This is a genomic window from Actinoplanes campanulatus, assembly GCF_014647795.1.
Classification (GTDB): Bacteria; Actinomycetota; Actinomycetes; order Mycobacteriales; family Micromonosporaceae; genus Actinoplanes; species Actinoplanes campanulatus.
In genome coordinates this window covers 1-56118 of record NZ_BMPW01000035.1, presented here as the reverse complement: position 1 = coordinate 56118, position 56118 = coordinate 1, and the positions used below count along the sequence as shown (strand labels likewise).

The 56118-nt window shown below is 70.6% G+C and carries 57 protein-coding genes and 1 tRNA gene (1 of these 58 only partly in view); 24 read left to right on the top strand and 34 right to left on the bottom strand.

Annotated features, from left to right (window positions below; all coding sequences use genetic code 11):
• From IEZ13_RS42435 to IEZ13_RS42410, 6 genes are all read left to right on the top strand, one after another.
• Positions 1-1785, top strand: partial view of an allophanate hydrolase gene (locus tag IEZ13_RS42435; protein WP_183227732.1) — the 3' portion only. The gene continues 84 nt to the left of window position 1, outside the view; only the last 1785 of its 1869 coding nucleotides appear in the window; its start codon lies off the left edge, out of view; its stop codon occupies positions 1783-1785.
• Positions 1782-2474, top strand: a complete 693-nt coding sequence (gene biuH, locus IEZ13_RS42430; protein WP_183227733.1) for a biuret amidohydrolase — start codon at positions 1782-1784, stop codon at positions 2472-2474. The genes IEZ13_RS42435 and biuH overlap by 4 nt, the downstream gene beginning before the upstream one ends.
• 1 nt (position 2475) lies before the next feature.
• Positions 2476-3132 (top strand): cysteine hydrolase family protein, encoded by a 657-nt coding sequence (locus IEZ13_RS42425; RefSeq protein WP_183227734.1) that lies wholly within the window; start codon positions 2476-2478, stop codon positions 3130-3132.
• Complete coding sequence (locus tag IEZ13_RS42420) at positions 3129-4691, top strand: SulP family inorganic anion transporter (protein WP_183227735.1); 1563 nt, start codon at positions 3129-3131, stop codon at positions 4689-4691. The genes IEZ13_RS42425 and IEZ13_RS42420 overlap by 4 nt, the downstream gene beginning before the upstream one ends.
• Before the next feature lie 60 nt (positions 4692-4751).
• Positions 4752-5132 carry an AtzH-like domain-containing protein gene (locus tag IEZ13_RS42415; protein ID WP_183227736.1) on the top strand — a complete coding sequence of 127 codons (381 nt, stop codon included), beginning with the start codon at positions 4752-4754 and terminating at the stop codon, positions 5130-5132.
• Positions 5133-5219: 87 nt separating this feature from the next.
• Positions 5220-6077 (top strand): SDR family oxidoreductase, encoded by an 858-nt coding sequence (locus tag IEZ13_RS42410; protein WP_183227780.1) that lies wholly within the window; start codon positions 5220-5222, stop codon positions 6075-6077.
• Here IEZ13_RS42410 and IEZ13_RS42405 read toward each other — a convergent pair whose 3' ends face one another.
• Positions 6078-6689 carry a DNA-directed RNA polymerase II gene (locus IEZ13_RS42405; RefSeq protein WP_183227737.1) on the bottom strand — a complete coding sequence of 204 codons (612 nt, stop codon included), beginning with the start codon at positions 6687-6689 and terminating at the stop codon, positions 6078-6080.
• Positions 6690-6790: 101 nt separating this feature from the next.
• Between IEZ13_RS42405 and IEZ13_RS42400 the strand changes: the two genes are divergently transcribed.
• Together IEZ13_RS42400 and IEZ13_RS47785 are read left to right on the top strand one after the other, a co-directional pair.
• Positions 6791-8014: a GNAT family N-acetyltransferase gene (locus IEZ13_RS42400; RefSeq protein WP_183227738.1), complete on the top strand. Its 1224-nt coding sequence runs from the start codon at positions 6791-6793 to the stop codon at positions 8012-8014.
• Between the two features lie 302 nt (positions 8015-8316).
• Complete coding sequence (locus IEZ13_RS47785) at positions 8317-8640, top strand: hypothetical protein (RefSeq protein ID WP_372441944.1); 324 nt, start codon at positions 8317-8319, stop codon at positions 8638-8640.
• Positions 8641-8649: 9 nt separating this feature from the next.
• Here IEZ13_RS47785 and IEZ13_RS42390 read toward each other — a convergent pair whose 3' ends face one another.
• The 4 genes from IEZ13_RS42390 to IEZ13_RS42375 all read right to left on the bottom strand — a co-directional run bounded on the left by IEZ13_RS42390 (position 8650) and on the right by IEZ13_RS42375 (position 12211).
• Complete coding sequence (locus IEZ13_RS42390) at positions 8650-9135, bottom strand: ribose-5-phosphate isomerase (RefSeq protein ID WP_183227740.1); 486 nt, start codon at positions 9133-9135, stop codon at positions 8650-8652.
• 12 nt (positions 9136-9147) lie between these two features.
• The gene (locus IEZ13_RS42385) at positions 9148-10065 is read right to left on the bottom strand and encodes an alpha/beta hydrolase (RefSeq protein ID WP_183227741.1); all 918 of its coding nucleotides are present in this window, start codon (positions 10063-10065) and stop codon (positions 9148-9150) included.
• Positions 10065-11261 carry a DUF1015 family protein gene (locus IEZ13_RS42380; RefSeq protein ID WP_183227742.1) on the bottom strand — a complete coding sequence of 399 codons (1197 nt, stop codon included), beginning with the start codon at positions 11259-11261 and terminating at the stop codon, positions 10065-10067. Before IEZ13_RS42380 ends, IEZ13_RS42385 begins: the two co-directional genes overlap by 1 nt.
• A gap of 317 nt (positions 11262-11578) precedes the next feature.
• On the bottom strand, positions 11579-12211 hold the full coding sequence (locus IEZ13_RS42375; protein WP_183227743.1) for a mycothiol-dependent nitroreductase Rv2466c family protein: 633 nt from the start codon (positions 12209-12211) through the stop codon (positions 11579-11581).
• A gap of 101 nt (positions 12212-12312) precedes the next feature.
• On the opposite strand from IEZ13_RS42375, the gene pepN reads away from it, so the two are divergent.
• Positions 12313-14868 carry an aminopeptidase N gene (gene pepN / locus IEZ13_RS42370; RefSeq protein ID WP_183227744.1) on the top strand — a complete coding sequence of 852 codons (2556 nt, stop codon included), beginning with the start codon at positions 12313-12315 and terminating at the stop codon, positions 14866-14868.
• Positions 14869-15003: 135 nt separating this feature from the next.
• Positions 15004-15555 carry a Uma2 family endonuclease gene (locus IEZ13_RS42365; RefSeq protein ID WP_229795723.1) on the top strand — a complete coding sequence of 184 codons (552 nt, stop codon included), beginning with the start codon at positions 15004-15006 and terminating at the stop codon, positions 15553-15555.
• 6 nt (positions 15556-15561) lie between these two features.
• On the opposite strand, the gene IEZ13_RS42360 is transcribed toward IEZ13_RS42365, so the two are convergent.
• Together IEZ13_RS42360 and ctaJ are read right to left on the bottom strand one after the other, a co-directional pair.
• Complete coding sequence (locus tag IEZ13_RS42360; protein WP_183227746.1) at positions 15562-15957, bottom strand: DUF5130 family protein; 396 nt, start codon at positions 15955-15957, stop codon at positions 15562-15564.
• Positions 15944-16267 (bottom strand): aa3-type cytochrome oxidase subunit CtaJ, encoded by a 324-nt coding sequence (gene ctaJ / locus IEZ13_RS47230; protein ID WP_229795718.1) that lies wholly within the window; start codon positions 16265-16267, stop codon positions 15944-15946. The genes IEZ13_RS42360 and ctaJ overlap by 14 nt, the downstream gene beginning before the upstream one ends.
• Positions 16268-16417: 150 nt before the next feature.
• Between ctaJ and IEZ13_RS42355 the strand changes: the two genes are divergently transcribed.
• Positions 16418-16897 carry a hypothetical protein gene (locus IEZ13_RS42355; RefSeq protein WP_183227747.1) on the top strand — a complete coding sequence of 160 codons (480 nt, stop codon included), beginning with the start codon at positions 16418-16420 and terminating at the stop codon, positions 16895-16897.
• A gap of 7 nt (positions 16898-16904) precedes the next feature.
• Positions 16905-17714, top strand: a complete 810-nt coding sequence (locus IEZ13_RS42350; protein WP_183227748.1) for a class F sortase — start codon at positions 16905-16907, stop codon at positions 17712-17714.
• On the opposite strand, the gene IEZ13_RS42345 is transcribed toward IEZ13_RS42350, so the two are convergent.
• Positions 17711-18259, bottom strand: a complete 549-nt coding sequence (locus tag IEZ13_RS42345) for an HNH endonuclease (RefSeq protein ID WP_183227749.1) — start codon at positions 18257-18259, stop codon at positions 17711-17713. The two genes, IEZ13_RS42350 and IEZ13_RS42345, sit on opposite strands and share 4 nt — an antisense overlap.
• Before the next feature lie 190 nt (positions 18260-18449).
• Between IEZ13_RS42345 and IEZ13_RS42340 the strand changes: the two genes are divergently transcribed.
• The 4 genes from IEZ13_RS42340 to IEZ13_RS42325 all read left to right on the top strand — a co-directional run bounded on the left by IEZ13_RS42340 (position 18450) and on the right by IEZ13_RS42325 (position 22736).
• Positions 18450-19541, top strand: coding sequence for a mechanosensitive ion channel family protein (locus IEZ13_RS42340; RefSeq protein ID WP_183227750.1), 1092 nt, complete (start codon positions 18450-18452; stop codon positions 19539-19541).
• A 199-nt stretch (positions 19542-19740) separates the two neighbouring features.
• Complete coding sequence (locus tag IEZ13_RS42335; protein ID WP_229795717.1) at positions 19741-21018, top strand: MFS transporter; 1278 nt, start codon at positions 19741-19743, stop codon at positions 21016-21018.
• A complete protein-coding gene (locus IEZ13_RS42330; RefSeq protein ID WP_221246366.1) occupies positions 20961-21404 on the top strand; it encodes a globin in 444 nt (147 codons plus the stop codon). The genes IEZ13_RS42335 and IEZ13_RS42330 overlap by 58 nt, the downstream gene beginning before the upstream one ends.
• 63 nt (positions 21405-21467) lie before the next feature.
• Positions 21468-22736: a delta-60 repeat domain-containing protein gene (locus tag IEZ13_RS42325; RefSeq protein WP_183227753.1), complete on the top strand. Its 1269-nt coding sequence runs from the start codon at positions 21468-21470 to the stop codon at positions 22734-22736.
• 155 nt (positions 22737-22891) lie between these two features.
• On the opposite strand, the gene IEZ13_RS42320 is transcribed toward IEZ13_RS42325, so the two are convergent.
• The 5 genes from IEZ13_RS42320 to IEZ13_RS42300 form a co-directional block, all read right to left on the bottom strand.
• Positions 22892-23473 (bottom strand): type III secretion system chaperone family protein, encoded by a 582-nt coding sequence (locus tag IEZ13_RS42320; RefSeq protein WP_183227754.1) that lies wholly within the window; start codon positions 23471-23473, stop codon positions 22892-22894.
• Between the two features lie 129 nt (positions 23474-23602).
• Positions 23603-24262: a DUF8185 domain-containing protein gene (locus IEZ13_RS42315; protein ID WP_183227755.1), complete on the bottom strand. Its 660-nt coding sequence runs from the start codon at positions 24260-24262 to the stop codon at positions 23603-23605.
• The gene (locus tag IEZ13_RS42310; RefSeq protein ID WP_183227756.1) at positions 24259-24672 is read right to left on the bottom strand and encodes an acyl-CoA thioesterase; all 414 of its coding nucleotides are present in this window, start codon (positions 24670-24672) and stop codon (positions 24259-24261) included. Before IEZ13_RS42310 ends, IEZ13_RS42315 begins: the two co-directional genes overlap by 4 nt.
• A complete protein-coding gene (gene ettA / locus IEZ13_RS42305; RefSeq protein ID WP_183227757.1) occupies positions 24665-26341 on the bottom strand; it encodes an energy-dependent translational throttle protein EttA in 1677 nt (558 codons plus the stop codon). Before ettA ends, IEZ13_RS42310 begins: the two co-directional genes overlap by 8 nt.
• A 95-nt stretch (positions 26342-26436) precedes the next feature.
• Positions 26437-26949, bottom strand: coding sequence for a hypothetical protein (locus tag IEZ13_RS42300; protein ID WP_229795716.1), 513 nt, complete (start codon positions 26947-26949; stop codon positions 26437-26439).
• A 138-nt stretch (positions 26950-27087) separates the two neighbouring features.
• Between IEZ13_RS42300 and IEZ13_RS42295 the strand changes: the two genes are divergently transcribed.
• Complete coding sequence (locus IEZ13_RS42295; RefSeq protein WP_183227759.1) at positions 27088-28494, top strand: alpha,alpha-trehalose-phosphate synthase (UDP-forming); 1407 nt, start codon at positions 27088-27090, stop codon at positions 28492-28494.
• Between the two features lie 80 nt (positions 28495-28574).
• On the opposite strand, the gene cobA is transcribed toward IEZ13_RS42295, so the two are convergent.
• Genes cobA through cobC form a run of 3 tightly spaced genes read right to left on the bottom strand, consistent with a single transcriptional unit; the run spans position 28575 to position 31878 of the window.
• Entirely contained in the window at positions 28575-29780 is a 1206-nt protein-coding gene (gene cobA / locus IEZ13_RS42290; protein ID WP_183227760.1) for a uroporphyrinogen-III C-methyltransferase, read from the bottom strand.
• On the bottom strand, positions 29777-30829 hold the full coding sequence (gene cobT, locus IEZ13_RS42285; protein ID WP_183227761.1) for a nicotinate-nucleotide--dimethylbenzimidazole phosphoribosyltransferase: 1053 nt from the start codon (positions 30827-30829) through the stop codon (positions 29777-29779). The genes cobA and cobT overlap by 4 nt, the downstream gene beginning before the upstream one ends.
• Positions 30826-31878 carry an Rv2231c family histidinol phosphate aminotransferase CobC gene (gene cobC / locus IEZ13_RS42280; protein WP_229795714.1) on the bottom strand — a complete coding sequence of 351 codons (1053 nt, stop codon included), beginning with the start codon at positions 31876-31878 and terminating at the stop codon, positions 30826-30828. The genes cobT and cobC overlap by 4 nt, the downstream gene beginning before the upstream one ends.
• An 83-nt stretch (positions 31879-31961) precedes the next feature.
• On the opposite strand from cobC, the gene IEZ13_RS42275 reads away from it, so the two are divergent.
• A complete protein-coding gene (locus tag IEZ13_RS42275) occupies positions 31962-34103 on the top strand; it encodes a transglycosylase domain-containing protein (protein WP_183227763.1) in 2142 nt (713 codons plus the stop codon).
• Positions 34104-34186: 83 nt separating this feature from the next.
• On the opposite strand, the gene IEZ13_RS42270 is transcribed toward IEZ13_RS42275, so the two are convergent.
• Together IEZ13_RS42270 and IEZ13_RS42265 are read right to left on the bottom strand one after the other, a co-directional pair.
• On the bottom strand, positions 34187-34819 hold the full coding sequence (locus tag IEZ13_RS42270; protein ID WP_183227764.1) for a TIGR03086 family metal-binding protein: 633 nt from the start codon (positions 34817-34819) through the stop codon (positions 34187-34189).
• A gap of 486 nt (positions 34820-35305) precedes the next feature.
• A complete protein-coding gene (locus IEZ13_RS42265) occupies positions 35306-37549 on the bottom strand; it encodes a cobyrinic acid a,c-diamide synthase CobB (protein WP_183227765.1) in 2244 nt (747 codons plus the stop codon).
• A 136-nt stretch (positions 37550-37685) separates the two neighbouring features.
• Between IEZ13_RS42265 and IEZ13_RS42260 the strand changes: the two genes are divergently transcribed.
• Entirely contained in the window at positions 37686-38609 is a 924-nt protein-coding gene (locus tag IEZ13_RS42260) for an SURF1 family cytochrome oxidase biogenesis protein (protein WP_229795713.1), read from the top strand.
• A 118-nt stretch (positions 38610-38727) separates the two neighbouring features.
• Positions 38728-39159, top strand: a complete 432-nt coding sequence (locus IEZ13_RS42255; RefSeq protein ID WP_183227766.1) for a hypothetical protein — start codon at positions 38728-38730, stop codon at positions 39157-39159.
• Between the two features lie 10 nt (positions 39160-39169).
• Here the strand turns inward: IEZ13_RS42255 and IEZ13_RS42250 are convergent, their stop codons facing one another.
• The 9 genes from IEZ13_RS42250 to IEZ13_RS42210 all read right to left on the bottom strand — a co-directional run bounded on the left by IEZ13_RS42250 (position 39170) and on the right by IEZ13_RS42210 (position 49193).
• Entirely contained in the window at positions 39170-40708 is a 1539-nt protein-coding gene (locus IEZ13_RS42250) for an ATP-dependent DNA ligase (protein ID WP_183227767.1), read from the bottom strand.
• A gap of 94 nt (positions 40709-40802) precedes the next feature.
• Positions 40803-41090 carry a hypothetical protein gene (locus tag IEZ13_RS42245; RefSeq protein WP_221246373.1) on the bottom strand — a complete coding sequence of 96 codons (288 nt, stop codon included), beginning with the start codon at positions 41088-41090 and terminating at the stop codon, positions 40803-40805.
• A gap of 140 nt (positions 41091-41230) precedes the next feature.
• On the bottom strand, positions 41231-42706 hold the full coding sequence (locus IEZ13_RS42240; protein ID WP_183227768.1) for an FAD-dependent monooxygenase: 1476 nt from the start codon (positions 42704-42706) through the stop codon (positions 41231-41233).
• A gap of 13 nt (positions 42707-42719) precedes the next feature.
• Positions 42720-44066 carry a dipeptidase gene (locus IEZ13_RS42235; protein ID WP_183227784.1) on the bottom strand — a complete coding sequence of 449 codons (1347 nt, stop codon included), beginning with the start codon at positions 44064-44066 and terminating at the stop codon, positions 42720-42722.
• A gap of 68 nt (positions 44067-44134) precedes the next feature.
• Positions 44135-45214, bottom strand: a complete 1080-nt coding sequence (locus IEZ13_RS42230; protein ID WP_183227769.1) for a M48 family metallopeptidase — start codon at positions 45212-45214, stop codon at positions 44135-44137.
• Positions 45215-45333: 119 nt separating this feature from the next.
• Positions 45334-46860, bottom strand: a complete 1527-nt coding sequence (locus IEZ13_RS42225; RefSeq protein WP_183227770.1) for a cobyric acid synthase — start codon at positions 46858-46860, stop codon at positions 45334-45336.
• On the bottom strand, positions 46857-47879 hold the full coding sequence (locus IEZ13_RS42220; protein ID WP_183227771.1) for a cobalamin biosynthesis protein: 1023 nt from the start codon (positions 47877-47879) through the stop codon (positions 46857-46859). The genes IEZ13_RS42225 and IEZ13_RS42220 overlap by 4 nt, the downstream gene beginning before the upstream one ends.
• Before the next feature lie 5 nt (positions 47880-47884).
• A complete protein-coding gene (locus IEZ13_RS42215) occupies positions 47885-48349 on the bottom strand; it encodes a hypothetical protein (protein ID WP_229795712.1) in 465 nt (154 codons plus the stop codon).
• A gap of 217 nt (positions 48350-48566) precedes the next feature.
• Positions 48567-49193: a single-stranded DNA-binding protein gene (locus IEZ13_RS42210; protein WP_183227772.1), complete on the bottom strand. Its 627-nt coding sequence runs from the start codon at positions 49191-49193 to the stop codon at positions 48567-48569.
• Positions 49194-49364: 171 nt separating this feature from the next.
• Between IEZ13_RS42210 and IEZ13_RS42205 the strand changes: the two genes are divergently transcribed.
• Positions 49365-50447, top strand: coding sequence for an alpha/beta hydrolase (locus tag IEZ13_RS42205; protein WP_183227773.1), 1083 nt, complete (start codon positions 49365-49367; stop codon positions 50445-50447).
• A 13-nt stretch (positions 50448-50460) separates the two neighbouring features.
• Positions 50461-50536, top strand: a tRNA-Arg gene (locus tag IEZ13_RS42200).
• Between the two features lie 90 nt (positions 50537-50626).
• Here IEZ13_RS42200 and IEZ13_RS42195 read toward each other — a convergent pair.
• Entirely contained in the window at positions 50627-51772 is a 1146-nt protein-coding gene (locus IEZ13_RS42195; protein WP_183227774.1) for a tyrosine-type recombinase/integrase, read from the bottom strand.
• 53 nt (positions 51773-51825) lie between these two features.
• Positions 51826-52518: a hypothetical protein gene (locus IEZ13_RS42190; protein ID WP_183227775.1), complete on the bottom strand. Its 693-nt coding sequence runs from the start codon at positions 52516-52518 to the stop codon at positions 51826-51828.
• 170 nt (positions 52519-52688) lie between these two features.
• On the opposite strand from IEZ13_RS42190, the gene IEZ13_RS42185 reads away from it, so the two are divergent.
• The gene (locus IEZ13_RS42185) at positions 52689-52886 is read left to right on the top strand and encodes a helix-turn-helix transcriptional regulator (protein ID WP_203834114.1); all 198 of its coding nucleotides are present in this window, start codon (positions 52689-52691) and stop codon (positions 52884-52886) included.
• A complete protein-coding gene (locus IEZ13_RS42180) occupies positions 52883-53263 on the top strand; it encodes a hypothetical protein (RefSeq protein WP_183227776.1) in 381 nt (126 codons plus the stop codon). The genes IEZ13_RS42185 and IEZ13_RS42180 overlap by 4 nt, the downstream gene beginning before the upstream one ends.
• A 261-nt stretch (positions 53264-53524) precedes the next feature.
• Here the strand turns inward: IEZ13_RS42180 and IEZ13_RS42175 are convergent, their stop codons facing one another.
• From IEZ13_RS42175 to IEZ13_RS42155, 5 genes are all read right to left on the bottom strand, one after another.
• Positions 53525-53749 carry a hypothetical protein gene (locus IEZ13_RS42175; protein WP_127504541.1) on the bottom strand — a complete coding sequence of 75 codons (225 nt, stop codon included), beginning with the start codon at positions 53747-53749 and terminating at the stop codon, positions 53525-53527.
• A 95-nt stretch (positions 53750-53844) separates the two neighbouring features.
• Positions 53845-54087 carry a hypothetical protein gene (locus tag IEZ13_RS42170; RefSeq protein ID WP_183227777.1) on the bottom strand — a complete coding sequence of 81 codons (243 nt, stop codon included), beginning with the start codon at positions 54085-54087 and terminating at the stop codon, positions 53845-53847.
• Between the two features lie 238 nt (positions 54088-54325).
• Positions 54326-55177, bottom strand: coding sequence for a helix-turn-helix domain-containing protein (locus IEZ13_RS42165; RefSeq protein WP_183227778.1), 852 nt, complete (start codon positions 55175-55177; stop codon positions 54326-54328).
• Positions 55158-55676 carry a DUF6879 family protein gene (locus IEZ13_RS42160; RefSeq protein WP_183227779.1) on the bottom strand — a complete coding sequence of 173 codons (519 nt, stop codon included), beginning with the start codon at positions 55674-55676 and terminating at the stop codon, positions 55158-55160. Before IEZ13_RS42160 ends, IEZ13_RS42165 begins: the two co-directional genes overlap by 20 nt.
• A complete protein-coding gene (locus IEZ13_RS42155) occupies positions 55660-55980 on the bottom strand; it encodes a hypothetical protein (RefSeq protein ID WP_221246376.1) in 321 nt (106 codons plus the stop codon). Before IEZ13_RS42155 ends, IEZ13_RS42160 begins: the two co-directional genes overlap by 17 nt.
• Positions 55981-56118 lie beyond the last annotated feature (138 nt).

Below are 56118 nucleotides of genomic sequence, written 5' to 3'. Positions count from 1 at the left end.
CTGCACGAGCAGGCCCGCCGGGTGGATCCGGCCGCGCCTCTCGCCGGGGTCACGTTCGCGGTCAAGGACAACATCGACGTCGCGGGGCTGCCGACCACCGCGGGATGTCCGGACTTCGCCTATACGCCGGAGCGGGACGCGCCGGTGGTGCGGCGGCTGCGGGAGGCCGGCGCGATCGTGGTCGGCAAGACCAACCTGGACCAGTTCGCCACCGGGCTGACCGGGGCGCGGTCGCCGTACGGGGCTCCGGAAAGCGTCTTCGGCGGCGGCCTGATCGCCGGAGGGTCCAGCTCCGGCTCAGCGGTCGCGGTCGCGGCCGGAACCGTGGACTTCTCACTCGGCACCGACACCGCGGGGTCAGGGCGGGTGCCGGCCGCGCTGAACGGCATCGTAGGGATCAAGCCGACCCGGGGACTGCTCAGCACGCTCGGGGTGGTGCCGGCGTGCCGGTCGCTCGACTGTGTCTCGATCTTCGCCCGGGGCACCGCGCTGGCGGCGCGGGTGATGCGGGTGGCACGCGGACGGGAGCCGGCCGACCCCTGGTCACGAGAGGGGCGGCGGCAGACGGTGGCCCGGGTCCGGATCGGCCTGCCCGGAGGGCTCGACTTCTTCGGCGACGGCGGGCAGGAGAAGGCGTTCGCCCGCTTCGCCGAGAAACTCACAGCAGAAGCGGCGGAACCCACAGCAGAAACCGGAAAGCGCACGGCAGGAACCGGGGAACCCACGGCAGGAACCGGGGAGATCGATGCGGGCTTCGGGGTGGTCGGCGGAGTCGAGGTCGGTGACCTGATCGAGGCCGGGGATCTGCTCTATCGCGGGCCCTGGGTGGCGGAGCGCCTGGCCGATCTCGGTGACTTCCTGGCCGCCCACCCCGAGTCGGTGCTGCCGGTGACCCGGCAGGTGCTGGAGGGCGGGCTCGCGTTCACGGCGGCGGACGCCTTCCGGGCTCAGCACCGGCTACGGGAACTGCGGACGGCCGCCGAGCGCATGTGGGAACGGATCGACGTGCTGGTGCTGCCCACGATCGGGACCACGTTCACGCACGCCGATATCGCCGCGGACCCGATCGGGCGCAATCTCGCGCTGGGCCGGTACACGCAGTTCGCGAATCTGCTGGACATGGCCGCGGTGACGATCCCGAACGGGTTCACCGGGGACGGGCGGCCGGCCTCGGTGACGCTGTTCGGGCCGGCTTTCAGCGACGACCTGTTGATGGAGCTGGCCCAGGCGCTCACCGCCGAACCGGACACCGGCACGGAGCAGGACGGAGATATGGCTGCCGGAGGCGGCCGGTCACGTGCCGCTGTGGAGCAGGACAGAGATCCGGCTGCCGGAGGCAGCCGATCACGTGCCGGTGTAGAGCGGGACGGAGATCCGGCTGCCGGAGGCGGCCGGGAGGACGGGATGACCGTCGCGGTGGTGGGGCTGCATCTGAGTGGGGAGCCGCGCAACGGGGAGCTTCGCGAGCGCGGCGGAACGCTACAGATCGTGACCAGGACCGCCCCCTGCTACCGGATGTACGAGCTGCCGTCGGGTGCTCCCGGGCTGGTCCGGGTCACGGACGGCGGCGCCGCCATCGAGATCGAGCTCTGGCGGCTGCCGGCCGCCCAGGTGGGTGGCTTCCTCGCGGGCATCCCGGCGCCGCTGTCGCTGGGCCGGCTCGTGCTGGAGGACGGCGCCGAGGTGACCGGATTCCTCTGCGAGGCGTACGCGGTGCGCGGCGCCCGGGACATCACCGCCAGCGGCGGCTGGCGGAATCACCGTTCGAAGGGAGCTGACTCATGACCGCACGCATCGGGCCGGTGCGGGCCAACCCGTACGCCTGGCCCTACGACGGCTCGGTCCCGGTGGACCGGACCGCCCTGCTCTGCATCGACTGGCAGACCGATTTCTGTGGACCCGGCGGCTACGTCGACAGCATGGGCTACGACATCGAGCTGACCCGGGCCGGGCTGCCGGCCACCGCAAAACTGCTGTCGCACGTCCGTGAGCTGGGCATGCTCGTCATCCACACCCGGGAGGGCCACGATCCGGACCTGTCCGACCTGCCCGCCAACAAGCGGTGGCGGTCGAAGCGGATCGGGGCGGAGATCGGCGGTCAGGGACCGTGCGGCCGGATCCTGATCAGGGGCGAGCCGGGTTGGGAGATCGTGCCCGAGGTGGCGCCGGCGCCGGGCGAGGTGGTGGTCGACAAACCCGGTAAGGGCGCGTTCTATGCGACAAATCTGGACCTCGTCCTCCGTACCCATGGAATCTCGCATTTGATCTTGACCGGAATCACCACGGACGTCTGCGTGCACACGACCATGCGCGAGGCCAACGACCGGGGTTACGAGTGCCTGATCCTGAGCGACTGCACGGGAGCCACCGATCCGTCCAACCACACCGCCGCCCTGCACATGGTCACCATGCAGGGCGGCGTCTTCGGCTGCGTCGCCACTTCCGACGACGTGATAGCGGCAACGGAGGCTTGAGATGCCCATTGTCGACGCCCAACCCACCCCCTTCGAATTCGATCTGGACACCACCGCGCTGCTGGTGATCGACATGCAGCGGGACTTTCTTCTGCCCGGCGGCTTCGGTGAGTCGCTCGGCAACGATGTCGCCCAGCTCCGGCGGACGATCGGGCCGATGAAGCGACTCCTGGAGGCCTGGCGCGCCACCAGCATGCCGATCATCCACACCCGCGAGGGACATAAACCCGATCTGTCCGATTGTCCCCCCGCGAAACTCAAGCGCGGCCCGATGATCGGCCAACCGGGCACATTCGGAAAGATCCTCATCCAGGGCGAGTACGGCCACGACATCATCGACGAACTCCAGCCGCTGGAGAACGAGGTCGTCGTGGACAAACCGGGCAAGGGTGCGTTCTATGCCACCGACCTGGAAGAAGTCCTGACGAAGGACGGCATCAAGAGACTGGTCGTAACGGGGGTCACGACCGAGGTGTGCGTCCACACCACGGTCCGTGAGGCGAACGACCGCGGCTACGAGTGCCTGGTCCTGGCCGACTGCGTCGGCTCCTACTTTCCCGAGTTCCAGCAGGCCGGCCTCCGGATGATCGCCGCACAGGGCGGCATCTTCGGCTGGGTCGCCGAGTCCCCCGCTCTGATCGAGGAGATCGCCCGATGAAACTCGCCTACTGGGTCCGGGGCGACACCAACGCCTTCTTCGGGTTCGGTGTCAACGTCCTGGTCAACGTGCTCACCCTGACCGGCCTCTGTCTCGGCGTGATCAAGATGCCGGCCGGCGACGTCTTCGGCGTGATCCTCCCGGCGCTGGGCATCGCCCTGGTCGCGGGCAACGTCTACTACACCTTCCTGGCCCGGCGGCTGGCCGTCCGGGAGAACCGCACCGACGTGACGGCCCTGCCGTACGGGCCGAGCGTCCCGCACATGTTCATCGTCATCTTCGTCATCATGCTGCCGATCTACCTGACCACGAAGGATCCGGTGGCGGCGTGGACGGCCGGTATCGCGTGGGCGTTCATCATCGGTGTGATCGTGCTGATCGGCGCGTTCGTCGGTCCGTACATCCGCAGGTACACGCCACGGGCCGCGCTGCTCGGCACCCTGGCCGGCATCTCTATCACGTTCATCTCGATGAACCCCGCCGCCAGCATGTGGAACTACGCCTGGATCGCCCTGCCGGTCTTCGGCCTGCTGCTGATCGGCCTGCTCACCGACGTGAAGCTGCCGTTCAACTTCCCGATCGGGCTGGCCGCGCTGCTGGTCGGCACGGCGATCGGCTGGATCGGCGGCGCCATGTCGGTGCCGGACGTGCAGAGCGCCGCGAAGGACATCGCGTTCGCCTTCCCGCACCTCAAGGTCGACCTGCTGATCGACGGCCTGAAGGACATGGCGCCGCTGCTGGCGACGGCGATCCCGCTGGGCGTCTACAACTTCACCGAGGCGATGACCAACGTGGAGAGCGCCGCCACCGCCGGCGACCGGTACAACCTGCGCAGCGTGCTGCTGGCCGACGGCGCGGGCGCGGTGATCGGCTCCTGTCTCGGGTCGCCGTTCCCGCCGGCCGTCTACGTCGGGCACCCGGGCTGGAAGGCGGCCGGTGGGCGTACCGGATACTCGATGGCCACCGGCGTGGTGATCGCGCTGCTCTGCTTCTTCGGCCTGTTCGGGCTGCTCGGCGCGATCTTCCCGACCGCCGCGATCGTGCCGATCCTGCTCTACATCGGCCTGCTGATCGGCGCGCAGGCGTTCCAGGCCACGCCGAAGGCGCACGCCGCCGCCGTGGTGGCCGCGCTCATCCCGAACATCGCCTCCTGGGCCACCGGCCAGATGGACAACGTGCTGGCCGCGGCCGGGACCACGGCCGCGCAGGTGGGCACCGAGGCGCTGGCCGGAGCGGGCGTGGTCTACGACGGCCTCAAGACGCTCGGTCAGGGCGCCATCCTGGCCGGCCTGGTGCTCGGGGCGATCGTCGCGTTCCTCATCGACAAGCGGTTCTGGCACGCGGCGGTCTTCGCGGCCAGCGGCGCGGTGCTCACCTTCATCGGCCTGATCCACGCCGAGAAGGTGCAGTGGAACGCCGACGGTGAGGTCACCCTCGGTTACCTCTTCCTGACGGTGGTCTGTGTGCTGTTCGCGCTCGGCAAGCCCACCCCGCGGGCGCCGGAGCCGGACGAGGTGACCGACCCCGCGCCGGAGAAGGAATCCGCCACCGTCGGATGAGCTCCCGTCGACGCGGCCCGGATCCCTCCGGGCCGCGTCCCCCATCGGAAAGGGCAACCCGTGGAAAGAGACCTTCCGGACGTGATCGCCGAGATCACCGCCGCGTTCGAGGCCTACGAGCGGGCGCTGGTCGCCGACGACGTCGAGGGGATCCTCGCCTTCTTCGCCCCCGCCGCGGTGCGGTTCGGCATCGCCGACCAGCAGATCGGCATCGAGGAACAGGCCAGGTGGCGGCGCGCGCAGGGCGGCCTGCCGCCGGGCCGTCGTCTCAAGGACACGATCATCCAGGGGTACGGGGAGAGCGTGGCCGTGGTGACCACGTTGTTCGGCTATCCCGGCAGCGACGTGCTGGGCCGCCAGTCGCAGACCTGGGTACGGCTGCCGGAGGGCTGGCGGATCGTCACGGCGCACGTCTCGGAACCGGCACGTCAGCCGACATAGCGGCGACACGATCCGGTTATCCGCACGTCATCGGGGAATCGGGATGGCGACGACGCGAGACGAGGAGGCGACGTGGACCCGCGTGACATGTACCCGAAGCCCGCGCTGGACGGCGGCGACCAGCAGCCGCCCGGTCTGACCTCGGCGATGCCGGACCGGCCGGACCACGGTGAGGAGAGTTACCGGGGCAGTGGACGGCTGACCGGGCGCAAGGCGGTCATCACCGGCGGCGATTCCGGAATCGGGCGGGCGGTGGCCATCGCCTACGCCCGGGAGGGCGCCGACGTGTTGCTCTCCTACCTGCCCGAGGAGGAGTCCGACGCCGCCGACACCGCGCAGTGGATCGAGAAGGCCGGCCGGAAGGCGGTTCTGGTCCCCGGTGATATCCGGGACGAGGCGCACTGCCGGGCGATCATCGACCGGGCCCGCACCGAACTGGGCGGGCTGGACATCCTGGTGAACAACGCCGCCTACCAGATGGCGCAGCCGGGCGGGATCACCGAGATCACCGACGAGCAGTTCGACCGGGTCATGAAGACCAACCTGTACGCGATGTTCTGGCTCTGCCGGGCCGCCGTCCCGCACATGCCGCCCGGCTCGGCGATCATCAACACCGCCTCGATCCAGGCCTACCTGTCGTCGAGCGCGCTGCTCGACTACGCCACCACCAAGGGCGGCATCGTGGCCTTCACCAAGGCGCTCGCCGAGGACCTGGCGGACCAGGGGATCCGGGTCAACGCGGTCGCGCCCGGCCCGATCTGGACGCCGCTGATCCCGGCGACCATGCCGGAGAAGAAGGTGAAGTCCTTCGGCGCGGACACCCCGCTGGGGCGGGCCGGGCAGCCCGCCGAACTGTCCGCGGCCTACGTCTACTTCGCGGGCCCGGAATCCAGTTACACCACCGGTGAGGTCCTCGGGATCACCGGCGGCAAACCGGTCAGCTGATCAGAACGTGCTGGTCACCCAGTTGACGGCGTCCATCACCCAGCCGGTCTGGCGCAGGTAGGAAAAGCCGACGCCGACCATGAAGACCCCGGTGATCATGTGCGCGCCGCGGGCGGTGTGCCGCACCCGGCCCATCTGCCGCTCCAGGACGAGGCGGCCGACCAGGCGGGCCAGCGCGAACACGCCCGCGGCCACGCACAGCTCGACCACGAACAGGACCATCGGGGTGAACAGGTCGCCGCCCTCGGACAGCGCCCAGATGCCCCAGCAGACGAAGGCGAACAGGACGGCGGCGCTGCTCCACTCGCCACCACGGCGCAGCCGCCGGATGTGCCAGCTCAGGCTGCGCTGCGGCTGCTGCTGGCCGTGGTCGTCGGGCCAGCCGGTGCCGGTGGGTTCGTGCTCGGCTCCGAACTGGCCGGTGAACTGGTGGGTGCGCTGGGTGACCCGGGCGCGGCCCCGGCTGAACGGGGACGAATCGGGCCCCGGCGCGGCCGGAGCGGAGTCCGGCGGCGTGCTGGCGGGGCCGGCCTGCTCCGTCGGCTGGTCGGCCCACGGATCCTGCGGCGGCATGTTGAGCGTCCGCTCGGACCACTGCGGTTGCTCCGGCATCGTTCCCCTTTCGGTCTGCGGTCGGCGACCGGCGACAGTTCGAGGGTAGCGAGCCAACAAATCAGTCGCCGCAGCACACAGCCGTCGGTTACACACGAGCCATGAGGGAAGAGACACAAATCCGCCCCACCACCCAGGGGGATGTAGCGGGAATCCTCGACCTGCTCGGCACGGTGTTCCACGAGGACTACCCGGAGGAGGTCCGCGACTGGGAGACCGGGGTCCTCGAACTGGACCGCTCGCTGGTCGCCGACGACGCCGGTCAGGTGGTGGGGCACATCGACGCCTACACCCGTGATCTCACCGTGCCGGGGGCCGTGGTGCCGGCCGCGCACGTGTCCGGGGCGGGTGTGGTCCCCACTCACCGGCGACGGGGCCTGCTCAACCGGATGATGCGGCGGCAGCTCACCGAGATCGCCGACGCCGGCCGGGAGCCGATCGCGGTGCTCTGGGCCAGTGAGACCTCGATCTATCCACGGTACGGGTACGGCCCCGCCTCCTCCCGGCTCGCTTTCACGATCATGAACCGTGAGGTCCGTCTCACCGTCCCGCCCGCCGAGCCTGCGGGCCGGCTGCGGATGGCCGAGCCGACCGGCCTGCTCGCCGACCTCACCAAGGTGTACGAGCAGTTGCGCCCGGACCGTCCCGGCTGGTCCAGCCGCGACGACCGGTGGTGGCGCTACGTCCTCACCGATCTGGAGGCGCATCGTGACGGCGCCACCAAGCGGTACGCGGTGGTCCACGACGGCCCGGACGGCCCCACGGGGTACGCGCTGTGGCGGGTCAAGAACGGCTGGAACAGCCACGGCCCGGACTGCGAGGTGCAGGTCCGTGAGGTGGTGGCCACCGATCCGGAGACGTACCAGGCCCTCTGGCGCTTCCTGCTCGGCATCGACCTGTGCCGCAGCGTGACGTTCCGGCTGGGCGCCGTCGACGAGCCGCTGCGCTACCTGGTCGACGAGCCGCGCCGTCTCGGCCCGACGGTGCTCGACGCCCTCTGGGTGCGCCTCGTCAACGTGCCGGCCGCCCTGGCCGCCCGCCGGTACGCCGCACCGGTCGACGTGGTCCTCGACGTCACCGACCCGATCCTGGAACGGAACACCGGGCGCTGGCGGCTCACCGGCGGCCCGGACGGGGCGGTGTGCGTGCCGACCACCGACCCGGCCGACGTGACCTGCTCGGTGACCGACCTGGGCGCCGTCTATCTCGGCGGCACCCCGCTGTCGGCGCTGGTCGCGTCCGGGCGGGTCCGGCTGCTGACCGGGAACGATCCGACGGTCGCGTTCGGCTGGCACCGCCGGCCCAGTTCCACCGAGGTCTTCTGAGCGGGGTGTGCCGTGCCGGTGTCCGCGGCGGTACCGTCGGCGTCATGGGCCAGCCCGAACGCCGTCGCCGCCGCGTGCGCCCCTCCTCGGCATCCGCCGGGGCGGCCACCGGCACGCCCACGGCCGATCCCACCCCACCGGCCGAGCCCGTCGCCGAGCCGAGGCCCGCTCCCGCCGTACCGGTGCCGGGCCCGCCGGCACCGGTAACCGCGGCACCCGCAACGCCGGCACCCACAACGCCGGTGCCCGGGCCGCCGCCGGTGCCGGGCCCGCCGCGCTCGGCCTCCGTGGCGGCGCCTCCCGTGCCGGGACGACCGCCCGGCTCGGCCACCGTGACGACGCCGGAGGGCGAGAGCCCTCGGCCGCCCGCCGGGAACGGCGGTCAGCGGCAGTCCCGTGGCGGGCCGCCCCGCCGGACCGGGTCCGGGCCGGGCGGCGACGACCGGGAGGCCGAGCGCGGGCTGCGCGGCCTGGTCGGTTCCGGGTCGTCGCAGGTGAGCGTGGGGGCCGCGCTGCGGGCCCGGGACGCTTCCCGGCCCACCGACGCGGATCTGGCCGAGGCGGAGGAGAGCCTCCCGATCGTCCGGCGCAACTGGCTGCCCCGCGAGGAGCTACCCCGCCGCTGAAAGCGGGTTTCAGGCGATGGCGGCTGAGTCCGGGAGCTCGGGCAACTCACGGGCGACCTCGTAGTCGGCGAGCTGGCCGATCCGGCGGGCGTGCCGGGCGTCGCCGGAGAACGGCGTCGCGATGAACGCCTCGACGAACGCGGTTGCCTCGTCGAGGGTGTGCTGGCGGGCGCCGATGGCGATCACGTTGCTGTCGTTGTGCTGCCGGGCCAGTTCGGCGATCTCGGTCTTCCAGACCAGCGCGGAGCGCACGCCGGGGACCTTGTTCGCGGCGATCTGCTCACCGTTGCCCGAGCCGCCGATCACGATGCCGAGCGAGCCGGGGTCGGCGACCACCTTGACCCCGGTGTGGAAACAGAACGCCGGGTAGTCGTCCTCGGCGTCGTAGACGTGCGGTCCGACGTCGACCACATCGTGCCCCTGCTTGTTCAGGTGGTTCACGAGATGGTTCTTCAGCTCGAAGCCGGCGTGGTCGGAACCCAGGTAGAGACGCATGGCAGAAGTCTTTCAGAAGGTGAGGGCCGAACGCAGGGCGGACGCCACCTGATCAGCCGCGGCCCGAGCGGCGTCGATGGTGGCCAGTTTGCGGGCGAAGCCGTGGTTCACACCCATGTAGCGGGTGTGCACCACCGGGACGCCCGCGGCGATCAGCGCGTCGGCGTAGTCGGCGCCCTCGTCGCGCAGCGCGTCGTACTCGGCGGTGATCAGCAGGGTGGGCGGCATCCCGGACAGGTCGGCGACCGCGAGCGGCGCCACGTCCGGGGTGAGCCGGCGCACCGGGTCGGGGACGAACGTCTCCCAGGCCAGCTTCATCGAGGCCCGGTCCAGGCCGTACTCCCCCACCTCGTCGTACGACTCGGCGGAGGTGAGCGGGTCGAGGGCGGGGTAGATGAGCACCTGGAAGTCGAGCGGGGTGGCCGCGTCGCGCTGCCGGCGGGCGGTGACGGTGGCGAGCTGGCCGCCCGCACTGTCGCCGCCGATGGCCAGCCGGGAGACGTCGAGCCCCAGGTCGGCGCCGGAGCGGCGCAGATAGGACACGACCGTCTCGGCGTCCTCGACGGCGGCCGGGAAGACGTGCTCCGGGGCGAGGCGGTAGCCGACCGAGACCACCGCGCAGCCGGAGCGCTCGGCGACCCGGCGGCAGAACCGGTCGACGGTCTCGATGCTGCCGTAGCACCAGCCGCCGCCGTGCAGGTAGACCAGGACCGGGGTCCCGGTCCGGGTGGCGTAGAGACGGCAGGGCACGCCGTCGGCGTCGAAGTCGGCGACCACCGGCAGCGCCCACGCGGGCCCGCTCTCCGCCTCGTTCGACTCCTCCATGGCCGCCCGCACGCCGAGCAGGCGCTGGTACGGATCCGCGGCCAGTGCCTCCGAAGACGGCCGCCGCCTCAACTCGGCGGCGGCCGTGACCTGCGGATGGAGCATCAGCGGATTTCGGCGAGAACCAGGCCGCCGCGGGCCTTCGGGGTGAACCAGGTGCTCTTGCGGGGCAGCTTGAGCCGTTCCAGGTTCACCTCGACGAAGTCCTCCACGGTGACCGGAGCGATCAGGACGGCTAGTTCGGCACGGCCGGCGTCGACCTCGCCGCGCAGCCACTCGACCGGGTAGTCGCCGCCGATGTAGGAGATCCGCTTGTCGCCCGGGTCCAGACCCAGCGAGTCGCGCAGCAGGACGCGCTCGACGAGGGCGTGATCCAGGTTCTCCACCGCGGTGCCGGCCGGGTCGGTGGGCAACTCCAGGGCGAAGGTGCGGCCGGCAACGTACATCTCGATGGTGCCCTTGGGCGGCAGCTGCGCGGCGCGCGTCAACTCGGTGACCGTCGCGCCGGCCGCGCGGAGCCTCTCGCGCAGCTCGTCGAGCGACGCGGGCAGCTCGCTGACCAGCCGGTTGTAGGGCTGGATGAAGACCGAGGCCGGGGTGGTGACGACGGCCAGGAAGCGCTCCAGCCCGCCGGTCTGCGCGGCCAGGCTGCGATGGTTGCCGTCGGCGACCACCAGCTCTCCGCCGCCGGCCAGGGCCAGCAGCCGGTCCTGCAACTCGCCGGGGCCGACCGGCCAGATCGCATGGGTACGCCCGCAGCCGTCCACATCGGTGGCGGCCGGCTCACCGGCCGCGTCGATCGCCTCGGCCAGCGCGGCGTGCAGTTCCTCGCCGCGACCGGTCTGCAGCAGCAGGACCGGGGAGAGCAGTGTGTTGACCGCCTCGGCCAGCGCGACCCGCTCGCGGACCTTGCTGATGAAGACGTCCTCGTTGCGGATGACCAGGCCGGGCTCGTCGGCGCTGGTGGAGATCTGGCCGGTCTCGACCATGCTCCACAGGCCGTATGCGGGCGCCTCGCCCGGTGCCGTGATGCGGTAGAGCACCACGACGTGCTCAGCCTGCCGGTACTTCTCCTCGGCCTGATCGCGCTGCAGGCGGACAGCGGCGTCCGGCAGCGACTCGAGGAAGGACTTCCCGAGGGACTCGGGCGCGAGGTGCGGCATCTCGACGGCCAGCGCGCTGTGCGGGTTGGCCTTGATGATGTCGGTGATTTCGGCGTCGTCGGCGAACTCGTCGTAGTTCTGGGCCCCGGTACCTCCGTTGGTGATCCAGGCCCGGCTGATCGGGTGCACGACCGTCATGGCAGGCAACTTACCCGGCGTGCCGTCGTCGCCCACCAACCGGAGTCGCCCCCGGTGACCTGCCCAACTGCGCCGCGGCGAGGGAATTCACCGCGTGTTCGGCGGGTGCTGCCGTGACGGTCACCGGAGGAGCCAGCATAGAAGCCACTTCTGGTGACAAATCGGTCCAGAATCCGCGCTGGACGCTGAAACTCGAACCGACCGGCTCAGTCTGCGGCATACCCGCCTCCGCGTTGGGTGAGGTGTACATCACCCCATCCAACGACCGGCGAAAGGCCGAGGATCGCTTTTCGGGGGCCTTCGCCCCCGAAAAGCAACTAATCGAAGATGGGACCCAGGTCCCGGCTGCGCTTCAGCTCGTAGAAGCCCGGGGTGCCGGCGACGAGGACCACGCCGTCCCAGAGCTTGCCGGCCGCCTCGCCCTTCGGCGCCGGGGTGATCACCGGGCCGAAGAAGGCGACCGTCTCCCCCGGGTTCGGGCCGGGAGCGTGGATGACCGGGGTGCCGACGTCGGTGCCGACCGGCTTCATGCCGGCGTTGTGGCTGGCCCGCAGCGCCTCGTCGCGGGCGTCGGTGTGCGCCGCCTCGGCCAGGCTCGGGTCGAGGCCGACCTCGGCCAGCGCCTCCTGGAACAGCTTCGGGTCTTCGATGTCGTATTTCTGGAGGTGGATTCGGGTGCCCAGGGCGGTGTAGAGATCACGCAGGACCGCCGGGCCGGCGGCCTCGGCGGCCGCGATGCAGACCCGGACCGGACCCCAGCCCTTGGCCAGCAGCTCCTTGTAGCGCTCGGGAAGCTCGTCGCGACCCTCGTTGAGAACCGACAGGCTCATCACGTTGAACCGGACGTCCAGTGGACGGACCTTCTCCACCTCCAGCAGCCAGCGGGAGGTGATCCAGGCCCACGGGCAGAGGGGGTCGAACCACATGTCGACGGTGGCACGTTCAGTCATGCTTCGATCTTCCTCCCTCTTCGGCCGCCAGTCGGGGTGAGATGCGTCGCCGTCGCCGCATAGGCTTCGGGTAAACGCAGTCAGCTCGAAGGAGAGTGCACGTGGCCGGTGTTCACAACCTGACCCAGGTCGAGGCTGCGGAGCGTGGTCGATTGCTCGAGGTGACCGGGTACGACATCACCCTTGACCTGACCGACGGGAACGGCAACCCCGGCTCCGACACGTTCCGGTCCACCGCAGTGATCAATTTCCGGTGCGCCGAGCCCGGTGCGGCGACGTTCGCCGAGGCGGCGGCAGCCGCGATCCACTCCGCGACGCTGAACGGCACCCCGCTGGACCTCAGCGGGTGGTCCCCGGAGAACGGCCTGCCGCTGTCCGGTCTCGCCGCCGAGAACACCCTGGTGGTCTCCGGCGACTTCAAGTACTCGGCCAGTGGCCAGGGGCTCCAGCGCAGCCTCGACCCGGTCGACAAGGAGGTCTACCTCTACAGCCAGTTCGAGACGGCGGACGCCCAGCGGGCGTACGCGTGCTTCGACCAGCCCGACCTCAAGAGCGTGTTCACCTGGCACGTGACCGCTCCCGGGCACTGGAAGGTCGTCTCGAACATGCCGGTGGAGTCGGAGGAGGCGGCGGGCTTCGGCGCGAAGACCGTCCACTTCACCACCTCACCGCGGATGAGCACCTACATCACCGCGATCTGCGCCGGTCCGTACCACGAGGTGCGCGACTCGCACGACGGCATCGAGCTGGGCGTCTTCTGCCGGGCCTCGATGGCCCGCCACCTGGACGCCGACGACCTGTTCCTGATCACGAAGCAGGGCTTCGACTTCTTCCACGAGCAGTTCGGGGTGCGCTACCCGCTGCCGAAGTACGACCAGCTCTGGGTGCCGGACTTCAACGCCGGCGCGATGGAGAACTTCGGCTGCGTGACGCACGCCGAGTCGCACTACATCTTCCGGTCGCAGGTGACCGACTACGAGTACGAGCAGCGCGCCAACACGATCCTGCACGAGCTGGCGCACATGTGGTTCGGCGACCTGGTCACCATGCGCTGGTGGAACGACCTGTGGCTGAACGAGTCGTTCGCCGAGTGGGCCAGCCACTGGTGCAACACCGAGGCCACCCGGTTCTCCGACGCCTGGTCGACGTTCCTGTCCATTCGCAAGGCCTGGGGCTACCGGCAGGACCAGCTGTCCTCCACCCACCCGGTGTACTGCGAGATGCCGGACCTGGAGGCCGTCGAGGTCAACTTCGACGGGATCACGTACGCCAAGGGCGCCAGCGTGATCAAGCAGCTGGTGGCGTACGTCGGTCTGGACCCGTTCCTGACCGGTCTGCGGGCCTACTTCGGCAAGTACGCGTGGGGCAACGCCACGTTCGACGACCTGCTCACCGAGCTCGAGGCGGCGTCCGGCCGGGAGCTGCGCAAGTTCGCCGCGCAGTGGCTGGAGACGGCCCAGGTCAACACGCTGCGGCCGGTCGTCGAGATCGACGCGGACGGCAACTACGCGAGCGTCGTGGTGTCGCAGGAGGCGCCGGCCGACTACCCGACGCTGCGGACCCACCGGATCGGCATCGGCCTGTACGACCTCGACGGCGACCGGCTGGTCCGGCGCGAGCTGATCGAGGCGGACGTGGCCGGCGACCGGACCGCGATCGCCGCCCTGACCGGGGTGCGGGCCGCGGACCTGCTGCTGCTCAACGACGAGGACCTGACCTACGCGAAGCTGCGGCTGGACGAGCGGTCGCTGGCCACCCTGGTGGGCCACATCGCCGGGTTCGACTCGGCGCTGCCGCGGGCGCTGTGCTGGGCGGCCGCGTGGGACATGCTGCGCGACGCCGAGATGGCGACCCGCGACTACGTGGCCCTGGTCGTCGCCGGGCTGCCGGCCGAGGACGACGTCAACCTGGCGACCGCGACGCTGCGGCAGGCCGCCACGGCGCTGACCAGCTTCGCCGACCCGGAGTGGGCGCCGAACGGCTGGGCCGCCCTGGCCGGCCTGGCGGAGGCTCAGCTGGCGTCCGCGGAGCCGGGCAGCGGGTGGCAGCTCACCTGGGCGCGGGCGTTCATCACCGCGGCTCGCACCCCGGAGCAGGCGGCCGTGCTGCGCGGCTGGCTGACCGGCGGGTCCAAGCCGGAAGGGCTGGTCGTCGACACCGAGCTGCGCTGGTCGCTGCTCCAGGCGCTGTCCGCGCTGGGCGCCGCCGAGGAGTCCGAGATCGACGACGAGCTGGCCGCCGACAAGACGGCCAGCGGCGAGCGGGAGGCGGCGATCGCCCGGGCGCTGCTGCCCACGCCGGAGAACAAGGCCCGCGTGTGGGCCGAGCTGACCGGTCCGCAGGCGCCGCCGAACTGGCTGAACCGGTCGCTGCTCCAGGGCTTCCAGAGCACTCGGCAGGTGGCGCTGACCGCGCCGTACGCGGAGAAGTTCTTCGAGGTGGTCGCGGACGTGTGGGCGCACTCGGACAGTGAGCCGGCGCAGGAGTTCGCGATGCTCGCCTACCCGGCCTACCAGATCAGCGACGAGACGGTGGCTCTCACCGACGCGTGGCTGGCCCGCGAGGGTCACCCGGCGTCGCTGCGGCGGCTGGTCGCCGAGGGCCGGGACGGGGTGCTGCGGGCGCTGAAGGCCCGGGCGAAGGACCGCTCCGCCTGACCGGATGTGATGACGGCCCGTCCCACTTTGGTGGGGCGGGCCTTTCACATGTGGCAACTTACCGCCGCGTTGGCCACGGGAAACAACTCTGTGTGAGTAGTCTGACACTCCCCGGTCATGGAGGCGGACTTGACAATGCTGAGCCAGGTTTCCCCGGTGCGGTGGAGTGCGCCGGAGGGTCGATGGACCGAGCCGGATCTGCACCTGTTCCCGCAGGACGGACACCGTTACGAGATCCTCGACGGCAGCCTGCACGTCACCCCACGGGCCGACGCGCGACACGACTCGATGGTCGAGAGCGTGGTCACCACGCTGCGCTCGGCGGCGCCGCCCGGCTGGTGGGTGTGCGCGCGGCTCGGAATCGAGATGGGCACGAGCAACCTGGTGCCGGACGTGACAGTGCTGCGGCCGCACTCGTCCGGGTCGATCTGGGTCGACCCGGCGGACGTCGCGCTGGTGGTGGAGATCGAGTCGGACGAGACGCGGCGCTACGACCGGCTGCTCAAGCCGGCCGTCTACGCGGCGGCCGGCATCCCCGCCTACTGGCGCGTGGAGGCCGGGCCGGTGCTCCGCGTCCATGCGCTGACGGATGAGTCCTACCAGGCGATCGAGGACGCCGGCACCGACGGCCAGCTCCAGCTGGACAGCCCCTACCCGATCCGGGTGAACCCCGCGCAGTGGCGCTAGGCGGGGCTACGCCGCCCCGGCGTGGGTGGCCAGCTGGTCGATCCCGATGAGCAGGCCACCAGCCAGGTCGCCGCCGGCGAAGGACGCCGCCATCGACAGGCCGGCGAGCTTCGCGTCCCGGTCGGAGATGCGCTTGCGGGCGTCGGCGCCGGTGACGATCTCCAGCTTCCGCTGGTTGGGCGACACCGCGATCAGGACCGCACGCTGCGGGTCACGGGTCTGGTGGTGCAGCTCCTCGGCGGCGGCGCGCAGCGGCTCACCGAGCTCGCCCAGGTAGATGCTGAAGTTGAGCCCGGTCACCTGGTCGGCGATCCGGAGCGCCTCGTCGAGACGGAGCAGCTGCCGGGTCGAAAAAGGACCCTCGGCGGGCTGCTCCAGCGGGGTGACCTCACCAACTGTCACTTGCGCCTCCTGTGGGACCTGGCCGGACCGGTGCGCCGGAACTGTCCTCGATGACCAGTCCGCTGTGACCGGCCGACGCCGGTGCGATCTGCTGCGGCTTCGCGGTGAACCACATCGCCGGGAAGTCGTAGGGACGGCCCGGGCGGTAACGGCGGTCCGGCTTCGACCGGTCGGAGCCGGCGAAGACGAGAGTCGCGATCGTCCCGATTATCACAACCGGAATGATCACGAAGACCAGAACGGTGCTGATTACTGACAACTGAACGCCCCCAGGCGCCGGATGATCCTGCGTATTTCGAACATCAATCACCGTAGCGGAGCGATGGTCGTACCGGACCGTCGGGTCTCGAACCGGGGTCTCACGCCGTCGGGATCTACGCGGATCGCGCTCGCAGGTGCGAAAATCACCCTCACGCGCCGTCCGCGTGCTTTCCGTCGCGAACGGCAGGAGGGGGATCCTATGCGTAAGTCCGTCCCCGCCGCTGCGGCGGCGCTCATCCTCGTTCTTCTGGGTGTCCCGTCCGGCGCACGGGCGGCCGCCGTCTTCGTGGAGCTGAACCCGAGCACCGTCCCGGCCGGCGACGAGCTCTCGATCCGCGCGTCCTGCGAGGACAATCTCAAAGCCGCCACGGTGACGGCCGAGCCGATCGGCTCGGTCACCGTCTCGCCGGAGTTCGGCTTCCTGACCGCGACGGTACGGGTGCCGGCCGACACCGAACCCGGCGACTACCCGGTGGCCCTGCGCTGCCAGGAGGGCGGCGCCGCGACGACCACCCTGCACGTGGTCGCGGGCGTCGAGCCGAGCCGTGGCCCGGCCACCGGCGGCGGAGGCACCGCCGGCGGCGCCACCGGGTCGATGCTGATCGGCGGCGGCCTGCTCGCCGTACTGGCCGGGTTGGGTCTCGGAGTCGTGTCGCTGCGCCGCCGGCGACTCGGCTGAGGCTGCCGTGGCCCAGGAGGAGAAGCCGCCGTCCGGCCCTCGCGTGCCGGACGCGGTCGCGCGCAAGCGCCCGGCCCAGGTGATCACGGCGCCGCCGCCCGGGGTGGTCACCGGGCCGTTGCCGCCCACGCCGGTGACCCGCGGGCGTTCGCCGTTCCGGATCCCGCTGCCCCGGCGGATGCCGTCGCCGGCCCCGGTGCGGGGCCGCCGTGCCGGGACGATCGGGGTGATCGCGCTGGTGCTGCTCTTCCTCGGGCTGTTCGTGGTCGGCATGGGTCTGGGCTTCGCGACCGGCTTCGACGTCGGCGGCCTGTTCCGCGGCCCGGACAAGCCACCGCCCCGGGAGTACCCGGTGCTGGAGCCGAGCCGGCCGGAGCGGCTGGAGATCCCGGCGCTGCGGGTGTCGGCGCCGGTGCTCGAGGTGGGGCTGGCCAACGACGGCTCGGTGGACGTCCCGCCGCTGAAACGGCACAACGAGGCCGGCTGGTTCGAGGGCGGCCCGACCCCTGGGCAGTACGGCCCGGCGCTGATCGTGGGGCACGCCGACACCCGGACCGGCCCGTCGGTCTTCCACAAGCTGGACACGATGAAGCCGGGCCAGGAGATCCGGGTGTGGCGCGCGGACGGCACGAAGGCGGTCTTCGAGGTCAACTCCGTGGAACGGTTCGACAAGAACGAACTGCCGGCCAAGCGCGTCTACGGCGACTACACGCGCCCACTGCTGCGCCTCATGACGTGCGGCGGGCGATGGCTGGGCGGGGAGGAGGGCTACGAGGACAACATCGTCGTCTTCGCCTCCCTGGTCGCGAAAGGTTAGGCCGCCTCGGCGGTCTCGACCGGGGCGGGCGGCAGGTCGAGCCAGTCCATCCAGCGCGGATCGGGGGTCCGGTGCCCGAGCACCCGCCAGGCCACGCCACGCGGGGCGGCCGGCAGCGCGTGCAGACGCCAGCCGAGCTCGGCCGGGGTCTTGTCGCCCTTGCTGTGATTGCACTTGGCGCACGCGGCGACCACGTTGTCCCAGGCGTGCAGGCCGCCCCGGCTGCGCGGGAAGACGTGGTCGATGGTCTCGGCGGAGCCGCGGCAGTAGGCGCAACGGCCGCCGTCACGGGCGAAGACGGCCCGGCGGGAGAGCCCGACATGAGTACGGTACGGAACCTTCACATACCGCGTGAGACGAACCACGGAGGGAACCGGGAGGGTGTGGTGGGCACTGTGCAGGATGCCGTCGCCGTCCGACACGCACTCCGCCTTGGCGGTCAGGACGAGGATGGTCGCTCGACGCACCGATACGACGCACAGCGGCTCGTAGGTAGCGTTCAGCACCAACGCGGAAGAGCCAACCGTGGGTCGTATGTCAGGCATCGCAATCACCCTTCCGGTGTCAGTTGCTTTTGACCGCTCCCATAGCCCATGCGTGTGTGATGTGGGCCTCGCCGTACGGGACCCGTGCGCCAATAGTCCCTGATGAATAACCAAATTGCGAGCACAATCTGTGGCTACGCGGTAAACGTCAGAGGTCTTCACCCGGCCGGACCCGGTAGCTTCTGTCCCCGTGTTCCTCTTAGCTCCCCCCTCACCTTCGCCCTCGACGCCGGACTACTACTCGAGTCCCGACGTCAAGAAGGCGTGCGACGAGAACGTGCTCTGTGACCGGATCGTCGACTGGACCGGCAGCCAGTGGCTGGGCAACAGCAGCTACGTGGTGGTCATCAAGCCACTGCGGATCATCGGGATCATTCTGGTCGCGATGCTCATCCGGTGGCTGCTGCACCGCGCCATCTCCCGGCTGGCGTCGAGCACCTCGCGCGCGTCGATGCCGGCGCTGCTGAGGCCGCTCAGGGAGAAGGTGACGGTCACCGCCGAGGAGGGACAGTTCATCCCGGAGCGGCGCCGGCAGCGGGCCGAGGCGATCGGTTCGGTGCTGCGCAGTTTCGTCAGCGCGGTGGTCTTCACGATGGCCGCGCTGCTGGTGATGGGTGAGCTCGGCTTCAACCTGGGACCGCTGCTGGCCAGCGCCGGCATCGTCGGTGTGGCGCTCGGCTTCGGCGCGCAGAGTCTGGTCAAGGATCTGATCGCCGGCCTGTTCATGCTGCTGGAGGATCAGTACGGCGTGGGCGACACGGTCGACCTGGGCGAGGCGACCGGTGTGGTGGAGAGCGTCGGGCTGCGGATCACCACGGTCCGCGACGCCCGGGGTGTGCTGTGGTACATCCGCAACGGTGAGATCGTCCGGGTCGGCAACAAGAGCCAGGGCTGGGCGATGGTCGTGATCGACATCCCGATCGGCTTCGTCAGCTCGGAGGAGGCGGTCGCCGTACTGAGGACCGCCGCCGGGTCGGTGGCGACCGAGCCGGAGCACCAGACCGAGTTCCTGGAGCCGCCGGAGGTGATCGGCGTCGAACAGCTCACCGTGGACGGCGCGGTGATCCGAACGATCGCCAAGACCACCGCGGACAGTCAGGTGGTGATCCAGCGGGATCTGCGCCGGGCGCTGACCGAGGCACTGGAGACCTCGGGGCTGTCCGAGCGGATCGCGGCGTCCCGGCTCCTGCCGCGCAGCGCCGTTCCGCCCGCGTGGCTCGGTGGCGGCGAGAATTCCTCGCCTACCCCGACCGACCCGCAGCGGCCAGGCGGAGCCACCTGACCAGCAGATAAAGCACAGGACCCGATTCCACCTCGCCCGAACGGCCAATCTTCGACTCGACTTCACTAGCATCGACTAGGACGATCGGGCAGAATCCGCTACAGATTCTGCTCATGCCGCGCGCCCATCCCCCGAAGATCAGCGGGCGCGCACGGCCTTCGTCGTGCTTCGGCGATCGTCGAAAGCGATGGAGGCTTCGGTGGCGAACGACCCCAGAACGGCTACACACAGTGGGGGGAACGCTACTTTCCGAAGCCTCTTCCGCCTCCGTGAGTACCGCGCGGTCTATCTCGCAACCCTGATCAACTGGCTAGGCGACTACCTGTCCCGGGCCGCGGTGACGGTGCTGGTCTACCACAAGAGCCAGTCGGTGCTGCTCTCCGCGGCCTCGTTCGCGGTCGGCTTCCTGCCCTGGATCGTCGGGCCACTGCTGTCCGCGATCGCTGAGCGGTACCCGTACCGCCGGGTCATGATCGTCGCGGACCTGACCCGGATGGCGCTGATCGCGCTGCTGCTGGTGCCGCACATGCCGGTGCCGTTGATGCTGCTCATCCTGCTGCTGGCCGGGCTCGCCGCGCCGCCCGCGCAGGCGGCCCGCTCGGCGCTGCTGCCGGAGCTGGTCGGGCGGGAGCGGCTGCCACTGGCCACCGCGCTCCAGCAGACCGCGAGCCAGACCGCCCAGGTGGTCGGCTACCTGGCCGGCGCCACCCTGGCCGTCGCCCTCACCCCGCGGATCGCCCTCGGCCTGGACGTCCTGACCTTCCTGTTCTCGGCGCTGCTGGTGGCGTCCGGGGTGCGGCCCCGGCCGGCCACGAACCCGGACAGCGGACGGACCCACCTGCTGCGCGAGACCGGCGAGGGGTTCCGGCTGGTCTTCTCCCATCCGCTGCTGCGCTCCATCGTTACCGTGGTGTTCACGGTCACCGTCTTCGCCATCGTCCCGGAGGGGCTCGCCGCGGCCTGGGCCGTCGAGGGCACCCCCGGCCACAGCTCGTCGAACCTCGACCAGGGCCTGATCATGGCGGCCGGGCCGTTCGGGTTCGTACTGGGCGGCATCCTGTTCAGCCGGCTCGTGCCCGCCCACCGCCGGGCACGGCTCGTCCCGTACCTCGCGGTGTCCATGCCGTTGCTTCTCGTGCCGTCGATCTTCGGGCCGCCGGCGCCGTTCGTGGCGGCGCTGGTGATGCTCTCCGGACTGACCCAGGGCGCGCTGCTGCCGACCCTCAACGCGAACTTCACGCTGGCCGTGCCGGACGGCTACCGGGCCCGCGCCTTCGGGGTCGTCGGCAGCGGGGTGCAGGTCACCCAGTTCACCGCCGTCATCGTCACCGGGCTTCTGGCCGACCATTTCCGGCTGCCGCTCGTGGTCGGGCTGTGGAGCATCGGCGGCGCCGTCGTGATGCTTCTCATCGTTCTGTCCTGGCCACGCCAGGGCCTGCCGGAACCCGCCGCGGGTGCTGGCAGGATGGAGAGGTGACCTTCTTCGAAGCCGTCGGCGGCGAACCCACGTTCCGGCGCCTCGTGGACAAGTTCTACGAAGGCGTCGCGGAAGACCCGCTGCTGCGCCCGATGTATCCGGAGGACGACCTGGGGCCGGCCGCCGACCGGTTCACGCTCTTCCTCATCCAGTACTGGGGTGGCCCCAGCACGTACTCGGACAGTCGCGGGCATCCCCGGCTGCGGATGCGGCACGCGCCGTTCCGGGTCGACGCGGAGGCCCGCGACGCCTGGCTGCGGCACATGCGGGTGGCGGTCGACTCACTCGAACTGCCCGCGCCGTACGAGGCGGAGCTCTGGGACTATCTCGAGCGAGCGGCACATTTCATGGTGAACACGATGGATAGCGCGGAGCCCGCCCACTGACAGTGTCGCGACCGGCGATGGCTCGTTGATCGTATTGTCACTAACGATCTCGGGAGCCATCTCATGCGCCGTCGCCTGCTCGCTGCCGCCGCTGTCGCGGTCGTCGCCGTTCCGGCGCTGATCGATACCGTGCCGGCCACGGCCGACCGCGCGCACCCGTCGGTGGTCTCCGATGATCCGGTGGACTGGACGCCACACGTGCTCGACGGGACGGTGTGGTCGCTGGCGCTGGTCGGCGACACGGTGGTGGTCGGCGGGGCCTTCACCAAGGTGGCCGACAGCAGCCGCCGGCAGACCTACGAGCGGAAGAACATCTTCGCGTTCGGGCTGAACGACGGCGCGATCCGGACCTTCGCCCCGCAGGTGGACGGCGCGGTCTACTCGCTGGCCGCCGGGCCCGACCACTCGGTGTACATGGGTGGCGCGTTCAAGACCGTCAACGGGGCGCAACAGCGCGGTCTCGCCCGGATGTCGCTGCGTGACAACACCCGGTACGGCTCCTTCAACGCCCGGGTCAACTGGGGTGACATCCGGGCACTGGTCAGCCGGGGTGAGCGGCTCTACGCGGGTGGCACGTTCTCGGCGGTCAACGGGGTGCAGCGGCTCGGGCTGGTCCGGCTCAACGGCGAAACCGGTTCGGTGGACCAGGGCTTCGACGCGCGGCTGGCCGGGCCGGGCCTCAAACGGGTCCGGGTGGAGCACTTCGACGTCTCACCGGACGGCAACCGGCTGATCGCGGTCGGCGCCTTCCTGCGGTCGAACGGCGCGGACCGCACCCAGATCGCGCAGTTCGACGTCGGCGGCTCCGGGGCCGGCCTGGTCAACTGGTACACCGACGCGTTCAAGCCGACCTGCATGAAGGGCTTCGACACCTACCTGCGGCAGGTGAAATTCTCACCGGACGGCTCGTACGTCGTGGTGGCCGCGACCGGCCGGGCGTCATCGGCGCAGAAGCTGTGCGACTCGGCCGCCCGGTTCGAGGTCCGGGCCACCGGACGGCTGAACCCGACGTGGGTGCAGCGCACCGGCGGCGACTCCCTGTACGCCGTGGCGATCACCGGGCCGGCCGTCTACCTGGGCGGGCACCAGCGGTGGTTCGACAACCCGTACGGCACGGACGGCAACGGACCGGGGCCGGGCGCGGTCTCCCGGCCCGGTATCGGCGCGGTCAGCCCGGGCACCGGCAAGGCCCTGGAGTGGAACCCCACCCGGTCGCGGGGCGTCGGCGTGCGAACCTTCCTGGTCACCCCGGACGGCCTGCTCGTCGGCTCGGACACCGACCAGCTGGGCCGCGAATTCCACGGCCGGATCGGCATGTTCCCCTTGCGCTAGAACCCGCGATGTACCGCCGGTGACTTGGGGTGCCCGCGATTCGCCGCCGGTGACTTGGGGCTCGGTTTTTCGACGCCGCGGGGTTTGCGGTGGCGGAAAACCGAGCCCCAAGTCACCGGTTACAAGGCGAATCGCCGCGGAGCGAAGCGAAGCAATTAAAGCAAAGCGCCTTCGTCGTGTAGCCAGTCCACGAAGGAGGTGGCGACCGCGGCGCCGCAGTCGAGCAGCTCGACCAGCAGGGTGTCGTGGACGCCCGCGGCGAGGGGGACCTGGAGCTCCGCGTAGATCGGGAGCTGGCCCCGCTCGGTGGGGTCACCCACGTAGGCCTTGCAGAAGCGGCGTGTGTGGTTCCACTCGTTGACCACCCGGTAGGCGCGGTCGGCCCAGTCCGGCGGGACCGTCGCGTGCGGGCGGGCCCGCATCACCAGGATCTCGTCGTCCGGTCCCTCCAGGGTGAACAGCACGGCGTGCCGCTCCCACATCGCCAGGAGGCTGCCGCCGCCGTCGGCGAGGAACCGGATGTCGAGCAGATCGAGCGCCTTACCGACACGCGCGAGCTGCACCGGTATGACCAGATCGGACGATCCGGTCGCGGACAGTTCGGACGGAACTCCGGAGCGGCTCGGCTCGCGCTGGGCCGGGACACCGACGCGAACGGTGCTCTGCACCGCCACCTCGCCACCGGTATCCGGCTCATTGCTCGCAGCCGATCCCGGACGCCATGACCACCACGGCATCGTGTGCACCTCACTCCCCAACAGACCCAGAGCCGGGTGTTGCAGTGGATCCGAGGGCAGACGGTACCCGTACCGTTCCTGAAGGTCATCCCCCTAACGAGAGGGCGGAGCCGGAAGAACGAGGTGGCGTCACCCTTTCGGGTGACTCACCATCGGCATAACGGTCAATTTGTGAACGCTCTGTCGCCAAGCTACTCCATATGGTGCAGAAATTCCCACCCAGCCGCCGGCCACCCGAACCCTCACCTCCGCCGGATCCGCGTTCCGCGGACCGAGGAAACCCATCCGGGCGACCGCCTGGACGAGACGTTGGGAGATCTGTACGGGCGCGCCGTCCTCGGGCGTGACGACCAACGCGACGTGATCCAGGAGCGCGTCGCGAACCGCACGCTGCCCGACCGCCCGGCCCGGGAAGCCGCCCGACGCGACCTCCCGCAGAGTCCCGGCGGCCGCCGCGGCCAACCGAGTCAGCTCAGCGGCGGAGATCGACTCGACGGCCCGGCTGGCGGCCGGCGGCAGCGGCCACCGCCACTGCGTGTCCCGGCGCTCCGGCAGGGACTCCCCGCCGGCGGCCAGCACGGCCAGCAGGTCGGCGGCGGAGACCGTGGCATCGCCCGGTCCGGGGCCGGCCACCTCACGGGTGACCAGCACCTCCCAGGGGAGGCGGGCCCAGAGTGCGGTCCGCCCGCCGGACGACCGGAGCCGGACCGGCGCGGCCGGATCGAGCCGGGTGAGCCGCGCCAGGAACGCGCCCGCATCGGGAACCCCGAGCAGGCCGTGGGAACTCATGACCGATCCTCGACGTACGGCGCCAGGAACTCCCGCTCGGCGTCGGAGAGCCGGCGCGGATGCCCCTTGACCAGGTTGTACGGCACACACACGGATTTCGCCCGGCTGGCCAGCACACCGTCGTCGAAGAGCTCGTAGGAGACCGTGAACGCCGCGGCCCGCAGCTCGGAGACCCACATCTCGATGCGGACCGGGTCGCCGAAGTCGATCGGCCGCACGTAGTCGATCTCGTGGCGGGCGATCACGATGCCCTCCTCGAAGGAGCCCAGGCCGTGCGCCCGGGCCCCGACGAAGAACATCGCCACCCGCGCCTCCTCGTAGAGAGTGAGGAAGCGCGCGTTGTTGACGTGCCCGTACGCGTCCATGTCGGACCAGCGCACGGGCACGTCGTAGATGAAACGCTCAGTCACGGGTGAGCTTGCGGTAGGTCACCCGGTGCGGTCGGGCCGCCTCGGCGCCCAACCGGTCGATCTTGTTCTTCTCGTACGCCTCGAAGTTGCCCTCGAACCAGAACCACTTGTCCGGGTCCTCGTCGGTGCCCTCCCAGGCCAGCATGTGCGTGGTGACCCGGTCCAGGAACATCCGGTCGTGGGAGATGACCACGGCGCAGCCGGGGAACTCGAGCAGCGCGTTCTCCAGGCTGGAGAGCGTCTCCACGTCCAGGTCGTTGGTCGGCTCGTCGAGCAGGATCACGTTGCCGCCGATCTTCAGCGTCATCGCGAGGTTGAGCCGGTTCCGCTCGCCACCGGAGAGCACCTTGACCGGTTTCTGCTGGTCCGGGCCCTTGAAGCCGAAGGCGGCCACGTAGGCGCGGGACGGCATCTCGACCTTGCCGACCATCATGTAGTCGAGACCGTCGGAGACGACCTCCCAGACGGTCTTGCTGCCGTCCAGGCCGGCCCGGTTCTGGTCGACGTAGGACAGCTTGACCGTCTCACCGACCCGGACCGAACCAGCGTCCGCCTGCTCCAGCCCGACGATGGTCTTGAAGAGCGTGGTCTTGCCGACGCCGTTCGGGCCGATGATGCCGACGATGCCGTTGCGCGGCAGCGAGAACGACAGATCATCGATCAGGGTACGGCCGTCGAAGCCCTTGACCAGGTCCTTCGCCTCGATGACGGTGTTGCCGAGACGCGGGCCCGGCGGGATCTGGATCTCCTCGAAGTCCAGCTTCCGGGTCTTCTCCGCCTCGGTGGCCATCTCCTCGTACCGCTCGAGACGGGCCTTGCTCTTGGTCTGCCGGGCCTTGGCGTTGGACCGGACCCACTCGAGCTCCTCGGTGAGGCGCCTCTGCAGCTTCTGGTCCTTGCGGCCCTGCACCGCGAGGCGGGCGGCCTTCTTGTCGAGGTAGGTGGAATAGTTGCCCTCGTACGGGTACGCGTGACCGCGGTCCAGTTCGAGGATCCAGGTGGCGACGTTGTCCAGGAAGTACCGGTCGTGGGTGATCGCGATGACCGTGCCGGCGTACTTGGACAGGTGCTGCTCCAGCCAGTTCACACTCTCGGCGTCGAGGTGGTTGGTCGGCTCGTCGAGCAGCAGCAGGTCGGGCGCCTCGAGCAGCAGCTTGCAGAGCGCGACGCGGCGGCGCTCACCACCGGAGAGCTGGGTGACGTCGGCGTCCGGCGGCGGGCAGCGCAGCGCGTCCATCGCGAGCTCGAGCTGGGCGTCGATGTCCCACGCGTTGGAGTGGTCCAGCTCCTCCTGGAGCTTGCCCATCTCCTCCATCAGCTCGTCGGTGTAGTCGGTGGCCATCTGCTCGGCGATCTTGTTGAACCGCTCGAGCTTGGCCTTGGTCTCCGCGACCGCTTCCTCGATGTTGCCGAGGACCGTCTTCTCCTCGTTCAGCGGCGGCTCCTGCGCGAGCATGCCGACCGTGTAACCGGGCATGAGCCGGGCCTCGCCGTTGCTCGGCGTGTCCAGGCCGGCCATGATCTTCAGCAGGCTGGACTTACCGGCGCCGTTCGGGCCGACCACACCGATCTTGACGCCTGGCAGGAAGTTCAGCGTCACGTTGTCGAGCACGACCTTGTCGCCGTGCGCCTTACGCGCCTTCTCCAGGACGTAGATGAACTGGGCCACGGTGTGCCCTACCTCCGAGATCGTGGGTTTTCGGTGCCGGGATCAAAGGACAATCTTTCCACCTGCCCGCGAGCGGCGAACGACAACCCCGGCTGTCACTCCGGGACGACGTCCTGTTCCTCGGCCCGGCCGTCCTCGTGCGTGATGATCAGCTTGTCGGCGGTCACCACGAAGATCGCGCCGTCCTCGGCCGCGGCCCAGAACTCACCGGCGTCGTTGTGCCGCACGTCGGCGAGGAACAGCGCCGTCTTGTTCTCGACCCACTTGGCCTCACCGCCGCCCTTGTTGGCGTGGTAGTAGAGCTGCGCCTCCTCGTCCTGACAGATCCAGACGACCGTACGGCTCTCGGTCCGCACGCGCAGCACCTGGCGCAGCTCGCCGACGGCGCCCGCCTTCTCCCCCATCGCCTGCGTCTCCGGCCGGCACAACGGCCCCACCGCCAGCAGGCTGGGCCCCTGCGAAATGCCCGGTTCTGGGTTCTTCGGCTCACGGCCGCGGGAAAGCAGATACCCGGTGACCAAGCCGCCGACCGTCAGCACCGCCGTGGCGATCACCACAGGGATGAACAACGGCCGCCGTCGCTGGGAATGATCATCGAGCGGTGTCACCGGCACAGGATGACACCCGGTTCCCGGCGGGTCCATCACGCATCGGCCCGGGCGGCCGAGCGGAGGTGGTGAGAGAGCGGGAGCTTACACACAGTAGGCTCACCTTGGGAACAGAAACCACTCGGAGGTGTACTCAGCGTGGCCCAACGAAGTTCCTTCGTCGTCGTCGCCAACCGTCTGCCCGTGGACGAGGTAACTACGCCGGACGGTGAGAAGCAGTGGCGACCCAGTCCGGGTGGCCTGGTCACGGCCCTGCATCCGGTGCTGGCCCAGCACCGCGGCACCTGGATCGGCTGGGCCGGCGGGGACGGCCCAGCGCCCGAGCCGTTCGATCTCGAGGGCATCCACATCCACCCCGTTCCGCTCAGCGCCGAAGAGCTGGAGCGCTACTACGAGGGTCAGTCCAACGCGACGATCTGGCCGCTCTACCACGACGCGGTGGAGACGCCCGTCTACAAGCGACGCTGGCGGGAGACGTACCGGGTGGTCAACCACCGGTTCGCGCAGGCCGCCGCGGAGGTGGCCGCCGAGGGCGCCACCGTCTGGGTGCAGGACTACCAGTTGCAGCTGGTCCCGGCCATGCTCCGGGAGATGCGCCCGGACCTGCGGATCGGGTTCTTCCTGCACATCCCGTTTCCACCGATCGAGCTGTTCATGCAGATGCCGTTCCGGGCCGAGGTCCTGCGCGGGCTGCTCGGCGCCGACCTGGTCGGCTTCCAGCAGCGGCTGGCCGCACAGAACTTCGTCCGCCTGGCCCGGCATCTGCTCGGGCTGCGCTACGAGGGCCAGTCGATCCAGGTGGACGGCCGGCGGGTCAAGGCCGGCGCCTTCCCGATCAGCATCGACACCGCCGACATGGAGAAGCTCGCCGCCGACCCGGCGGTGCAGGCCCGGGCCAAGCAGATCCGGGCCGAGCTGGGTGATCCGAAGACCATCGTGCTCGGCGTCGACCGGCTGGACTACACCAAGGGCATCGAGCTGCGCCTCAAGGCGTTCCGCGAACTGCTCGCCGACGGCAAGCTCAACGTCGGTGAGGCGGTGATGGTGCAGGTCGCCACGCCGAGCCGGGAGCGGGTCGAGCACTACCAGACGCTGCGGGTGCGGGTGGAGCGCGAGGTCGGCCGGATCAACGGCGAGTTCGGCCGGGTCGGCACGCCGGCCGTGCACTACCTGCACCAGTCGGTCAGCAAACAGGAGCTGGCCGCGATGTACGCGGCGGCCGACGTGATGATGGTGACCCCGCTGCGCGACGGGATGAACCTGGTCGCCAAGGAGTACATCGCCTGCCGCGGCGACACCGGCGGCGCGCTGGTGCTCAGCGAGTTCGCGGGCGCCGCCACCGAGCTGCGCCAGGCGTTCCTCTGCAACCCGCACGACCCGGACGGGGTGAAGGACGCGCTGTTGCGGGCGGTCGGCGCCGAACGGCCGGAGCTCAAGCGCCGGATGCGGGTCATGCAGCGCCATCTGCGGACCCACGACGTCGCCCGGTGGGCGAAGTCGTTCCTCGACGAGCTCAACATCGACGACGAGAAGGCCGAAGATTGAGATCGGGCGCCGGGCCGTTTCGGCCCGGCGTCCCTTCTTCCGGTACGAGTGACGCGCGCTACAGCTCGAAGCGGAGCCGGCTAGCCGCTCAGCGTCAGACCCTCCCCGACCGTGACGACGTCGCCGATCACGACGACCGCCGGAGTCCGGATGCCCGCCGCCGCGGTTGCCTCGGCCACCGCGCCGAGCGTGCTGGTCAGCGACCGCTGGTGGGCCGTCGACCCCTCCTGCACGACCGCGACCGGGGTGTCCGCCGAGCGGCCCTCGGCGATCAGCCGCTCCGCGATCTTCGGCAGGTTCCTCAGGCCCATCATCACCACGACGGTGCCGCGCATCCGGGCCAGCGCCGCCCAGTCGACGAGCGTGTCCGGGTGGTCCGGCGGGATGTGGCCGGAGATGACCGTGAACTCGTGCGCCACCCCGCGGTGGGTGACCGGGATGCCGGCCAGGGCGGGCGCCGCGATCGAGCTGGTCACCCCGGGAACGACCAGCACCGGCACACCGGCCCGGGCGCACGCGAGCGCCTCCTCGCCGCCACGGCCGAAGACGAAGTTGTCGCCGCCCTTGAGCCGGACCACGAACCGCCCCTGGCTCGCCCGGTCCACCAGGATGCGGTTGATCTCCTCCTGGGCGGCCTGCGGACCGTACGGGATCTTGGCGGCGTCGATCAGCTCGACCTCGGGACGCAGCTCGCCGAGGAGCATGCCGGGGATCAGCCGGTCGGCCACCACCACGTCGGCGGCGGCGAGCAGGCGGCGGCCCTTCACCGTGATCAGCTCGGGGTCGCCGGGGCCGGCCCCGACCAGGGCCACCCCCTTGAGCTCGGGCGCGGCCGGTGGGGTGGCCTCCAGCACGCCGGCCACCATGTCGCGCACCGCCATGGCACGGCGACGGTCGCCACCGTCGGTGACCGCCACGGTCACCTGACCGTGCCGGGTGACGGCCGGGGTCCAGGCCGTCGCCGCGTCCCGGTCGTCCGCCCGTACGCAGAAGATCCGGTGTTCCTCGGCCGCCAGGCTGACCTGAGCCGCCGCCTCCGGATCGTCGATCGCGACATGGACCAGCCACGCGCCCTCGACGTCGGCGGGCGCGAAGCGCCGCGGCGTCCAGACGGCCCGGCCGGCATCGACGTGCCCCTGGAGCGTGGGGGTCAGCTCCGGCGCCACGATCTCGACCCGGGCGCCCGCCGCGATCAGCGCCGGCACCCGGCGGGTGGCGACCGTGCCACCGCCGACCACCAGCACACGGCGTCCCTCGATCCGCAGACCCAACGGATAGATGCTCACTTCTCGGACACTCCCGCTGAATCGAACGTCGCCACCTCGTGCAGCACGCGGACCGCGGCCGACACGACGGGCAGGGCCAACACCGCGCCGCTGCCCTCGCCGAGGCGCATGCCCAGGTCGAGCAACGGGTCAAGGCCGAGGTGGGTGAGCGCCACTCCGGCGCCCGGCTCGGCGGAACGGTGCCCGGCGACCATGGCGGCCACCGAATCCGGGGCGAAGGCCGCCGCCGCGACCGCGGCCGACGCCGCGATCACACCGTCGACGATCACCGGTACGCGACGCGCGGCGGCGCCCAGGATGAACCCGGTCAGCGCGGCGTGCTCCAGACCGCCGACCGCGGCGAGCACGCCCAGTGGGTCGGCGGGGTCGGGCGCATGCCGCTCGAGGGCGGCCGCCACCACGGAGATCTTGTGCTGGTACGTCTCGTCGTCGACGCCGGTGCCCCGCCCGGTCGCCGCCGCCGCGGACGCGCCGGTGAACACGGCGATCAGCGTCGCCGCCGGGGTCGTGTTGGCGATGCCCATGTCGCCGGTGAGCAGCGCGCGGGCGCCCTGGTCGACCAGGGTCGTGGCGACCTGGATGCCGACCTCGACGGCGGCCAGCGCCTCCTCACGGGTGAGCGCCGGGCCGGCCGTCATGTCCCGGGTGCCACGCCGCACGTTCGCGTCCAGCAGGTTCGGCCCGCCGTGCAGCGGGATGGCCACGCCGACGTCGACCACCATGACGTCCGCGCCGGCCTGCCGGGCGAACGCGTTGACCACCGCGCCGCCGGCCACGAAGTTCGCCACCATCTGGGCGGTGACCTCCTGCGGCCACGGCGTCACCCGCTGGGCGTGCACCCCGTGGTCGCCGGCGAAGACCGCGACGGTGGCCGGCTCCGGCAACGGCGGCGGGCACACCCCGGCCAGCCCGGCGAGGCGCACCGACAGCTCCTCCAGCACGCCCAGCGAGCCGGCCGGCTTGGTGAGCCGGGCCTGCAACTCGCGGGCGGCGGTCATGGCCCCGTCGTCGGCGGGCCGGATGGCCGCCAGGGTGGTCTCCAGCGTCACGGTCGCTCCTCGATCACATCGGTCAGAGTCTGCACGAATCCGTCAGTGGTGGCAGTGTCGCGCACCGCAATCCGGAGCCAGTCGAGGCCCAGCCCCGGGAAGGTGTCGCCACGGCGCACCGCGTAGCCACGTCGGCGCAGCTCAGCGCGTACCTGATCGGCGGCGGGGAGGCGTACCGGAACGAACGCGGAGGCCGGGTCGCCCGGAACCGTGACGCTCGGCACTCGCCGCAACCGTTCCACCAGATGGGCACGCTCGGCGGCGAGCGCCGCCGCGATCTCCCGCTCGGTCGCGACAGCGACCGGCGAGGCGCAGGCGGCGGCCGCGGCGAGCGCCGGCGTGGAGACCGCCCACAGTGGTTGCGCGGCGGCCAGCCGGCGCAGCAGATCGGCCGGCCCGAGCAGGTAGCCGATACGTAGGCCGGCCAGGCCCCAGGTCTTGGTGAGGCTGCGCAGCACCACCAGACCGGGCAGGTCGCGGCGCCCGGCCAGGGACTCCGGCTCACCCGGCACGCCCGGCCGGAAGGTGGTGTCGGCGAACGCCTCGTCGACCACCAGCACACGGCCCGGGCGAGCCAGTTTCGCCACGTCGGCGGCAGGGTGCAGGACCGAGGTGGGGTTGGTCGGGTTGCCGACGAAGACCAGGTCGGAGTCGTCCGGAACCAGGCCCGGATCGAGCCGGAAGCCGTCCGATTCACGCAGGATGACCCGCTCCACCCGGTGGCCGGCGTTACGCAGCGCCGCCTCCGGCTCGGTGAACTGCGGATGCACCACGACCGGCCGCCGGGCACCCCGCAACGCCTGCGCGAGCAGCACGAACCCTTGGGCGGCGCCCGCGGTGAGCAGCACCTCGCCCGGATCCCGGCGGTGCCGGGCCGCGACGGCCGCGGTGGCCGCGCGGTCGTCCGGGTACGCCGAGAGCGCGCCCAGCGACTCCGCGATCGGCCCGGCCAGCCAGGCGGGCATGGCCTGGTGCCGCACGTTGACCGCGAGATCGATCAGGCCCGCCCCCACCTCGGCGTCGCCGTGATGATCGAGGTCGAAACTCATGGGCTCAGCATGCCGGACGGCCGACCACGCCACACTTCGGCCGTTCCGGGTAAACATGAGGCTTTTTGTCATACCTTCGAGAAGTGACGAGCCGACGCCTCACCGTAGCCGGAAAAGTCGCCATGCTGATCCGGGCCGGGCTCATCGCCGGACTGGTCCTCGCCGGCCTCTCCTACCCCTTCACCGCGCTGGCCGGCATGGGGGTCAAGGCCGGCACCGAGGCGCTGGAGAACATGCCGGAACAGCTCACCGAGACACCGCCGGCCCAGACCAGCTACGTCTACGCGGCCGACGGCAAGACGCTGCTCACGATGTTCTACGAGGAGCACCGCAAGCACACCGACCTGGACGACATGTCGCCCTACCTGGTCAAGGCGATCGTGGCCTCCGAGGACACCCGCTTCTACGAGCACAACGGCGTCGACCCCAAGGGGGTGGCCCGGGCCTTCGTCGCCAACCAGCAAGCGGGCGGGGTCGCCCAGGGCGCGTCCACACTCACCATGCAGTACGTGCGGATGGCGCTGCGGGACAGCGCCAAGACCCCGACCGAGGCGCTCAAGGCGACCGAGCAGACCGCCGCCCGCAAGCTGCGCGAGATGCGGCTCGCCATCGAGGTGGAACAGCGGCTCAGCAAGGACGAGATCCTCGAGCGCTATCTCAACGCCGCCTACTTCGGGCATCGCGCCTACGGCATCTTCGCCGCCTCCCAGGTCTTCTTCTCCAAGGCGCCGCGCGACCTCACCCTCACCGAGGCGGCACTGCTCGCCGGGCTGGTCAAGGCGCCCTCCGCCTACGACCCGGCGGCCAACGACCGGGGCGCCGCCCTGGACCGGCGCAACTACGTCATCGAGCAGATGCGGAAGATGAACGCGATCACCGCCGAGCAGGCCGCCACCGCCCTCAGGTCGAGGATCAGACTCAAGCTGAGCACGCCGCCCAACGACTGCGTCTCGGTGCCGGAGAAGCACAACGACTGGGGCTTCTTCTGCGACTACTTCAAGAGCTGGTGGCGTGAGCAGCCCGCCTTCGGCAGCAATCCCCAGGAGCGCGAGGCCCAACTGCGCCGCGGCGGCTACCGGGTGGTCACCTCCATAGACCCCAAGATCCAGCGGTACGCGCTGCGGCACGTACTGGAGAAGGAAGGCCGCGGCAGCCCCTTCGCCCACGGACAGGTCGTGGTGCAGCCCGGCACCGGACGGCTGCTGAGCATGGCCGTCAACCGGACCTACTCGCTGGACCAGGAGGACAACGGGCGGCACACCGACTGGCGGAAGAAGGACGACGAGAAGGGCAACTACCCCAACACGGTCAACCCGCTGCTCGGGGGCGGTGACATGGCCGGATATCAGGCCGGGTCCACCTTCAAGATCTTCACGCTGCTGGCCGCCCTGGAGGCCGGGCTGCCACTGACCACCTCCTTCTACGCGCCGCAACGGTTCGTCTCCCAATACATCACCGCGCCCGGACCGGCGACCTGCGGCATCTACTGGTGCCCGAAGAACTCCAGCGAGTCGATGACCGGCACACAGACCATGTGGAGCGGCTTCGGCAAATCGGTCAACACCTACTTCGTACAGCTGGAACAGCGGGTCGGCGCGGACAAGGCGGTGCGGATGGCGGAACGCCTCGGGCTACGCTGGCGCACCGCCGTCGACAAGGAGCTCGCCACCAAGGAACACGCCCCCGACTGGGGCGCCTTCACCCTGGGTGTCAGCGACGCCACCCCGGTCGAGATGGCGAACGTCTTCGCCACCCTGGCCGCGGAAGGCCGCTACTGCGAACCGCTGCCGGTGCTCAGCATCCGCAACCCCGACGGAACCCACGCCGTCTACCAGGAACGCCTGGTCGCCGCACCCCGCTGCCACCAGGCCGTCAAGGCCACCGTCGCGCGCGCGGCCACCGACGCGGCCCGCTGCGTCACCGGTTACGGCGCGGCGCGCGGCCGCTGCGGCGGGGGCACCTCCACGATGGTCTACGGCGTCCTGCAGCGCCCGGTCGCCGGCAAGAGCGGCACGACGGACGGCAACAAGACCGCGTGGTTCAGCGGTTACACCCCGCAGCTGGCGGCCTCCGCCTTCGTCGCCGACCCGGACAACCCGGAGCATCTGGTCGGCTCGGGCCGCTCGACCATGTCGAAATACACGGTCGCCCAGACCTTGCGGGACGCCCTCCAGGACGAGCCCGAGCTCAAGTTCACCCCACCCTCCGACAAGCTCGTCTGGTGACCATCCCCTCCCCGGCCAGCCTCAGTCGCAGGCCGCCTCAGTCGCAGGCCGCCTCAGCCGCGGACCGGAAAGACCAGCCGGCCTCAGTCGCGGACCGGGAGGACCGGCCGGGTGGGCCTGGCCGGTCGGCGGCGGGGTGGTCGCCAGGCCGGATCGCGGCCGGCCAGGCCCAGCGCCTGGGCCAGCAGATCCTCCTCCGGGCCGACCGGAACGCGTGGACCGAACAGGCCCGGCGTGCCCTCGCCCGGGCCCTGCCCGAGGAACTCGATCAACTGCTCCAGGGCGCGCGGATCGGCGGCGTAGTCCTGGCCGGTCGCCCGGGCGAGATCCCACCCGTGCATGACCAGCTCATTCATCGCGACGGCGCCCATCGCGGTGGCGGGCATGGTGACACCGCCCGCCTGCGCCGTGCCGGTCCAGGCGGCCGGATCCTTCCACGCCATGGACAACTCGGCCAGCAACACCGGAAGCCGGCTGCGCCAATGCCGGGACAGGTGCTCGGCGGACGGCTCGGGTGGTGGCCCGTCGACGCCCGAACGCTTGCGGGCGGCCAAGGTGAAAGCGTGGGCCAGACCCATCAGATGATCGAGCAGCGCGGCGACCGGCCAGCCCGGGCAGGGCGTCGGGGCGGTCAGGTCACGATCGTCGACCCCCAGCAGCAGGGCTCTGATCTGACGAACCGGCGGGTCGAAATCCAGCGGCACACGATCGGCCACGATCCACCTCCTTCGGTTCTCGTAGCCCTCACGGTACGAGGGGGGTACGACAACTTCGCAGCCCGAGATCCGGCCTTTCGCACGCTGGGCCGCTTCCGGCGGCGAACCCCACCCTCGCCCGCGGCACCGGACAGCCTGCTCGCACTCCGCCCGTCGGCTGGCACCGTCCCTACCGGCTCAGCCGAGAAGATCTTCGGCCTCTCCGCCGGACAGCAGCGGATCGAAGGGACCGTCGGCGGCTCCGCCCTCCTCCCCAGTACGGGCGTATCGCATCTCCTTCACGGCGACAACGGACGGAATGCCTGGACGCCGGTTTTCACGCCTGCGAGCCGATGAGCGATCTCAGCCGGCCGGCGACCTTCTCTGCCCGGTGACAAGAGACGAATCGCTTCCCGTCCGGCTACCCGCCGAGGCCGGAGAACCGGCCTCGAACAGACGGAATCCCCGGCCGCCGGTGGTAGGCGGAACATCCCGCGGGACGAGCGGTCAGGAATGAACGGGGAAGTCCGGGGCCGGATGGTCGTCGGAGTGCGTGGGGCCGCCCGGGCCGGTCGGCATCCCGTGATCCGGGCCGGGCATGTCGGGGCCGGGCGGCCTGCCGTTGCCCTGGCGGCCGAGCGGGGGCAGCACCTGTCCCTGCAGGACGATCGGTCCCGCCGAGGGCGGCATGGCCTGGCCGGGTGACATGGGCTGGCCGGGAGACATGGGCTGGCCGGGTGACATGGGCTGGCCGGGAGACATGGCCGGGTTGAGCGGCATTGCCTGACCAGGTGACATGGCCGGGCCGGAGTTGGTCGGCATGCCCTGGCCGGGCACGCCGTGACCCGGTAGGCCGGACCCGGGCCCGAACCCGCCCGGACCAGACTGGCCGGACCCGGGCCCGAACCCACCTGGACCGGACTGACCGCCGCCGGATTGACCGGGGCCGGAGGCGCCCCGCTCCGGGAAATCGGGACCGAAGGCACCCTGGCCCGGAGCGTCATGACCCGGGAAGTCCTGGCCGTACGCGTCTGCGCCCGGCAGGCCGGAGCCGGGACCGTTGTGGCCGGGATGGTTCATACCGTGCGGCATACCGGAGGCCGCGCTCGACGAGACCTGGCCCGAGGTGGTGAGGACCACGGTGTCCGGGACACCCTGCGCGGGTGGGCCGCCCGTGCCGGGGCCGGACGGCGAGCCCTGGACCGGCGGCAGGCCGGCACCGGCCGGCACCATCGCCGGGTGGCCGGCCGGCACCATTCCGGGCGGCATCCCGGATGGGGATCCCGCGGGCATCCCCTGCGGGCCGGACGGAACACCTTGCGGCGGACCGGAAGGCATGCCGGGCGGCGGGACGGAAGGCATGCCCTGCGTCGGAGCCGAGGGCATGCCGGCAGCGGGATGGGACGATCCGGGACCCTGCGGACCGGCGTGCGCGGCCGCGACCAGCCGACGGGCGATCTCCGGGGCCGCGGCCCAGTGCAGGCCCAACTGTGAGGCGTGCACCTGGCGCCAGACGAAGCCTTCCGGATTGCCGCCGGACCAGGTCCAGGCCGGGTTCGCGCCGGAGCGGGGGGTGACGACCGCCCGGTGCTGCTTGTAGCCGGTGATCCGGGCGCCGGCGGGCGCCAGCACGGACATGCCGGGGGCGGTCGCCTCACGGTAGCCGGCGACGGTCTGCTCTCCGGTGGTGGCGGTGGCGTCGAGGACACCGCACATGGGACGCCCGTCGAGTTCACGGCCGAGCCACGGCAGGGCGACGCCCTCGGCCACCACCGGCCAGCCGTCCCGGGCGAACTGGGCGACCGCAGCGCAGAGGCGGCGATTGGCGGAGAGCTCTTCCGCGTACCCCTCGGGAAGGCCCGCACCGACCACCAGGCCGCGCGTGCCCGGCGGGAGTGCCTCGTCGCGCAGCGGATCGACGACCGCGACGTCGGCGCCGGCCGCGGTGAGCAACTCGGCCGTCTCCACGTAGGTGTAGGGGGCGCCCTGGCCGCCGGCCAGGGCGATCAGTGGCCGTTGATCGAACGGGACGTCCCCGGCCGCCTCGGCCGGGGTCCAGAGCGGGCCGGGGATCGGCGGCGCCGATGCGGCGAGCGCCATCAGCCGCTCCATGTCGAGGGCGCCCGCCACCGCCTCACCGAGGCGGCGCACGGCACGGCCGGCCTCGACGGTCCGGTGGGCGACCGGAACGAGCCCGTGTGACCGGGCGGGCAGCACGTTGGGAAGGTCACCGCGATGCAGGGCGCCGAGCACCGGCATGCCGATGTCGTCCATCGCGCTGCGCAGCATCTGTTCGTGCCGTTCGGAGGCGACCCGGTTCAGGATGACGCCGCCCAGGTGCACCATCTCGTCGAACATCCGGAAGCCGTGGACGAGCGCGGCCAGCGAGTGGCCCATCGCGGCGACGTCCACCACCAGCACGACCGGGGCCCGCAGCGCGGCGGCGACCGACGCGGTGCCGTCGACCTCCGGCTGACCGGTGAGGCTGTCGAACAGGCCCATCGCGCCTTCGATGACGGTGACCTGCGCACCGGACGCGCCGTGCGCGAAGAGCGGCGCGACACGCTGCGCGCCGACCAGGCGCGGGTCGAGGTTGCGGCCGGGGCGTCCGGCGGCCAGTCCGAGGTACGCCGCGTCGGTGTGATCCGGGCCGACCTTGAAGCCCGCGGTCGGGATGCCGCGTCCGCTGAGCGCGGCGAGCAGTCCCACGGCGATGGCCGTCTTGCCGTGGCCGGACGACGGCGCGCTCACGACCAGACGAGGCTGGGCGGTGATCAATGTCTCCCCCGAGGTTTCCGCAGGCGGCCGCCACTTCTCGTCGACTGCCGGATGTCGCAGACTACCTGGCTGGAGCAGGGACTATCGCCTAGCCGGGTAGCCTCAGGGGGTGTACCGGTTCCTGCTCACCCCCCGCTGGCTGGCCGCGGCCGCGCTCACCGTCGTCGCCTCGGTGGTGATGGTCATGCTCGGCAACTGGCAGTTGCACCGGTATCAGGAACGCACGGCCATCAATGACCGGATCGACGCCGCGAACACCGTCGACGCCGTCGCGTTGACCTCGGTGCTGACCGCGCCGACCGCGGCGGGCACCCCGGGCGCCGCCCCGGGCAAGGCTCTGGCCTGGACAAAGGTCACCCTCAGCGGCCGCTACGACCCGGCCAACGAGATCCAGGCGCGGGGCCGCACGGTGGGCAGCAAGGTCGGTTTCGAGATCCTCACACCGCTCCTCCTGGAGGACGGCACGGCCGTTCTGGTGGACCGTGGCTGGGTGCCCGCGCCGCCCGGCGGGGCGCTCGCCGCACCCGAGGTTCCGCCCGCTCCGACCGGGCAGGTCACGGTCGTCGGGCAGATTCACCTGTCGGAAAGCCGACCCGCTCCGGTGGACCGGCGGGACGGCCGTCTGGACACCCGGCGGATCAGTCTGCCGCGCCTCGCCACCGAACTGCCCTTCCCGGTCTACGGGGCGTATGTCCTGTTGACGGAACAGACTCCGGCGGCCGATCCGGCCTTCGTCCCGATCCCGATCCCGCACGAGGACTCCTGGCAGAACGGCGGCTACGCCGTCCAGTGGTGGGTCTTCGCCGGGATGGTCTTCGTGCTGTACGGCTGGCAGGCCCGGCGGGAGGCCCTGGAGTCGGCGTCCGGGAAGCCGTCCGGCGCCCGGCCCGCGAGAAAGGCCGACCGTTCCCGCGACCGCGTCGAGGCGGCCGACCAGCGCAAGGCCTCGCGCGACCGCGTCGAGGAGGCGGACCGGCGGGCCGCCGCGTCGCGGTCCGCCACCGTGACGGCCGACCGGCCGGAGAGCGACTAGCACCTCCTCCTCCCGGCCGTGCCGCCGACGCCACCGAAATCGCCGTATCGAGTAGACGGTGGCGCGCGGCCGTGAGCGCCGCCTCGCGACGATCGGTGAGGGCGAATAGGGTGGCGGCATGACCTTTCCGTCTGGTGATCCGTGGGGCGCGCCCGCTCCCTCGCCGGAGCCGGAGAGCCCGGCCGTCCCGGAGGCGACCGGGCCGGTGATCGTGGAGATCGCTGAGATTCACGTCACCTCCTCGCTGGTCCGGACACCGGTGGGTGATCTGCCGCTCGCCGGCTCGCGGTGGCATGTCACCGATCACTGGCTCTCGCAACGGCGCACCCCGATGTGGGCGAAGGTGGCGGCCTTCCTCGCGATCTGCCCGACCGGTGGCCTCAGCCTGCTGCTCCTGCTGGTCAAGGAGACGGTTCCGCAGGGAACGGTGCATGTGACCGTGACGAGCGGCACTCATCAGTACGTGGGCCGTGTCCCGGTTCAGCGCGAGGGCGATGTGGCGTCGATCAATCAGCAGGTCAACTACGTCCGGAGTCTGGCCGCGCTCTGACCCCGACGGCTCAGGGCCCGGTGGAGGCCACTCCGGCGTGGAGAGCCCGGACCATCGCGATGGTGTCGGCCTCGGCGGCGGTCTTGTCGTCGCGGTAGCGGAGCACCCGCGCGAACCGGAGGGCGACCCCGCCCGGATAGCGGGGTGACGTCTGGACGCCGTCGAAGGCGATCTCGACGACCTGCTCCGGCCGGACCCGGACGACCCAGCCGTCGTCGGAGACGGCCAGTGCCTGGAAACGCTCGGTCTGCCAGCGCAGCAGCTCGTCGGTCAGGCCCTTGAACGTCTTGCCGAGCATGACGAACCCGCCGGAGTCCGGGTCCCGGGCGCCGAGATGCAGGTTGGAGAGCCATCCACGGCGGCGGCCGTTGCCCCACTCGACCGCGAGGACGACCAGGTCGAGGGTGTGGCGGGGTTTCACCTTGATCCAGGCGGCGCCCCGGCGGCCCACGTCGTACGCCGCCTCGGGCGCCTTGATCACGACGCCCTCCTGCCCGGCGGCCAGGGCGGCGGCGAACGCGGCCGCCGCCTGCTCCTCGCTCCCGGCCTCGGTGCGGCCGACGATGAGGGACTCCGGCAGCGACTCGGCGAGGGCCGCCCAGCGCACCCGGCCGGGTTCGTCGAGCATGTCGGCGCCGTCGAGGTGGAGCAGGTCGAAGAAGTACGGCCGGAGGCCGCTCGCCGGGGCGCCCCGGGTCGCCGCGCGACTCGACGTCTCCTGGAACGGGCGCGGCCGGCCGGCTTCGTCGAGAGCCATGGCCTCACCGTCGAGGATCGCTTCGCGCAGCGGCAGCTCACGGACGGCGGCGACCACCTCGGGCAGGCGGGCGGTGATGTCGTCGAGGCTGCGGGTATAGACGGCCACGTCGTCGCCGGAGCGGTGCACCTGGATGCGGATGCCGTCGAGTTTCACATCGACGACCGCGGGGGCGCCGGTGGCCTGGAGGGCGGCCGCGACGTCGGGTGCGCTGCCGGCCAGCATCGGGCTGAGCGGGGTGCCGACCCGCAGGTGGATCTCGGCGAGCGCGGCGGCACCGCCGGACAGCGCCGCGACGGCCACCGATTTGAGGTCGCCGGAGAGCAGCAGCGCCCGGCGGACCGCGGTCGCCGGCACCTCGGCGGCCACCGCGACCGCCTCGGCCAGCAGCCCGGCCTGCGCGCCCTGCCGCAGCTCGCCGCCGAACAGGCCGAGAAGGAGCCGCTGCTCCTCCTCGGTGGCGGCGGCGAACAGCGCGCCGAGCAGTTGTCTGCGGCGGGCCTGGGAGCCCGCTCCCGCGACGGTCGAGATCTCCTGGATCGCGGCGTCGACCGCGGCCACGGTGAGCGTGGCCTCGGCGGCGGCGGGTGGCCGCTCACGCAGGGACGCGTAGCCCACGCCGGTCTGCCGCTGCCGCAGCTCGCCGGCCAGGAACGCCGCCCCGGCGACGATCTCACCGGGGTCGAGACGCCGCAGCGCCCCGGCCAGCAGCTCGATCTTGGCCTTGCGGCCCGAGGTCGCGGCGACGGCGGCCGAGGTGGCTGCTATGTCGAGAAACCGCACGATCCCCATCCTGACAGCCGGTTACGTCTTTCGTGTCCCCGCGGACGCGGAACGCCCCGCCGCGACGATGGCGCGGGGCTTTATCCGGGGGTGCGGAAGTCGGTCATGCGGCCTTTGGCTCCTCCGCGATCCGGAAGCCACGGGCCCGGACCGCGTCCGCGACGCGGGCCAGCTCGGCATCGAGCGCGCAGAGCACCCTGGAGAGGTCATCGAGGTGATCGGTGAGGGTGTCGTCGTCCCACCCGGAGACGTCGACGTCTCCGAGGGCGCGGGCCGCGGCACGGAGCCGGGCGATCGACTCGATCCGCTCACGCGTGCGGAGACGGTCGAGTGGGTCACGCGCGGAACCGGGGGTCACCCGGGCCGCACGGCCGGCCAGCGCGGCCGACATGCTCTGCGCGGCGGAGAGCCGCTGCGCGGTCGGACCTGGCTGCGCGGCCGGAGTGCTCGATGCAGTCGAACGCATGTTCGAATCCTAACAGGATCGATCGCCGGCGCCACCCGTTGATCCAACCTGTGGACAACCGTGTCTCACCTGGCCATGGCGTGCCGGAACAGGGTGTCGGCCTCGGCCGGTTCGGCCCGTGCGGCGACGAAGCCGTCCGGCCGGACCAGGTAGAACAGGCCGGGACGCAGCACGGTGGCGGGCGCCGGCGGGAAGACGTGCACCGGCACGCCGAGGTCGGGCGCGTCGGCCGCGGTCACCCCGCCGTACGCGTGAATCTGCCAGCAGGCGGCGCGCAGTGCCGCATGGTTGCCGTCGGCCCAGGGCAGCCGCCGCCCGACCACCGGATCCCGCCGCCGCCCAGGCGTCCCGGCCGGGTCGAGGCGGTAGTGGATCCGGATCTGCGACACGTACTGGAAGAGCCGGGATCCGCCGGCGGAACCGGGCAGCGCCCGAACCCCGACCGGCGCGAGCAGCGGCACCGCGACCCGCCGCAGCACGCGCAGCGGCCACCGGCTGGAGGTGAGGAACCCGAAGACCCGGTCGGTGGTGGCGACGAGTTTCCGGGCGACCGGGCGGCGCTCGGCCTCGTAGCGGTCCAGCCAGCCGTCCTTCCGGGTGCCGCGCAGCACGTCGGCGAGTTTGAAGGCGAGGTTGTGGGCGTCCTGGAGGCCGGTGTTCATGCCCTGGCCACCGACCGGCGAGTGCACGTGGGCGGCGTCCCCGGCCAGCAGGAACGGGCCGTCCCGGAACGCCGCGGCGACCCGGTGATGGACCCGGTAGGTGGCGAACCAGCGGGACCGGTCGTAGGTGACCCCGTACGTCCGCAGCATCCGGGCGCGGGCGTCCTCCTCGTCCAGGGCGCCGTCGCCGTCCACGTCCCGGACCAGGCCGATCAGCCGCCAGTTGCCGTTGCCGCGCATCGGGAAGGCGAGCAGGAAATCATCCCGGTAGGGGCGGACGTTTATCGCGTCCGGCTGGAGCCCGCCGGCGCCGGTCGCGTCCAGGACGAAGAAGCGGTGCGGGTTGGTGACACCCTCGAAGTCGATCCGGCGGGCTTTGCGGACCATCGAGTTGGCGCCGTCGCAGCCGACACAGAACCGGGCCCGCACCGTGTGGTTGCCGGCCTTCGCCTCGACCCCGTCCTCGGTCTGCACGACCGCGGTGACCGGCGACTCCCAGAACACCTGGCCGCCGAGCTTCTGCAGATTCTCGTTGAGGATCTCCTCGTTACGGCTCTGCTCGAGAACCTCGATGTACGGGTACGGCGTGACCGCCCCGCCCAGCGGCCCGAGCGGGATCCGCCCGAAGCCGCGCGCCCCGAAGCCGGGGGCGAGCGCCTCGGCCCGGCGCGCTGCCTCCAGCACCTGGTCGCCGATGCCGAGCTGGTCGTAGATCTCCAGACTGCGCGCCTGCACGATCAGCGCCCGGGACTCGATCGTCGGACCGTCCTTGCCGTCCGCGACGATCACCTGAACCCCGAGCCTGGTCAGCCAGTTGGCGAGCATCAGCCCGGTGGGGCCGGCGCCCACCACCAGGACCTCGCACGACAGCTCGGCCATCAGCCACCCCGATCTACCTCGTCATGGTCTCCGCGACGTTCTTGAGCAGCAGCGCCTCGGCCACACAGACGCGCTCGAACTCACCGAGGTGCAGGCTCTCGTCCGGTCCGTGTGCGCCGGAATACGGGTCTTCGACGCCGGTCACCAGGATCGCGGCGGCCGGGAACAGCTCCTGGAAGGTGGCGATGAACGGGATCGACCCGCCGACGCCCATGTCCACCGGCTCGGTGCCGTCCCACGCGGAGCGGAAGGCGGCGCGGGCCGCGTCATACACCGGGCCGGTCGCGTCGATCACGCACGGCTGGCCGTCGCTCTCCAGGGTGACCTCGAGCTGGGCGCCCCACGGCACGTTCTTCTCCAGGTGGGCACGGACCGCGTCGTACGCCGACTTGGGGTCCTCGCCCGGCGCCAGCCGGACGCTGATCTTGGCCTTGGCGGTCGGCTGCAGCGCGTTGGCCGCCTCCAGGGTGCGCGGGGCGTCGACACCGAGCACGGAGATGGACGGCTTGGTCCAGATGCGGTCGGTGATGGTGCCCCGGCCGATCAGGTCGACGCCGTCCAGGATCCCGGCCTCGTGCCGGAACCGGTCGGCCGGATAGTCGACGCTCGCGCCCTCGCGGCCCACCAGCCCGGGCACCGCCACCTCGCCGTCGTCGTCGTGCAGCGTCGCCAGCAGGCGGGCCAGGGTGATCAGCGCGTCCGGCACCGGACCGCCGAACATGCCACTGTGCACCGCGCTCTTCAGCACCCGGACCTCGGCGAACAGGTTGACCAGGCCGCGCAGCGAGGTGGTCAGGGCCGGCCGGCCGATGTCCCAGTTGCCGGAGTCGGCGATCACGATGACATCGGACCGCAGCTCTTCCAGGTGCTCGTGGATGATCGTGTCGAGGGAGTCCGAGCCGTACTCCTCCTCCCCCTCGACGAAGACGACCACGCCGACCGGCAGCTGATCGCCGAACGCGCGCAGCGCGGCGACATGCGCCATCACCCCGGCCTTGTCGTCGGCGGTGCCGCGGCCGTAGAGCCGCCCGTCCCGCTCGACCGGCTCGAACGGATCGCTGGTCCACAGCGCGAGGTCACCGACGGGCTGGACGTCGTGGTGCGCGTAGAGCAGCACGGTGGGCGCGCCGGCCGGCGCCGCCTTACGCCCGATCACGGCGGGCTGGCCGCCGTGCCGGACGATCTCGGTGTCGAGCCCGCACCCGCGCAGCAGCTCGGCGACCGCCACGGCGGACCGCTCGACGTGCGAGTGGTCGAAACCCTCGAAGGCGACACCCGGGATCCGCACCAGCCGTTCCAGGTCGGCGCGGACACCGGGCATCTCGCGCCGGATCGCGGCGCGCAGATCGGATTCACTCAGGCTCATGCCGCCGATCGTAGGCCGGAAGTGTGACAACCTCCGGCCCGCCCGGATCGGCGGCATGCGGATCATGCGTCCGGCGTACCCTCACCGCCGTTGTCCCCGCGGCCTCGCCGGGCCGCGTCGCTGGCCCAGTTGTACGCCTTCCCGGCGGCCGATCCGGCCAGATCGGCGGCCCCGCCACCGAACCGCCGCACCAGGGTCACCAGCGGGTCCTGCGAGGTGGAGAAGTCGTCCCGGTACGCCTTGGCGGCGGCCTTCACGTCCTCGGACACCGACGCGTCGCCGTCGCCGTCCCGGTGCGGGTAGTCGCCGCCGAGAATCCGTGCGTACTCCCCCGAGTCGATCCACTTCCGCAGCTCAGCGGCCCGAGCGACGGGTACGGGGTGACTGTTCCACGCGGTCAGCCCGATCTTGTGGATGCTGTCGCGCAGGTCGCCGCCGCCCTCGTACTCCGCCGCCTGCTCGAGGAACGCGGCCGTGTCGATCTGCGACAGGTCCCCACCGCCGGCCAGCTTCATCAGCAGCCGCAGCGAGGCGGCCGGGTCCTGACCGGCGAGCAGGCCGGCCCGGTCGGCGGACAGCTCCGCCTTGCGCCACCACTCCAGCATCGCCGCGATGATCCCGCGCAACGCGATCGCGCCGACCGGCAGCCAGCTCAGATTCGCCGCCCAGCTGGTCAGGATCGTCATGATGGTCTTGTAGACGGCGTGGCCGCTGCGCACGTGGCCCAGCTCGTGCCCGAGCAGCGCCCGCAACTCGTCGTCGTCGAGCTTCTCCACGGCGCCGGTGGTCAGCGCGATGAACGGCCGGTCCAGACCGATCGCCTGACCGTTGATCCGCGGGTCCTGCGTCACATACAGCTCCGGCAGATCGGGCACGTCCAGCGCCGCCGCCGCCTCGGTGAACCGCTGGTAGACCCGCGGGTACTGCCGGTGGTCCACGCGAATGCCGCCGGCCAGGAACATGAGCCGGAAACCCCGCTCGTTCCACATGCCGAAGAACGTCTTCACCACGTCGTCGAAACCGCGCAACTCGCGCAGGGCGGAGAGCGCGCCCTTGTCTGCCGGATGCTCCCAGGCGCGTGAACTGATCCCGGTCAGGGTCACCCGGCGGCGCACCGGCCGGCTGTCGTCCTCGGTGGTCATCTGTGTCACCCCGTCCTCGCCGCTGCCGCGGCGCAGGGCCGCGCTTCCGGGCCCAACGTACGCCCGCGACGCAACGCGTGTCCCTGCCGGCGACCCGGAGAAGACCCGGAGATCGATCCCTAGGGAGCACCCGGGGGAAGGAACAGCAACCCCGGTGGGGCGCCCTGCTCGATCAGCCGCCAGAGGGCGGCGGTGTCCAGGTTCTCCTCGACCAGATCACCGAGTACGTCCAGCGCGCGCTCGCGGACGGCGGCGAACCGGGTGTCCGGGGCGACCGTGAACCCGCGCCGGCCGGCCCGCCGGGCCACCTCGGTGAGGAAGCGCCGACGGAACTCGTCCGACTCGAAGGCGCCGTGCCAGTGCGTGCCGTAGACGTTGCCGGCCACCGCGCCCTCGGGACGGCCGTCGTCGTACCGCAGCAGCGGGTCGGGGGCGCCCGCGGAGACGTACCCGTGATGGATCTCGTAACCGCGCACCGGCGCGCCCAGGCCGCTCCCCGCCGGGCGGGCCAGCGTCTTGCGGGCCGCGAAAGTGATGCCGACCGGCAGCAGACCCAGGCCGGGCACCGTGCCGTGGCCGCTCTCCACCTCGTCGTGGATGGTCTCGGCGAGCATCTGGTAGCCGCCGCAGACGCCGAGCAGCGGCCGGCCCGCGGCGGCGTGCGCGTGGATAGCGCCGGCCAGGCCGGTGTCGCGCAGCCAGGCCAGATCGCTCACGGTGGCCTTGGAGCCGGGCAGCACGACCAGGTCGGCGTCGGCGATCTCGCCCGGTTCGATCGTCAACCTGACCTGTACGCCGGGCTCGGCGGCGAGCGCCTCGACGTCGGTGGCGTTCGAGATCCGCGGCAGGCGGACCACGGCGACGCGCAGCCACTCGGTTCCGCGTGGCGGCCCGGGACGGCCCAGGACCCGGCCGTAGGCGAGGGAGTCCTCCGCGTCGAGCCAGACGTCCAGGTGGAACGGCAGGACTCCGTGCACCGGCCGGCCGGTCGCCTTGGTGATCATGTCGAGTCCGGGGCGCAGCAGGCCGGGGTCCCCGCGGAACTTGTTGATCACGAACCCGGCGACGAGCTCCTGATCCTCCGGGGCGAGCAGAGCCAGCGTGCCGAAGAAGGCGGCGAACACGCCGCCGCGGTCGATGTCGCCGACCACCACGGTCGGCAGGCCGAAACGGCGGGCCAGGCCCATGTTGACGAAATCGCCGTCGCGAAGGTTGATCTCGGTGGGACTTCCGGCCCCTTCACAGATCAGGACATCGTACGCGGAGCGCAGCTCCTCGAACGCCGCGAAGGCCGTCTCGGCCAGGCGTGGGCGCAGGGTCCGGTAGTTCCCGGCGGTGACCGTGTCGACCGCCTCGCCCAGGAGGACGACCTGGCTGGAGCGGTCGCTCCCGGGCTTCAACAGGACCGGGTTGAAGCGCAGGTCGGGGGCTATGCCGCAGGCGGCGGCCTGCATGGCCTGGGCTCGGCCCAGCTCACCGCCACGGCCGTCCGCGGTGACCACGACGGCCGAGTTGTTCGACATGTTCTGGGATTTGAAGGGGGCGACGCGTACGCCGTTGCGATGCAGCCAGCGGCAGATGCCGGCGGTGAGGATGCTCTTGCCGGCGTCGGAGGTGGTGCCGGTGACCAGGAGGGCGCCGGTCATCGACGGGACCCCCGGACGGGCGTCATGGGCTCGTGCGGCCCTTCGGGCCCCGCCCCGCCCCCGCCACCACCGGCCGTGATCAAACCTCGTGCCGCCGCCAGGGCGGCCGCCATCCCCAGAGCCACCACCCCGACCGCCCCCGACACCCGGGCGGCCCGTCGCAGATGCCCCGCCGACGGCCGCGGCCCGTCCCCCAGGAGCGGCCGCACCTCACTGCGTCCGAAATAGACGTTGCGCCCACCGAGCCGCACCCCCAGCGCCCCGGCCATGGCGGATTCGCACTGCCCCGCGTTGGGCGACGGATGGTCCCCGCGATCCCGCCGCCACACCCGGAGCGTCTCCCGGACGGACCCGCCCGCCACCGGCGAGACGGCCGCCGTGACGACCCCGGTGACCCGCGAGGGCGCCAGGTTCAGGAGATCGTCCAGCCGGGCGGCCGGCGTCCCGAATCGTGCGTACCGCTCGGACCGGTGCCCGACCATGGCGTCGAGTGTGTTCGCCGCCCGGTATCCGAGCAGTCCGGCCGGCCCGAGCAGCGCTCCCCAGAAGAGTGGGGCGACGACCGCATCGGACGTGTTCTCGGCGACGGACTCCACGGTGGCCCGGGCGAGTTCCGGCTCGTCGAGTGCGGACGGATCCCGTCCGCACAGGTGCCCGAGCCGCCCTCGGGCCGCCGGCAGGTCCCCGGCTTCCAGATGGCCCGCCATGATTTTCGCTTCGCGCCGGAGGGTACGCCCACCGAGCACCGTCCACGTGGCGGCCGCGGTGACGGCGGCCCGGGCGACCGGCCGGTTGCGGGTGGCCCGGGCGGCGGCGAGCCCGGCGAGGACGGGCACACCGACGGCAATGGCGGTGTACGCCGTCCCCGCGCGCCGGTGGGGCCGGTAGAGCCGTCGTTCCAGTGCCGCGGCGGCGGTGCCGTAGCCGGCTACCGGGTGCAGCCGGCGTGGGTCACCGAGTGCCGCGTCGAGCAGGTAGCCGCCGATGAGGCCGGCCGCGTCCGCGGTCCACCGTGGCATCACTCTCAGCGGCCGAACGGGGTGAGGTCGAACGCCCAGACGGCGAGCGCGGGTGGTTCGATGTCGTCGGGGTAGGGCACGGGTTCGAGTTCACCCCAGGCGATGGAGCCGGGGGCCCGGTCCTCGAGGAACTCGACGACGATGCCCCGGAGGTCTTCGGTGACCTGGTATTCGTCGTTGAACGGCAGGTCGCTGGGTTTGCGGGTGCCGGCGGAGCAGCGGAGCTGCCCGGCGATGGTGTCGTGCCAGACGTAGAAGGTGGCGGTGCCCCGGTGACCGGAGCCGGCCACCTGGTCGCGCAGGACCGCCGCGGTCTCCTCGAACGCGGTGACGACCTCGTCCGCGGACAGACCCATGCGTTCATGGGGTGGCGCACCGAACCAGTTGGTGTTGGTGTCCTCGGCCGTCTGGTCCTCCGGCGATAGCACCATCTGCTCGGTCACGATGGCGCGGATGTCCTTCAGCAGCACGGGTTCAGTCTGCCCGGTTGCCGTACCCGGGGCCTAGCCGGGCCGCTCCGACTGGCGGCCGGTTGCTTCGGCACGATCGGCCCATCCTGATAGAAGGAACCGCCGGGGCCGGCCTCACGGTGGCCCGGCCGGGGTGCTTCCGGCCGGGCCACCCGGGCGCCGCGCACCTGGCGATCGGCAGGGTGATCGATGCCCGGCGGCGGCGGTGGGGAAGGTCTCAGGCGGCGACGGGTTCGCGCCGTTTGACCCGGCGGACCGGGCGGGTCTCCGGTGTGCCCGGCTCGTCGCCGGGCTCGGCGGTCTGGTCCGCGATGCCGGCGACGACCTCCTGGAAGGTGGGTCCCTCATCGTCGGGGTCGCGCTCGGGCAGACCGTCGCCGAAGGTCACCGGGATCTCGTCGTCGGGAAGGACGGCGGAGGGTTCCCCGTCGATGAGGGCGTCGGTGTCCGGGCCTTCGACGGTGCTGTCGGCGGGCGCGGGCTTGTTGCGGAAGAACTGGGAACGGCCGCGGGCGAGGTCGTGGCCGACGGCGAAGGCCTCGACCTCGTAGGAGACGCGGTTGTTGTTGGCTTCGTCGACCCAGTCGCGGGTGTAGATGCGGCCGTAGACGATGACGGGGTCACCGATGGTGATGGAGGAGGCCACGCCTTCGGCGAGCCGGCGCCAGGCGGTGACCCGGACGCGGAGGCTGTTGCCGTCGGTCCAGCGGCCGGTCTCGCGGTCGTAGCGGCGGGCGGTGGAGGCGAGCCGGAAGTTGGTGACGAGCCTGTTGCTGTCGCCGACGCGTCTCCACTCGGGTGCGGTGAGCACGTTGCCGACGATGACGATGTTGGTCTCGAACACGGTGCCGTCTCCCTGGTGGGGTGTGGGGTGTTTCGGTCGCCGCCGAGCTTGGCGGATGCGGAGGGGCGGCCGGGTCGATGGCTGTGGACGGCGGCGGATTGTGGACGGCGGCCGGTACGGGCGGGATTTTGGTATGGCGCACCGGGCGGTACTCATGGGTAACCTGTGGGCGTGGAGACCGACGTCCTCGGATGGCCGTACGAGCGGCACACCATCGAACTGGGCAGTGACGACGAGGGGCCGGTGGTTGCGACGCTGGTGCGCCGCCGGGCGGAGACGCCGACGCGGCGGGCGGTGCTGCACGTCCACGGGTTCGTGGACTATTTCTTCCAGACGCATCTGGCGGATTTCTTCGTCGAGCGGGGCTGGGATTTCTACGCGCTGGATCTGCGGAAGTACGGGCGCAGCCTGTTGCCGCATCAGACGCCGAACTTCGCCCGGAGCATGACCGACTACTTCCCGGAGCTGGACGAGGTGGTCCGGATCATCCGGGAGCAGGACGGTCACGACCAGCTGCTGGTGAGCGCGCATTCGACGGGTGGCCTGATCACGTCGTTGTGGGCGCACTGCCGGCGTGAGCGGGGCTTGATCGACGGTCTTTTCTTGAACAGCCCGTTCTTCGATTTCAATCTGCCGTGGCTGATGCGGCGGCCGTTGATGTCGATGGTGCTGGCGGTGACCGGCCGTAGGCCGTACCGGAAGATGCCGGCGGCGTCGCTGGGCCTGTACGGCAAGAGCCTGCACACGGACCACCACGGCGAGTGGACCTACGACCTGGCGTGGAAGCCGATTCTGGGTTTCCCGGTGCGGATGGGCTGGCTGGAGGCGATCCGGCGGGGGCAGCGCAAGCTGCGCTCGGGCCTGGCGATCGACGCGCCGGTGCTGGTGGCGTGTTCGACGCGGACGTTCCGGGGCCGGGAGTGGCATGACGATGTGCGGGTGACCGATGCGGTGCTGGACGTGGAGCACATCGCGCGGTGGGCTCCGGGTCTGGGTCCGCGGGTGACGATCGCCCGGTTCGACGGTGGCATGCACGATCTGACGTTGTCCGGCAAGGATGTGCGGGCCGAGGTGTTCCGCGAGTTGGGACGCTGGGTGGACGCGTTCCTGCCGGCTCCGGGGACTCCTGAGGTGGGTGTTCCGCCCGCGCCGGAGGACCAAGCGGGCATAGCCACCGTTCTGGAGGCGGCCGAGGCGGCGGTGGAGGGGATCGCCGCGGACGAGGCGGACGACAAGTCCGGCACGACCGCCTAGTATGTGCTGGCCAGCGCTCGTAGCTCAGCGGATAGAGCAACGGACTTCTAATCCGTGGGTCGCAGGTTCGAATCCTGCCGGGCGCGCCATAACTTCGATCTACCAGGGCGTACGCATCTGACGATGCTCCAGCTCAAGCCCTGGTTACCTGGATTGTTACCTACTTTGACGTTCCGGCGTCAGAGGTACGCCGCGACCGCCGACTTGTCGCCCATGAGGTCGCGCCCCAGGTAAACACGTGCGGTCATGGCCGGATCGGTGTGGCCGAGTTGGTCGGCGATCTTCGCGATGGGTACGCCCGACTGGTCGAGGATCGTCGCCACCGTACGCCGGAGGGTGTGCGGGGTGGCCCACGGGAACCCGCTGCCGATGAAGATGCGAGCGAGCGCTTTGGCCGAATTGCTCTGGTCCCACATGCGTTCCGGCTCCTTCAGGTGGTGCGGAGAGCTGAAGACCAACCCCTCGGCTTCCAACCGTTCCGCCCTCACCTTGAGCCGTTCGGAGAGCCACGACGGCAGGTTGAGCCGCCGGTCCGAACCGCGCGTCTTGGTCCCGCGAACGTGAACCGTTCCGGCGTCCAGGTCGAGGTCGTCCCAGCGGACGGCCCTCGCCTCGTTGATCCGCACTCCGGTCCCGGCCATGAACGCCGTCAGGTCGGCTACCGCCTCCCGCTTCCGACGGGTACGCGGGTTGATGGTCTCGGACAGAGTGAGCTTGTCCGCGTAGGCGATGACGTGGTCTCGCTCGTCCTTGGTCAGCGCGCGGGTGGTGTCCCGTTCCCGAACCGGTGTCTTGACGACCTGCGCCTTGACCGCCCGGATCTGACGGAGTGCATTGGTCGTCAGCGTGCCGTTGTCGATCGCGAACCCGAGGATGCCGGACAGCACGCTGCGGCTCATCTTCGAGGCACCGGTTCCGTGCTTGTCGGCCACCGTCTGGAGAAAGGTACGTAGGCGTTGCGGGTCGTTCACCTGGGCAAGCGTCAGGCCCCGGATGCTTGAACCCGGAACGTCGATGTAGCGGGCGAAGGTCCGGCCATAGTCGAGGATGGTCCTTGCGCTCAGTCCGGAGTCGGTACGCCGGATCTGAGCAAGCCACAGCTCGCCTGCCGCCGCCAGCTTCATCCCGGAGGTCATCTCGACGTGGCCGCGTTCGCGTTCCGCCAGGGCTGTCCCAACGGCCTGAATGGCTGCCCGCTTCGTCGCCGCGAACCGGGAGACCTCCTTCACGACACCGTCATAGCCCCGGTAGTAACAACGTGCGCGCCAACGCTCCGCACGGCGAGGGATGGGCGCTCGCTTCCACTTGCCCGCCTCGTCCCGCATCTGCGGGCTCGCTTCGACCTCGCCGTGTTCACCGAGGCCAAGGGGTCGCCTACTCATGCATCACCTTCCATCTCAGCTATCTGGGCATCGATCAATGCGTCGGCCTCCGGTGACCACGCCGGGTTGAGCAGCTTCATCGCCTTGTCGGTCATCCCGCCACCGGCCTCGCCCGGCTTGACCGGGGTGAGCAGACCTCGCCGCCGCGCTTCCGCGATGCGGTTGGCCCAGGTGCCGCTCACGCCGCCGTGCTGGGCAGCGAGCGTCTTGGCGGGCGTACGGTCGCCGTCCTGGACCAGGAACGAGTACTCAAGGGCGAGGCCGGCGTAGGCCACATCGTCACGAGGCTGACGCCCACGAGCGTCCTCCAAGAAGGGCGCCAGGTACACCGCAGACGGGTTGACCAAGCGGAGGCCAGCAGAGCCCATGCGGCCTCCGCGCTGAGCGCTCAGCGCCTTCCTGGAGGCGGCCAACAACTCGCCGATGGGCAGCGCACGGATGGTCTTGCTCGACATCGCGAGGGATTCGGACTCGACGGCTTGACGGACCGCGAACTCGACCGGACGCCACTCGCCCAGGGCATCGCCCGAGGCCGCCAGCCGGAACGCCACGAGCCATTCCTGGTCGCCGTCATCGTGGCGGTGAACCACGAACGCTTCCCGACCACTCTCACCGAGCCATACGACCGGGCCGCCGGACTCCGAGGCCATCGCCAACGCCTCGCTCGCGTTGGAGGGTGTTCTCTTCATGCCGACGAGGCTACCAGATAGTAGCTACGAGCCATAATGATTATGGCAAGTTGGCACCTTCATTATCTGTCGCTAAACTTCGTCGTAGATCACGCAAGCTCAGGCTCAGCACACCGAGGAGAGGACATCCCGATGCCCACACGCTCGTCCAACCATGGGGGTTCCGCCTCGTGCCACTGCAAGACACCACCCACCTCACTCCGGCCCACCTGGCGAAGCGCTGGTCCGTAACCGCCGGACACCTCGCGAACCAGCGCAGCGCAGGGATCGGCCCCGCCTACCTCAAGCTGGGCGGACGCATCCTGTATCGACTCGTCGATATCGAGGCCTACGAGGAACGGGCTCTCGTGACAGGGGTCAGCGCGTGACCGATCCGCACCGCCAGATCGTGTTCGCGGGCGGCAGCCCATGGGCAGCGTTCTCGCAGAACGAGATGTACAAGTTGGCCGGTGAGTCGAGCACCGGACCGCTCCACATCCGTGTTCTGTTCGCCGCCATGGGCAAGATGAACGCCTTCGGCCATGCCGAACTCCGGGTCGGCGAACTCGCCCGAATCCTGGGCACTGTCACCGACACCGGCGAGGTGGTGGCCTGTCGCCGCGACAGCGTCTCAGCAGCCATCAAGGAGGCCAAGAGCCGCGGCCTCATCGCCCCGGAGTCGAAGGCCCGTTGCCTCGTGCTTCGTCATCACATCTTCCAGAAGTCGACGAAGGATCGATGGCGATGCTCAGTCCATGACCTTTGATTGACCTGAGCCCCCAACCTTCTGAGTAAACGTCGGCCTGCTGAACCAACACGATTGGTCACCAGCACCAACCCAAAACGCCGTGAGCTGGGAAGACGTCAGCGTCTTCTCTACTCTCTCTCAACGGCAAGAACAGACGAGCGGTGAAGTCTCGGGATGCCAGTCATCTCGGGGCTCCGCCCCGAACCAGGAAAGGCTAACCACCGAGGGCTCCGCCTTCGCCTTGGTTAACCTCAACCCGGGCACGCCCGCCCTCAGCGGTCAGCGCACACCCGGCGGCAAGACCAGCCGATCGAGGACTCCATGCGTTCCCATACACACCGCGCACAACGGCATGGTCGCGTCGTCGTACACGACTGTCGATTCTTCGTACTGATGCGGCGGGTACTGCACCGTCTCCACCACGCCGCGACTCTGCAACGTGAAGTGGTAGCAGTTGTGCATCCTGCCGTTCGGGTAGGTGCGAGCGATGGCCGGAGTGATCATCGGGATCAAGGTCGTGCCTCGCCTGCGGAGAGCCCCCACGTCGGGGCACGATTCGGAGTGCACGAGGACGGCCGGCGGATACTCCCGCTTCTCCGTCATGCTCGGCGTCCGTTCGGGAGGACAACGCCCGCGTCCCAGGCCGTCACGATGGCCTTCACTGCTTCGTCCTGGGTGTACCTGCCCAGGAGGTCCCCGCTGGTTCCGGGACGTCTCACGTAGGCGCTCCATCGGTCGCCGATGCTGGCATGTATCCAGCCGATGTACTCGCCGTCTCGCTCGATGGAGTAGCCGCCCATGACACTCACCTTGAGGACGACGCCGGGCGAGACCTCACGCATCACGGCAGGAACGCGGCGCTCCACTGTTCACCTCCCCGCAAGCGAGACAGGCCAGGCTTGTCCCGCAACCGGCACACCATTTGTTCTTGGCCTTCAAGCTGAGCACGCCGCCGACGAACCCGACGACCAGCGAGGCCACTACGGCTATCAGCACCATGGGTCACACCCCTCATTGGCAACAGGGATAGACGCTAGGTAAGGGCTAACTCACGGGTCCACGATGTTGCGAATAGTTGCTTCAGCTCAGCTCACCGGCAACGCGCGTAACGAGGTCTCGGGCATGCTTCCCGTACAGGGCGACCTGATGCAAGTTCTCGAACATCCGCCCATACAGCTCGATCTCGCTGGGCTGGGTGACCTCGATACTTGCCGTCGGCGTCTCCAAAGCAACGAGCTGGTTGTCGAACATCCAGAACCCTGCAGACGGTACGGCTCCCCGCTCAACCATGAGCGGGATGATGCCGAGCGCAACCGTCGGGAGCGACATGACGGTCAACAGGCGGTCGAGCTGATTGGCCTGGGTATCGGCGTCCCCGAACCAGATCCTCAACGCCTGTTCTTCCAGGATGACGGCGAACCGCTTGCCCCGCTGGTACAGGATTTTCTGGCGCTCCATCCTGACGGCGACCGCTTCCTCCAGGTCGTTGGGAGTGTCGAGGAAGCGGCTCCAGAACGACAGCATGGCGGCGCAGTAGTCGGGGGTCTGGAAGAGGCCAGGGATCACGTTGTGCTCGTAGATCCGGAAGAGGTTCGTCTCCTCGTAGAGGGTGGGAGCACGGATTCCCAGCAGCCGCTTCATGCCGGCTCTCGCCTGGCGACGGAACTCCACGTACGCCGACTCGACCGTCCGCAACGTGGCGAGAAGATCGGCGACCTCAGCGTCTGCCTCGCACGCCCGGCACCAGTCCCGGATGTCGCCTACCGTCGGCTGCTGAACCCCGTTCTCCAGCTTGCTCACGCGGGTGTAGTGCTGGCCCGTTGCAGCAGCCAGCGCCCGCCCCGTGAGTCCGGCTTCTCTGCGGATCTCACGGAGTCGGGCGCCTAACGCCTGTTGCGCCTGCTTGGCAGAGCTACTTGGGTTCGTAGTCACGATGCGGGATCGCGAGCTTCCACACCGCGTCGAAGGCGGATCGGCAGAGGTTTAGGTCGGCCGGGTCTGTCGAGGTCTCCATGCCGGCGTTCAGCCCGTTCCCGGTGTAGAGCAGGAAAACCACGAGCCGATCATCGAACAGGTAGAAGTCGTTTCCTGGCAAAGCCAGCGACGACACCAGCGACCGGGGAGTCCATCGGATGTCCTCGCCAGCATCGACCATCGGCTGAGCGATGCTGAAGCTCCAGCGCTGATAGTCGCTCAGCGGTTCAGACACCACCCGAGCCCGCCGGACACTCTTGCCCCCCGCAACGTGGCTTCGCAGAGTGATGCACCAGTCATCAAGCCAGCTCAGGTCATCCGGTTCCTGAGCCGCCCACTTGGCCATGTACGGAATCTCGATCTCGGTTCCGTAGGCGTCACGCGTCTCCAGATGATCTGACGACCTCTCGAAGGTGCGGAGCAAGCGATCAAACTCGGCCTCATCCAGCGACGCCACGGCCCTCCTCGGTGAAGAACTGGATCATCCGGTCAGGGATCTCGACCACAGACTCTCCCTCCGGAATGTCCATCTCAGCCAACGCCTCGGGATCGGTCACCACGAAACCCTGCACCAACCAGCTACCCCGGTCAGTCCGGTATAGGGTCGGCGAGTTCGTCGGGTTGGAGTTCGGGTCCTTGGCAACGAAGGTTAGGCGCACGGCCAACTCCCTGTCTCGAAGGTTGCGTAGTGTTGCGCGCCCCACCATCGTGAGCGCAACACTACGCACCGTCAAGCTTCGAAATTTGTCGATCAGCGACACGCGACGACCCCGAAACGGTGGCAGGTTTCGCGGTGCTATCACACGGCGGTGCCCATTCAAGGCCACAGCGGGTCATACCCCCGCAGGGCTATTGCATTCTCACGGCGCGGGGCGCTGAACAGGGATTTCGTGGGGTGA

Bases quoted from the DNA above. Each gene is read 5' to 3' on its own strand.
- biuH (WP_183227733.1), top strand. From the start codon at position 1,782: ATGACCGCACGCATCGGGCCGGTGCGGGCCAACCCGTACGCCTGGCCC.
- IEZ13_RS42425 (WP_183227734.1), top strand. From the start codon at position 2,476: ATGCCCATTGTCGACGCCCAACCCACCCCCTTCGAATTCGATCTGGAC.
- IEZ13_RS42420 (WP_183227735.1), top strand. From the start codon at position 3,129: ATGAAACTCGCCTACTGGGTCCGGGGCGACACCAACGCCTTCTTCGGG.
- IEZ13_RS42410 (WP_183227780.1), top strand. From the start codon at position 5,220: ATGTACCCGAAGCCCGCGCTGGACGGCGGCGACCAGCAGCCGCCCGGT.
- IEZ13_RS42405 (WP_183227737.1), bottom strand. From the start codon at position 6,689: ATGCCGGAGCAACCGCAGTGGTCCGAGCGGACGCTCAACATGCCGCCG.
- IEZ13_RS42400 (WP_183227738.1), top strand. From the start codon at position 6,791: ATGAGGGAAGAGACACAAATCCGCCCCACCACCCAGGGGGATGTAGCG.
- IEZ13_RS42390 (WP_183227740.1), bottom strand. From the start codon at position 9,135: ATGCGTCTCTACCTGGGTTCCGACCACGCCGGCTTCGAGCTGAAGAAC.
- IEZ13_RS42385 (WP_183227741.1), bottom strand. From the start codon at position 10,065: ATGCTCCATCCGCAGGTCACGGCCGCCGCCGAGTTGAGGCGGCGGCCG.
- IEZ13_RS42380 (WP_183227742.1), bottom strand. From the start codon at position 11,261: ATGACGGTCGTGCACCCGATCAGCCGGGCCTGGATCACCAACGGAGGT.
- IEZ13_RS42375 (WP_183227743.1), bottom strand. From the start codon at position 12,211: ATGACTGAACGTGCCACCGTCGACATGTGGTTCGACCCCCTCTGCCCG.
- IEZ13_RS42365 (WP_229795723.1), top strand. From the start codon at position 15,004: ATGCTGAGCCAGGTTTCCCCGGTGCGGTGGAGTGCGCCGGAGGGTCGA.
- IEZ13_RS42355 (WP_183227747.1), top strand. From the start codon at position 16,418: ATGCGTAAGTCCGTCCCCGCCGCTGCGGCGGCGCTCATCCTCGTTCTT.
- IEZ13_RS42345 (WP_183227749.1), bottom strand. From the start codon at position 18,259: ATGCCTGACATACGACCCACGGTTGGCTCTTCCGCGTTGGTGCTGAAC.
- IEZ13_RS42325 (WP_183227753.1), top strand. From the start codon at position 21,468: ATGCGCCGTCGCCTGCTCGCTGCCGCCGCTGTCGCGGTCGTCGCCGTT.
- IEZ13_RS42320 (WP_183227754.1), bottom strand. From the start codon at position 23,473: ATGCCGTGGTGGTCATGGCGTCCGGGATCGGCTGCGAGCAATGAGCCG.
- IEZ13_RS42315 (WP_183227755.1), bottom strand. From the start codon at position 24,262: ATGAGTTCCCACGGCCTGCTCGGGGTTCCCGATGCGGGCGCGTTCCTG.
- cobC (WP_229795714.1), bottom strand. From the start codon at position 31,878: ATGAGTTTCGACCTCGATCATCACGGCGACGCCGAGGTGGGGGCGGGC.
- IEZ13_RS42255 (WP_183227766.1), top strand. From the start codon at position 38,728: ATGACCTTTCCGTCTGGTGATCCGTGGGGCGCGCCCGCTCCCTCGCCG.
- IEZ13_RS42250 (WP_183227767.1), bottom strand. From the start codon at position 40,708: ATGGGGATCGTGCGGTTTCTCGACATAGCAGCCACCTCGGCCGCCGTC.
- IEZ13_RS42245 (WP_221246373.1), bottom strand. From the start codon at position 41,090: ATGTCGGCCGCGCTGGCCGGCCGTGCGGCCCGGGTGACCCCCGGTTCC.
- IEZ13_RS42240 (WP_183227768.1), bottom strand. From the start codon at position 42,706: ATGGCCGAGCTGTCGTGCGAGGTCCTGGTGGTGGGCGCCGGCCCCACC.
- IEZ13_RS42230 (WP_183227769.1), bottom strand. From the start codon at position 45,214: ATGACCACCGAGGACGACAGCCGGCCGGTGCGCCGCCGGGTGACCCTG.
- IEZ13_RS42225 (WP_183227770.1), bottom strand. From the start codon at position 46,860: ATGACCGGCGCCCTCCTGGTCACCGGCACCACCTCCGACGCCGGCAAG.
- IEZ13_RS42220 (WP_183227771.1), bottom strand. From the start codon at position 47,879: ATGCCACGGTGGACCGCGGACGCGGCCGGCCTCATCGGCGGCTACCTG.
- IEZ13_RS42195 (WP_183227774.1), bottom strand. From the start codon at position 51,772: ATGCGGGACGAGGCGGGCAAGTGGAAGCGAGCGCCCATCCCTCGCCGT.
- IEZ13_RS42190 (WP_183227775.1), bottom strand. From the start codon at position 52,518: ATGAAGAGAACACCCTCCAACGCGAGCGAGGCGTTGGCGATGGCCTCG.
- IEZ13_RS42175 (WP_127504541.1), bottom strand. From the start codon at position 53,749: ATGATCACTCCGGCCATCGCTCGCACCTACCCGAACGGCAGGATGCAC.
- IEZ13_RS42170 (WP_183227777.1), bottom strand. From the start codon at position 54,087: ATGCGTGAGGTCTCGCCCGGCGTCGTCCTCAAGGTGAGTGTCATGGGC.